Annotated in this window: 54 protein-coding genes (1 of these 54 only partly in view); 19 read left to right on the top strand and 35 right to left on the bottom strand. The window is 72.1% G+C overall.

What is annotated here, in order from left to right; translation table 11 throughout:
* Positions 1-947, top strand: the 3' portion of a protein-coding gene (gene uxaC, locus ACIPKM_RS05580; RefSeq protein WP_261645674.1) for a glucuronate isomerase. 493 nt of this gene lie to the left of the window's left edge; the window shows 947 of its 1440 coding nt (coding positions 494-1440); the start codon falls outside the window, past its left edge; it ends in the stop codon at positions 945-947.
* Here the strand turns inward: uxaC and ACIPKM_RS05575 are convergent.
* From ACIPKM_RS05575 to ACIPKM_RS05560, 4 genes are all read right to left on the bottom strand, one after another.
* A complete protein-coding gene (locus ACIPKM_RS05575) occupies positions 937-1521 on the bottom strand; it encodes a GNAT family N-acetyltransferase (protein WP_261645675.1) in 585 nt (194 codons plus the stop codon). The two genes, uxaC and ACIPKM_RS05575, sit on opposite strands and share 11 nt — an antisense overlap.
* Positions 1518-2339 carry a sugar phosphate isomerase/epimerase gene (locus ACIPKM_RS05570; RefSeq protein WP_261645676.1) on the bottom strand — a complete coding sequence of 274 codons (822 nt, stop codon included), beginning with the start codon at positions 2337-2339 and terminating at the stop codon, positions 1518-1520. Before ACIPKM_RS05570 ends, ACIPKM_RS05575 begins: the two co-directional genes overlap by 4 nt.
* Before the next feature lie 169 nt (positions 2340-2508).
* A complete protein-coding gene (locus ACIPKM_RS05565) occupies positions 2509-3201 on the bottom strand; it encodes a response regulator transcription factor (protein WP_261645677.1) in 693 nt (230 codons plus the stop codon).
* Complete coding sequence (locus tag ACIPKM_RS05560; RefSeq protein ID WP_402736338.1) at positions 3198-4493, bottom strand: sensor histidine kinase; 1296 nt, start codon at positions 4491-4493, stop codon at positions 3198-3200. Before ACIPKM_RS05560 ends, ACIPKM_RS05565 begins: the two co-directional genes overlap by 4 nt.
* A gap of 214 nt (positions 4494-4707) precedes the next feature.
* Here ACIPKM_RS05560 and ACIPKM_RS05555 point away from each other — a divergent pair, with 214 nt between their 5' ends.
* On the top strand, positions 4708-4947 hold the full coding sequence (locus tag ACIPKM_RS05555; protein ID WP_070416791.1) for a hypothetical protein: 240 nt from the start codon (positions 4708-4710) through the stop codon (positions 4945-4947).
* Here ACIPKM_RS05555 and ACIPKM_RS05550 read toward each other — a convergent pair.
* Entirely contained in the window at positions 4934-5473 is a 540-nt protein-coding gene (locus ACIPKM_RS05550; RefSeq protein WP_070416792.1) for a gluconokinase, read from the bottom strand. The two genes, ACIPKM_RS05555 and ACIPKM_RS05550, sit on opposite strands and share 14 nt — an antisense overlap.
* Before the next feature lie 111 nt (positions 5474-5584).
* On the opposite strand from ACIPKM_RS05550, the gene gndA reads away from it, so the two are divergent.
* On the top strand, positions 5585-7042 hold the full coding sequence (gene gndA, locus ACIPKM_RS05545) for an NADP-dependent phosphogluconate dehydrogenase (RefSeq protein ID WP_083403280.1): 1458 nt from the start codon (positions 5585-5587) through the stop codon (positions 7040-7042).
* A 77-nt stretch (positions 7043-7119) separates the two neighbouring features.
* Here the strand turns inward: gndA and ACIPKM_RS05540 are convergent, their stop codons facing one another.
* Positions 7120-7746, bottom strand: a complete 627-nt coding sequence (locus ACIPKM_RS05540; protein ID WP_139199359.1) for a hypothetical protein — start codon at positions 7744-7746, stop codon at positions 7120-7122.
* Between the two features lie 242 nt (positions 7747-7988).
* Here ACIPKM_RS05540 and ACIPKM_RS05535 point away from each other — a divergent pair, with 242 nt between their 5' ends.
* Entirely contained in the window at positions 7989-9572 is a 1584-nt protein-coding gene (locus ACIPKM_RS05535; protein WP_402736337.1) for a molybdopterin-dependent oxidoreductase, read from the top strand.
* A 118-nt stretch (positions 9573-9690) separates the two neighbouring features.
* Here ACIPKM_RS05535 and ACIPKM_RS05530 read toward each other — a convergent pair whose 3' ends face one another.
* The 14 genes from ACIPKM_RS05530 to ACIPKM_RS05465 all read right to left on the bottom strand — a co-directional run bounded on the left by ACIPKM_RS05530 (position 9691) and on the right by ACIPKM_RS05465 (position 24319).
* The gene (locus tag ACIPKM_RS05530; protein ID WP_402736336.1) at positions 9691-10470 is read right to left on the bottom strand and encodes a putative protein N(5)-glutamine methyltransferase; all 780 of its coding nucleotides are present in this window, start codon (positions 10468-10470) and stop codon (positions 9691-9693) included.
* Positions 10467-11444, bottom strand: coding sequence for a ribose-phosphate diphosphokinase (locus ACIPKM_RS05525; RefSeq protein WP_022907051.1), 978 nt, complete (start codon positions 11442-11444; stop codon positions 10467-10469). The genes ACIPKM_RS05530 and ACIPKM_RS05525 overlap by 4 nt, the downstream gene beginning before the upstream one ends.
* A 54-nt stretch (positions 11445-11498) precedes the next feature.
* A complete protein-coding gene (gene glmU, locus ACIPKM_RS05520) occupies positions 11499-12932 on the bottom strand; it encodes a bifunctional UDP-N-acetylglucosamine diphosphorylase/glucosamine-1-phosphate N-acetyltransferase GlmU (protein ID WP_402717171.1) in 1434 nt (477 codons plus the stop codon).
* Between the two features lie 126 nt (positions 12933-13058).
* Positions 13059-13538, bottom strand: a complete 480-nt coding sequence (locus ACIPKM_RS05515) for a hypothetical protein (RefSeq protein WP_092384336.1) — start codon at positions 13536-13538, stop codon at positions 13059-13061.
* A gap of 102 nt (positions 13539-13640) precedes the next feature.
* The gene (locus ACIPKM_RS05510; RefSeq protein WP_261645685.1) at positions 13641-14054 is read right to left on the bottom strand and encodes a hypothetical protein; all 414 of its coding nucleotides are present in this window, start codon (positions 14052-14054) and stop codon (positions 13641-13643) included.
* 104 nt (positions 14055-14158) lie between these two features.
* Positions 14159-16030, bottom strand: coding sequence for an alpha/beta hydrolase (locus ACIPKM_RS05505; RefSeq protein ID WP_402736335.1), 1872 nt, complete (start codon positions 16028-16030; stop codon positions 14159-14161).
* The gene (locus tag ACIPKM_RS05500) at positions 16027-16320 is read right to left on the bottom strand and encodes a hypothetical protein (protein WP_070416800.1); all 294 of its coding nucleotides are present in this window, start codon (positions 16318-16320) and stop codon (positions 16027-16029) included. Before ACIPKM_RS05500 ends, ACIPKM_RS05505 begins: the two co-directional genes overlap by 4 nt.
* Before the next feature lie 68 nt (positions 16321-16388).
* A complete protein-coding gene (locus ACIPKM_RS05495; RefSeq protein WP_402736334.1) occupies positions 16389-17765 on the bottom strand; it encodes an MFS transporter in 1377 nt (458 codons plus the stop codon).
* 142 nt (positions 17766-17907) lie between these two features.
* The gene (locus ACIPKM_RS05490) at positions 17908-18945 is read right to left on the bottom strand and encodes an NAD(P)-dependent alcohol dehydrogenase (protein WP_261645687.1); all 1038 of its coding nucleotides are present in this window, start codon (positions 18943-18945) and stop codon (positions 17908-17910) included.
* Entirely contained in the window at positions 18942-20222 is a 1281-nt protein-coding gene (locus ACIPKM_RS05485) for an ROK family transcriptional regulator (protein ID WP_261645688.1), read from the bottom strand. Before ACIPKM_RS05485 ends, ACIPKM_RS05490 begins: the two co-directional genes overlap by 4 nt.
* Before the next feature lie 41 nt (positions 20223-20263).
* Positions 20264-21313 carry a sugar phosphate isomerase/epimerase family protein gene (locus ACIPKM_RS05480; RefSeq protein ID WP_402736333.1) on the bottom strand — a complete coding sequence of 350 codons (1050 nt, stop codon included), beginning with the start codon at positions 21311-21313 and terminating at the stop codon, positions 20264-20266.
* Positions 21314-21344: 31 nt separating this feature from the next.
* Positions 21345-22457 carry a Gfo/Idh/MocA family protein gene (locus ACIPKM_RS05475; protein WP_071295274.1) on the bottom strand — a complete coding sequence of 371 codons (1113 nt, stop codon included), beginning with the start codon at positions 22455-22457 and terminating at the stop codon, positions 21345-21347.
* Positions 22442-23089 (bottom strand): ThuA domain-containing protein, encoded by a 648-nt coding sequence (locus ACIPKM_RS05470; protein WP_070419197.1) that lies wholly within the window; start codon positions 23087-23089, stop codon positions 22442-22444. The genes ACIPKM_RS05475 and ACIPKM_RS05470 overlap by 16 nt, the downstream gene beginning before the upstream one ends.
* 51 nt (positions 23090-23140) lie before the next feature.
* A complete protein-coding gene (locus ACIPKM_RS05465) occupies positions 23141-24319 on the bottom strand; it encodes a Gfo/Idh/MocA family protein (RefSeq protein ID WP_071295275.1) in 1179 nt (392 codons plus the stop codon).
* 97 nt (positions 24320-24416) lie between these two features.
* On the opposite strand from ACIPKM_RS05465, the gene xylA reads away from it, so the two are divergent.
* From xylA to ACIPKM_RS05450, 3 genes are all read left to right on the top strand, one after another.
* Positions 24417-25610 carry a xylose isomerase gene (gene xylA, locus ACIPKM_RS05460; protein WP_092384350.1) on the top strand — a complete coding sequence of 398 codons (1194 nt, stop codon included), beginning with the start codon at positions 24417-24419 and terminating at the stop codon, positions 25608-25610.
* Positions 25603-27072, top strand: a complete 1470-nt coding sequence (locus ACIPKM_RS05455) for a xylulokinase (protein WP_402736332.1) — start codon at positions 25603-25605, stop codon at positions 27070-27072. Before xylA ends, ACIPKM_RS05455 begins: the two co-directional genes overlap by 8 nt.
* Before the next feature lie 131 nt (positions 27073-27203).
* Positions 27204-28190 (top strand): acetylxylan esterase, encoded by a 987-nt coding sequence (locus tag ACIPKM_RS05450; RefSeq protein ID WP_261645690.1) that lies wholly within the window; start codon positions 27204-27206, stop codon positions 28188-28190.
* A 20-nt stretch (positions 28191-28210) separates the two neighbouring features.
* Here ACIPKM_RS05450 and ACIPKM_RS05445 read toward each other — a convergent pair whose 3' ends face one another.
* Positions 28211-28600, bottom strand: coding sequence for a hypothetical protein (locus tag ACIPKM_RS05445; RefSeq protein ID WP_175495961.1), 390 nt, complete (start codon positions 28598-28600; stop codon positions 28211-28213).
* A gap of 87 nt (positions 28601-28687) precedes the next feature.
* Here ACIPKM_RS05445 and ACIPKM_RS05440 point away from each other — a divergent pair, with 87 nt between their 5' ends.
* Positions 28688-29029, top strand: a complete 342-nt coding sequence (locus ACIPKM_RS05440) for a DUF4190 domain-containing protein (RefSeq protein ID WP_402736331.1) — start codon at positions 28688-28690, stop codon at positions 29027-29029.
* Between the two features lie 3 nt (positions 29030-29032).
* On the opposite strand, the gene ACIPKM_RS05435 is transcribed toward ACIPKM_RS05440, so the two are convergent.
* The 4 genes from ACIPKM_RS05435 to ACIPKM_RS05420 form a co-directional block, all read right to left on the bottom strand.
* Positions 29033-29608: a TetR family transcriptional regulator gene (locus ACIPKM_RS05435; protein ID WP_402736330.1), complete on the bottom strand. Its 576-nt coding sequence runs from the start codon at positions 29606-29608 to the stop codon at positions 29033-29035.
* A gap of 62 nt (positions 29609-29670) precedes the next feature.
* Positions 29671-30432 (bottom strand): sulfite exporter TauE/SafE family protein, encoded by a 762-nt coding sequence (locus ACIPKM_RS05430; RefSeq protein ID WP_402736329.1) that lies wholly within the window; start codon positions 30430-30432, stop codon positions 29671-29673.
* 37 nt (positions 30433-30469) lie between these two features.
* On the bottom strand, positions 30470-32065 hold the full coding sequence (locus ACIPKM_RS05425; RefSeq protein ID WP_402736328.1) for an LCP family protein: 1596 nt from the start codon (positions 32063-32065) through the stop codon (positions 30470-30472).
* A 55-nt stretch (positions 32066-32120) separates the two neighbouring features.
* On the bottom strand, positions 32121-32540 hold the full coding sequence (locus ACIPKM_RS05420; protein ID WP_402736327.1) for a MerR family transcriptional regulator: 420 nt from the start codon (positions 32538-32540) through the stop codon (positions 32121-32123).
* Here ACIPKM_RS05420 and ACIPKM_RS05415 point away from each other — a divergent pair.
* Positions 32524-33480, top strand: coding sequence for an NAD-dependent epimerase/dehydratase family protein (locus ACIPKM_RS05415; protein WP_071295282.1), 957 nt, complete (start codon positions 32524-32526; stop codon positions 33478-33480). The genes ACIPKM_RS05420 and ACIPKM_RS05415 overlap by 17 nt on opposite strands.
* 1 nt (position 33481) lies before the next feature.
* On the opposite strand, the gene ACIPKM_RS05410 is transcribed toward ACIPKM_RS05415, so the two are convergent.
* Entirely contained in the window at positions 33482-33973 is a 492-nt protein-coding gene (locus ACIPKM_RS05410) for a MarR family winged helix-turn-helix transcriptional regulator (RefSeq protein ID WP_071295283.1), read from the bottom strand.
* A gap of 91 nt (positions 33974-34064) precedes the next feature.
* Between ACIPKM_RS05410 and ACIPKM_RS05405 the strand changes: the two genes are divergently transcribed.
* Positions 34065-34856, top strand: coding sequence for an SDR family NAD(P)-dependent oxidoreductase (locus tag ACIPKM_RS05405; RefSeq protein WP_402736326.1), 792 nt, complete (start codon positions 34065-34067; stop codon positions 34854-34856).
* An 81-nt stretch (positions 34857-34937) separates the two neighbouring features.
* Here ACIPKM_RS05405 and ACIPKM_RS05400 read toward each other — a convergent pair whose 3' ends face one another.
* From ACIPKM_RS05400 to ACIPKM_RS05385, 4 genes are all read right to left on the bottom strand, one after another.
* Entirely contained in the window at positions 34938-37271 is a 2334-nt protein-coding gene (locus ACIPKM_RS05400) for a glycoside hydrolase family 3 N-terminal domain-containing protein (RefSeq protein ID WP_402736355.1), read from the bottom strand.
* Positions 37272-37381: 110 nt separating this feature from the next.
* Positions 37382-38257 (bottom strand): carbohydrate ABC transporter permease, encoded by an 876-nt coding sequence (locus ACIPKM_RS05395; protein WP_309778797.1) that lies wholly within the window; start codon positions 38255-38257, stop codon positions 37382-37384.
* Positions 38254-39270 carry a sugar ABC transporter permease gene (locus tag ACIPKM_RS05390; protein WP_309778796.1) on the bottom strand — a complete coding sequence of 339 codons (1017 nt, stop codon included), beginning with the start codon at positions 39268-39270 and terminating at the stop codon, positions 38254-38256. The genes ACIPKM_RS05395 and ACIPKM_RS05390 overlap by 4 nt, the downstream gene beginning before the upstream one ends.
* Positions 39271-39275: 5 nt before the next feature.
* Positions 39276-40580 carry an ABC transporter substrate-binding protein gene (locus ACIPKM_RS05385; protein WP_229086973.1) on the bottom strand — a complete coding sequence of 435 codons (1305 nt, stop codon included), beginning with the start codon at positions 40578-40580 and terminating at the stop codon, positions 39276-39278.
* A gap of 148 nt (positions 40581-40728) precedes the next feature.
* Between ACIPKM_RS05385 and ACIPKM_RS05380 the strand changes: the two genes are divergently transcribed.
* The gene (locus ACIPKM_RS05380; protein ID WP_402736325.1) at positions 40729-41763 is read left to right on the top strand and encodes a LacI family DNA-binding transcriptional regulator; all 1035 of its coding nucleotides are present in this window, start codon (positions 40729-40731) and stop codon (positions 41761-41763) included.
* Between the two features lie 42 nt (positions 41764-41805).
* Here the strand turns inward: ACIPKM_RS05380 and ACIPKM_RS05375 are convergent, their stop codons facing one another.
* Positions 41806-42795, bottom strand: a complete 990-nt coding sequence (locus tag ACIPKM_RS05375) for an AraC family transcriptional regulator (RefSeq protein ID WP_261645700.1) — start codon at positions 42793-42795, stop codon at positions 41806-41808.
* 119 nt (positions 42796-42914) lie between these two features.
* On the opposite strand from ACIPKM_RS05375, the gene ACIPKM_RS05370 reads away from it, so the two are divergent.
* Both ACIPKM_RS05370 and ACIPKM_RS05365 read left to right on the top strand, forming a co-directional pair.
* The gene (locus tag ACIPKM_RS05370; RefSeq protein WP_070416822.1) at positions 42915-43361 is read left to right on the top strand and encodes a MarR family winged helix-turn-helix transcriptional regulator; all 447 of its coding nucleotides are present in this window, start codon (positions 42915-42917) and stop codon (positions 43359-43361) included.
* Positions 43362-43521: 160 nt separating this feature from the next.
* Positions 43522-43677 carry a hypothetical protein gene (locus ACIPKM_RS05365; RefSeq protein WP_156794753.1) on the top strand — a complete coding sequence of 52 codons (156 nt, stop codon included), beginning with the start codon at positions 43522-43524 and terminating at the stop codon, positions 43675-43677.
* A gap of 72 nt (positions 43678-43749) precedes the next feature.
* On the opposite strand, the gene ACIPKM_RS05360 is transcribed toward ACIPKM_RS05365, so the two are convergent.
* From ACIPKM_RS05360 to ACIPKM_RS05345, 4 genes are all read right to left on the bottom strand, one after another.
* Entirely contained in the window at positions 43750-44598 is an 849-nt protein-coding gene (locus ACIPKM_RS05360; protein WP_083295042.1) for a carbohydrate ABC transporter permease, read from the bottom strand.
* Positions 44598-45569: a carbohydrate ABC transporter permease gene (locus tag ACIPKM_RS05355; protein ID WP_175495965.1), complete on the bottom strand. Its 972-nt coding sequence runs from the start codon at positions 45567-45569 to the stop codon at positions 44598-44600. Before ACIPKM_RS05355 ends, ACIPKM_RS05360 begins: the two co-directional genes overlap by 1 nt.
* Positions 45566-46885 (bottom strand): ABC transporter substrate-binding protein, encoded by a 1320-nt coding sequence (locus ACIPKM_RS05350; RefSeq protein WP_071303120.1) that lies wholly within the window; start codon positions 46883-46885, stop codon positions 45566-45568. The genes ACIPKM_RS05355 and ACIPKM_RS05350 overlap by 4 nt, the downstream gene beginning before the upstream one ends.
* A gap of 259 nt (positions 46886-47144) precedes the next feature.
* Positions 47145-48161, bottom strand: coding sequence for a LacI family DNA-binding transcriptional regulator (locus ACIPKM_RS05345; protein ID WP_402736324.1), 1017 nt, complete (start codon positions 48159-48161; stop codon positions 47145-47147).
* 155 nt (positions 48162-48316) lie between these two features.
* On the opposite strand from ACIPKM_RS05345, the gene ACIPKM_RS05340 reads away from it, so the two are divergent.
* The 6 genes from ACIPKM_RS05340 (at position 48317) to ACIPKM_RS05315 (ending at position 55429) form a co-directional block, all read left to right on the top strand.
* Complete coding sequence (locus ACIPKM_RS05340; protein WP_402736323.1) at positions 48317-49549, top strand: extracellular solute-binding protein; 1233 nt, start codon at positions 48317-48319, stop codon at positions 49547-49549.
* A gap of 62 nt (positions 49550-49611) precedes the next feature.
* On the top strand, positions 49612-50562 hold the full coding sequence (locus ACIPKM_RS05335) for a carbohydrate ABC transporter permease (protein WP_374115124.1): 951 nt from the start codon (positions 49612-49614) through the stop codon (positions 50560-50562).
* Entirely contained in the window at positions 50559-51449 is an 891-nt protein-coding gene (locus tag ACIPKM_RS05330; protein WP_402736322.1) for a carbohydrate ABC transporter permease, read from the top strand. Before ACIPKM_RS05335 ends, ACIPKM_RS05330 begins: the two co-directional genes overlap by 4 nt.
* A 58-nt stretch (positions 51450-51507) precedes the next feature.
* On the top strand, positions 51508-52308 hold the full coding sequence (locus ACIPKM_RS05325) for a ThuA domain-containing protein (protein WP_070416827.1): 801 nt from the start codon (positions 51508-51510) through the stop codon (positions 52306-52308).
* A complete protein-coding gene (locus ACIPKM_RS05320; protein ID WP_229086956.1) occupies positions 52305-53417 on the top strand; it encodes a Gfo/Idh/MocA family protein in 1113 nt (370 codons plus the stop codon). Before ACIPKM_RS05325 ends, ACIPKM_RS05320 begins: the two co-directional genes overlap by 4 nt.
* A gap of 161 nt (positions 53418-53578) precedes the next feature.
* On the top strand, positions 53579-55429 hold the full coding sequence (locus ACIPKM_RS05315) for a hypothetical protein (RefSeq protein ID WP_402736321.1): 1851 nt from the start codon (positions 53579-53581) through the stop codon (positions 55427-55429).
* The last annotated feature ends 217 nt before the right edge of the window (positions 55430-55646 follow it).

Below are 55646 nucleotides of genomic sequence, written 5' to 3'. Positions count from 1 at the left end.
ACGCCTTCGGCATCGAGGTCCTCGCGACCACGGACGCGCCCACCGCCGACCTCGCCGCGCACGCGCGGCTCGCCGCCGACCCCACCTTCACCGGCCGGGTGGTCCCCACGTTCCGCGCGGACGCCGTGTTCGACCCGTCGGGGTCGGACTGGAGGCACGTGGTCGCGTCGATCGGTGAGGCCGCCGGCATCGACACGGGAACCCACGACGGGCTGTTGGCGGCTCTGCGCGCACGTCGCCAGTACTTCATCCAGCACGGTGCCACCGCCACGGACACCGGGGTCCTCGACGCCGGGTCCACGCCGCTGTCGGCCTCGGAGCGCTCGCGGATCCACACGGCCGCGATGCAGGGTCCGTCCGCTGTGACCGCGTCGGAGGCCGTCGCGTACCGGCACGACATGCTCTACCGGTGGGCCGAGATGAGCGTCGAGGACGGTCTCGTCATGCAGCTCCACCCCGGTGTGCTGCGGAACCACCACGCCCCCACGCTCGAGCGCTTCGGGCCGGACACCGGGCACGACCTGCCCGCGGTCGGGTCCTTCACCGAACCGCTGCGGCCGCTGCTCGAGTCGTTCGGGACCGCGCCGGGGTTCCACCTCGTGCTCTTCACCGTCGACGAGACCGTGTTCTCGCGCGAGATCGGCCCGCTCGCCGGCTTCTACCCCGCCGTGTACGCCGGCGCTCCCTGGTGGTTCATCGACACGCCCGCGGCGATCGGCCGGTACCGGGCGGCCATCACCGACTCGGCGTCGTTCACGAAGACCTCGGGGTTCATCGACGACACCCGGGCGTACTGCTCGATCCCGGCGCGGCACGACATGGCTCGCCGAGCGGACGCGGCCTACCTGGCGTCGCTCGTGGTCACGCACGAGCTGTCCGAGGAGGACGCGGTACGGACGGCGCGTCGGATCGTGTCGGACATCCCGAGGGCGACGTTCAAGCTCTGAGGCGCTTGCGCACGAGCACGCGGGGGAAGCCGTTCAGGACGGACGTCGTGTCCGCCGCGTGCTCGAAGCCGGCGTGCTCGAACAGTGCGCGGGTCCCGGCGTACGCCATCGTCAGGTCGACCCGCTCGCCGCGGTTGTCGACGGGGTAGCCCTCCACCGTGCGGGCGCCGTGCTCGCGGGCGAAGTCGACCGCGCCCGCCAGGAGCGCGTGCGAGATGCCCTCGCCCCGGTGGCCCGGCCGCACCCGGATGCACCAGACGCTCCACACGCTCCGGTCGCCCGGGTCGTCGAGGTGCGGGATCTTCCGGTTCCGCGCGAACGTGGTGTCCGGACGGGGGTGCACCGCTGCCCACCCGACGACCTCGTCGCCGTCGTACGCCAGGACCCCGGGCGGCAGGTCCTCGTCGAGGAGCACCCGGACGCGATCTCCACGGGCCGTGCCGCTGAGGGCCTGGTTCTCCTTCGCCGGGATCCGGTAGCTCAGGCACCAGCACACGTTCGCGTCCGGACGCTTCGGACCGACCATGGTGCGGACGTCGTCGAAGGACGTCGCGGGACGCACCTCGATCGTCATGCCACGAGCATGGCACCGGTTCGTCGGAGGAGTTCGAGCGATCGACCGATCTCCTGTTCGGCGGTCGCGGTGTCCGGGGACCAGTTGCACTCCAGCGAGACCGAGCCGCGGTAGCCGCCGTCGTGCACGGCCGCGAGGAAGTCACGCCAGACGTCGTCGCCGCCGTCGGCACCGAGCGGGCGACGGTCGCGGTCGCTGACGTGCACGTGGCCGATGCGGGCGCCGTGCTCCCGGAGGACGTCGAGCGACTCCCCCTCGTTCCGGATGTGGAACAGGTCGGCGACGACGTCCACCCCGTCGACCGCCGTGTCGTCCAAGAACCGGACGGCCTCGGCGACGGAGTGCAGGACGTTCGTCTCCGAGCGGCTCAGCGGCTCGAGCACGATGCGGAGGTCGTTCGCCGCGGCGGTGTCCCGGGCCGTGCGGAGCACCTCGGCGAAGCGACGGTGGGCCTCGGTCTCGGGCATGCCGTCGGGTGCCGTGCGGGCGGTCCCCGAGCCGAACACGATCTTCGCGCCCGGCTCGGCGACGGAGTGGACGATCGGGAGGACGGCCTCGAAGTAGTCCCGGACCGCGTCGGGGTCGGCGGTCAGCAGCGGGAGGTCACCGGGGACGAGGATCGCGAAGGACGGGAAGCGGTCGCCTGCGTAGCCGTCGTCGAGCACCCAGCCACCGCCGTGGTCGTGGCCGCCGCCGTCGCCGTTCGGCCGGATCGCCAGGTTGCCGGCGATCGTCGGCTCCACGTGGTCGGCGCCCGCGCGACGGACGGCCTCGGTCAGTGCTGCTCCGGCGACGACGCCGAATCCGGTGAACGACATGGGGTCCATGCAACTCGGGGTGCGGCGGTCCGGCAGTCGTTGCCGTCCGTTGCCACGGGTCCGGTCAGTGCCGTTCGACGTCGACCGGATCGGCTCGGCGCGGGCGTCCGAGGTGTTCGAGGGGTTCGCTGCGCGGTCTTCGAAGTCACGGTGGCAGCGGAGCGGGCGGTCACGGGCGCCAGCCCGGGGTCACGAGGCCGGTCTCGTAGGCGAAGACGACGAGCTGGGCACGATCGCGGGCACCGAGCTTGATCATCGCCCGGGAGACGTGGGTCTTCGTGGTCATCGGGCTGACGAAGAGGTGCTGGGCGATCTCGGCGTTCGTCATGCCGACGGCGACGAGCTGCATGACCTGACGCTCGCGGTCGGTCAGGACGCCCAGCTCCGGCGCGAGGGACGACGGCTTCGCGTGGGTGGCGTACGCCTCGACCAGGGAACGGGTCGCCCGGGGCGAGAGCAGGGACTCCCCCGCGACGACGGTCCGGATCGCCCGGAGGAGTTCGGCCGGTTCGGTGTCCTTCACGAGGAATCCGGCAGCGCCACCGCGGATCGCCTCGAACACGTAGTCGTCTTCCTCGAACGTGGTGAGGATGACCACGTGCACGCCCCCGAGTTCGGGGTCGGCCGAGATCCGTTGCGTCGCCGCGAGCCCGTCGGTGCCCGGCATCCGGATGTCCATGAGGACGACGTCGGGGCGTTCCCGCCGTGCGACGTCCACCGCGGCGTCACCGTCACCCGCCTCGCCGACGACGGTCATGCCGGGTTCGGCGTCGACGAGTGCGCGGAGCCCGGCGCGGACGAGCACCTGGTCGTCGACGAGGAGCACGCGGATCGGGTCCGGGGCGATGCTGGCCGTGGTCATCGGGCGTCCTCGGGGTCGGTGCCGACCACCGGGAGGCGCGCTGCCACCCGCCAGCCGCCGTCGGTCGTCGGTCCGGCGGACAGGGTGCCGTCGACGGCGTTCGCACGTTCGCGCATCCCGATGATCCCGTTGCCGGTCGGGGCGAGCGGCTCGGTGGAGCCGACGTCGGCCACCCGCGGCTGGGACGGGCGGTCGGCGACGACCAGGTCCACGACGTCCGGGCCGATCGAGATCGTCACGTCGGCCCGGTGTCCGGGGGCGTGCTTCATGACGTTCGTCACCGACTCTTGCACGATGCGGAACGCGTTCCGGTCCGTGATGCCGTGCACCGCCGATCGGTCGCCGTCGACGGCCAGGGTGACGTCGACGCCCGCGGCACGCGCTCGTTCCACCAGGTCGGCGACGCGGTCGAGGCCGGCGGTCGGGGCGCGCTCCGCCCCCTCGCGGTCGGGCGCTCCGTCGACCGAGCGGAGCACGCCGAGGATCGTGCGGAGTTCGACGAGGGCCTCGCGGCTGGAGTCGCGGATGTTCGCGAGGGAGTCCCGCGTCTGGTCCGGGAGGTCGGCGCCGAGGTGGAGGGCGACCCCGGCCTGGAGGTTGATGAGGGACATGCTGTGGGCGACCGAGTCGTGGAGCTCGCGGGCGATCCGCACCCGCTCGTCGGCGGCACGGCGCCGGTCGGCCTCGGCGCGCTGACGACGGCGTTCCGCGACCCGTTCGAGCCGGACGCGGACGAGTTCGGACACGGCGATGGTCACGGTGGCCCAGGCGATGCAGAGCAGCACGGCGCTGAGGTCGAGCACGGACGAGCGGCCGAGGACGGCATCGGCGGTCGGGAGCACGACGACGGCGAGCGCCGCCGAGGCGAGGACCCACCAGCGGTGTCCGCGGAGCCAGGCGTTGGCGAGCGCCATCGTCAGCGCGGCGACGAACGGCCCGCGCGGACTCACGACGAGGGCGTACCCGATCGTGGTCGCGAGGGTCAGGAGCAGCACCGACCGTGGCCACCGCCAGCGCCACGGGAGCACCACGACGCCAGCCACGAGGAACCCGATAGCGAGCGGGCCGAGGTGCACCGGGTCGACCGCACCGCTGAACGCGTGCCGTGTCCAGGGTGGGCCGGCCGGGCCCGTCCCGACACCCGGTCCGACCAGCACGCGCGATGCGAGCAGCGTCCCGACGATCTGCAGGAACGCCACCGGCAGGACCCGACCGACCCGGGCGAAGCGACGGCGCCCGACCCAGCGGGTGTCGTCACTCGCCGGGTCGGCGAGGGTCGGGGTGGTGTCCATGGCTCGAGCCTAGGGTCGGCTCCCGCCCGCGGCATCGGGCGTGCGCACGACCTGTGGACTACTCCCGCGGGAGTAGTCGGGTGTGGAGGAGGACGTGCACTACGACTGCGGGAGCAGGCGGAAGTGGGGCTGCGCGACGGACGCGCGCCGCGCCTCCTGGACCGAGTCTTGGACGGTCGTGACAGCGACGCCGAACCGACCACAGGAGGTCACCATGCTCACCACCATCGCCGCCACCGCGCCCTACTGGCACGGCGGCGGGTTCCCGTTCCCCGTCTTCCCCGCGTTCTTCTTCGTCGCGTTCCTCGTCGTGTTCCTCGTGTTCGGCGTGCTCCGACGCGGCAGCTGGCGGGCACGGTCGGACGCCCGCTCGGTGCTCGCCGACCGGTTCGCCCGCGGCGACATCGACGCCGAGGAGTACCGGTCGCGGCTGTCCGAGCTCAGCCGGAAGTGACCGAGAGCGCGGAGAGGATCGCCGTCACCGTCTCGTCGACCGAGCCCTCGATCGACACGGTGACGGCGGCCTCGTCCGGCTGCGGTCGCTCGAGCGTCGCGAACTGCGAGTCGAGCAAGGAGCTCGGCATGTACTCGTGGTGACGGTGCGCCTGGCGGTCGGCGATCAGGTCGTGCGAGCCGTCGAGGAAGGCGATCACGAGGGTCGGCGCCGAGGCGCGGAGACGGTCGCGGTAGACACGCTTGAGCGCCGAGTTCGCCATCACGCAGCGGTGGCCGGAGTCCTCGACCTCGGCGATCCGCGCGGCGCAGGCGTCCAGCCAGGGCCAGCGGTCCTCGTCCGTGAGCGGGATCCCCTGCCGCATCTTCTCCTTGTTCGCGGCGGGGTGCAGGTCGTCCGCGTCCACGAAGACCGTGGGCTGCCCCTCGGCGGCGAGGGCGTCGGCGAGGGCCTGCCCGATCGTCGACTTGCCGGAACCGGAGACCCCCATCACGAGCAGGGGCGGGAGGACAGCGCGCTCGGTCATTCCTCCACCGTATTGGGCCGGTGAACAGTCGTCCCCAGTTGCCGTAACACCCGGGCGGTCCCAGGCTGCGGACCGTAGGTTGGTGCCGAACGTCAGGACGAAGGAGACCTCGTGGCAGAGAACAACGGACAGGCGAACATCGGCGTGGTCGGTCTGGCGGTGATGGGTTCGAACCTCGCTCGGAACCTCGCCTCGCGGGAGGGCAACACCGTCGCGGTCTACAACCGCACGTACGCCCGCACCGAGGAACTGCTGAACGAGCACGCGGACGCCGGCTTCATCGCGTCCGAGTCGATCGACGACTTCGTGGCCTCGCTGTCCAAGCCCCGCACGGCCATCATCATGGTGCAGGCGGGCAAGGGCACCGACGCGGTCATCGAGCAGCTCGCGGAACGGTTCGAGGACGGCGACATCATCGTCGACGGCGGCAACGCCAACTTCCACGACACCATCCGCCGTGAGCACGACCTGCGCGACAAGGGTCTCAACTTCGTCGGGACCGGCATCTCGGGCGGTGAAGAGGGTGCCCTGAAGGGTCCGTCGATCATGCCCGGCGGTTCGAAGGAGGCATGGGAGACCCTCGGCCCGATCCTCAAGTCGATCGCCGCCGTCGCCGAGGGCGAGCCCTGCGTCACCCACATCGGGACCGACGGTGCCGGCCACTTCGTGAAGATGGTGCACAACGGCATCGAGTACGCCGACATGCAGCTCATCGCCGAGTCGTACGACCTGCTCCGCCGCGTCGGCGGGCTGTCCGTCGAGGACCTGGTGAAGGTGTTCGACGAGTGGAACGGCGGCGACCTCGAGTCCTACCTGATCGAGATCACCGTCGAGGTCCTCAAGCAGCAGGACGCCGACACGGGCAAGGCCCTCGTCGACGTCATCCGCGACGAGGCCGGGTCGAAGGGCACCGGCGTGTGGACCGTGCAGAACGCGGTCGGCCTCGGCATCCCCGTCTCCGGCATCGGCGAAGCGGTGTTCGCCCGCGCGGTGTCGTCCAAGCCGGTCCAGCGCGCTGCGGTGCAGAAGGCCTTCCCCGACCGTCCCGCCATCGCCGAGGTCCCGGACGGGTTCGAGGACGACGTCCGTGCGGCGCTCTACGCGTCGAAGGTCGTCGCGTACGCACAGGGCTTCGACCTCATCATCGCCGGGGCCAAGGAGTACGGCTGGGACATCAACCTCGGCAACATCGCGAAGATCTGGCGCGGCGGCTGCATCATCCGCGCGCAGTTCCTCAACCGCATCGTCGAGGCGTACGACAAGAACCCCTCGCTCGAGTCGCTGCTGGTGGACCCGTACTTCGCGAACGCCGTGCAGGAGGGCGAGGCCGCGTGGCGTCGCATCGTCGGCATCGCGGCGGCGTCGGGGATCCCGGCGCCGGGGTTCTCGTCCGCGCTGTCGTACTTCGACTCGCTCGCCTCCGACCGCCTGCCCGCCGCGCTCATCCAGGGGCAGCGGGACTTCTTCGGCGCGCACACCTACCAGCGCATCGACAAGGACGGCACCTTCCACACGCTCTGGTCGGACGACGACCGGCGTGAGGTCGAACAGGAACCGTCGACCCACTAGGCAGCGGCGACGACCGCACCACGGAGGGCCTCGCCGATCGGCGGGGCCCTCCGGTGTTCCCCGCCACGCGCTACGCGCTACGCGACGATGCGTTCGCGCGCGAGGTCGGCCACGAGCCGCTCCATCCGCGGGCCCCGGCCCAGCATCCGCCGCGAGCCCGGCGCCGCACGGACGAAGAACGTCGCCACCGCTGTCGTGTCGTCGGGCCGGACGTAGTGCATGGCGATCGCCCATGACCGGCCGTCGCCGTGCACGTCCTCGAGGCCGACGTGCACCATCCGGCTCCACCGGATCACGAGCAGCCGGGTCGCACGACGTTCCTCGAGTTCCCACAGCGAAGCCTCGGTCGCACCGAAGGCCCACGTCACCCGGTGCCCGAGCGCGACGTCCGGCCGGACGGACTCCACCGATGCCCGGAGCTCCGGGGTCGGTGCCGCCGGGACGAGCCACACCGTCGGGTCGATCCGGCGGATCGCGAGGGCCAGGGCTTCGTCCTCGTGCCGCCGTCGGAGCGACCAGCCCCGCAGCACGGCACCGGCGATCACGAGGAGGCCGACACCGATCACGGCGACCTCGGCGATGCCGAAGAAGGTCAGGTCCGCGTCGGGCGTGGTGGACACCACGATGATGCGTGCCGTGAGCAGGGCCGCCCACACGCCGACGATGATCCAGCGCAGCACCAGGAGGCGTCGTGCCTGCGACATCGGGTGGCGGTCCCGTCGCCGGGCGCGACCGAAGCGCGGGACACGGTCGGGACGCCTCAGCACCCCTCGATCCTCGCATGCTCCACCCGCGACCGGCTGGCCGGCACCGGTGAACGCCCGACGAACCAGCGGACCCGCTCGTGCGGGGTACGGGTCGTCCACGGGCGCGGACACCGCCGGCTCTGTCCACCGCATGCACGACTGTCAGCACACACGCGGCACGGTCGACCTACGCTCGGCCCGTGACCACTGACCTCGCGCCCGCCCCCGTGGCGGTCTCGCGCCCCCGCCTGCTCGCGGCCGCGACGGGCATCGTCGCCGCGCTCGCGTTCTTCGCCGCCGCGGAACTCGGTGCCCTCGTCCTCGGTGGTGCCGGCAGCCCCCTCGTCGCGGTCGGTTCGGCGGTCATCGACCTCGCGCCCCCGGGCGCGAAGGACCTCATGGTCACGCTCTTCGGCACCGGCGACAAGGTCGCGCTGTTCGTGCTCATGGCGGTCATCGTCGCCGTGGTCAGCGCCGGGGCGGGCATCCTCGAACGCGCCCGCCCGCCGTTCGGGGCCCTGGTCTTCGCCGTGGGCGGTGTCCTCTCGCTCCTGGCCGTCACCACCCGTTCCGGCAGCGGCACGCTGGACGGGGCTCCGTCCGTGCTCGGGGTCGCCGCGGCCGTCATCGTGCTCCGGCTGCTCACCGCCAGGCTCCGCCGGTGGGAGTCGGCAGCCGCCGTGCCCTCCGCCGCACCGCGACCCGCCTCTGCGGAACGTCGCGCCTTCCTGGTCTGGGGTGTGACGGCGGCGGCCGTCGCGGTCGTGGTGGGCGGCGCCTCCCGTCTGGGCACCGCCGCCGCGCAGGCGACCGCTGCCGCACGCCGGGCCGTCCGGCTGCCGGCCCCGGCGACCACCGCACCCGCGGTCCCGGCCGGGGCGTCGCTCGACGTCGAGGGCATCACGCCCTACGTCACCCCGAACAGCGACTTCTACCGGATCGACACCGCGCTGCGGGTGCCGTCGGTCGACACCGCCGACTGGAAGCTCCGCATCCACGGAGCCGTCGACCACGAGGTCGAGCTCACGTGGGACGACCTGCTCGCCCTCCCACTCGAGGAACACCACGCGACGCTGAGCTGCGTCTCGAACGAGGTGGGCGGGGACCTCATCGGCACCGCGCTCTGGCTCGGCTACCCGATCCGGAAGCTGCTCGAGCGCGCCGTGCCCCACGCGAGTGCCGACATGGTGCTGTCGCGCAGCATCGACGGGTTCACGGCGGGCACGCCCCTCGACGTCCTGCAGGACGAGGGGACGGCCGCGCTGCTCGCCGTGGGGATGAACGGCGAGCCGCTGCCACCGGAGCACGGGTTCCCGGTGCGCATGGTGGTCCCCGGGCTCTTCGGCTACGTGTCCGCGACGAAGTGGGTCACCGAGCTCGAGGTCACGCGGTTCGCCGACGCCCAGGGCTACTGGACGCCGCGCGGCTGGTCGGAACGCGGTCCGGTCAAGCTGGAGTCGCGCATCGACACCCCGCGCGCGGGCGCGACGGTCGACGCCGGTTCGACGGTGGCGATCGCCGGGGTCGCGTGGCAGCCGCACACAGGGGTGAAGGGTGTGCAGGTCCGGGTCGGGGACGGCGCGTGGGAAGAGGCGACCCTCGCGGACTCCGTCTCGGCCGACACGTGGCGGCAGTGGGTCTACCGGTGGACGCCGACGACGGGGTCGCACCGCATCCAGGTCCGCGCAGTGAGCGCCGACGGTGAAGTGCAGACGAGCGTCGAGCGGCCCCCGGCTCCGAACGGGGCGTCGGGATGGCACACGGTCGAGGTCCGCGCGGCCTGAGACGGTGTGGACCGTCCGTCGTCACGGACAGGAGGCGCGGCGCGCCTCGACGACGCGGGTCGCCTCGACGACGCGGGTCGCCTCGACGACGCGGGTCACCTCGACGACGCGGATCGTCTCAGGCGGGACGCGTCGCCACGACACAGGTCCCGTCGACCTCGTCGTCGGACTCGACGGCCACCGCGAGGCCCGCAGCCTCGAAGACGGCCGCCGACGTCGGTGCCTGCGCAGCCGACACCTCGATGACGACCGCACCCCCGGGTCGGAGCCACTCCCCCGCCCCCGACGCGATCCGCCGGTGCAGGTCGAGCCCGTCCACCCCGCCGTCGAGCGCGACACGGTGCTCGTGGTCGCGGGCCTCCGACGGCATCATCGGGATGGACCCCGTCGGCACGTAGGGCGCGTTCACGGCGATGACGTCGACGAGCCCGCGGAACCGGTCGGGCAGCGGCGCGAAGAGGTCCCCGGCGACGACGATCCCGCGGTCGCCGATGTTCTCCGCAGCGACGTCGACCGCCGCCGGGTCGATGTCCGCCGCGACGAGGTCGAGGGCACCGACACGACCGAGGAGCGCGACCGAGATCGCCCCGGCACCGCAGCAGAGGTCCACGACACGGTCGTAGCGGTGCAACCGGCGTGCGGCGTGCTCCACGACGGCCGTGGTGCGGGCCCGGGGCACGAAGACGCCCGGCGTCACGCGGAGGCGGTGCCCGTCGAACGCCGCCCAGCCGAGCACGTACTCGAGCGGTTCGCCGCCGAGCCGCCGCTGCACGAGCGCTCGCAGGCGAACCGCGTCCCCGTCACCGGCCTCGAGCAGGAGGTCCGCTTCGTCCTCGGCGAAGACGCTGCCCGCGGCCCGGAGCCGGGCCGCGAGCGCGTCGCGCACGGGTGCGGTCAAGCGGCGCCGTCGAACATCGAGGTGACCGACCCGTCGTCGAAGACCTCGTGGATGGCGCGTGCGATGAGCGGTGCGATCGGCAGGACCTCGAGGCGGTCCCAGCGCTTGTCCTCCGGCAGCGGCAGGGTGTCGGTGACGACGACCCGGTCGATGAACTCGCTCTGGAGCAGCTCCGTCGCGGGGTCGGAGAACACCGCGTGCGTCGCCGCGACGACCACGCCGGTGGCACCGGCGGCCTTGAGCGCCTCTGCTGCCTTGGCGATGGTGCGGCCGGTGTCGATCAGGTCGTCGACGAGCAGGCACACGCGACCCGAGACGTCACCGACGATCTCGTGGACGGACACCTGGTTCGGCACGAGCGGGTCGCGGCGCTTGTGGATGATGGCGAGCGGCGCGCCGAGCTTCTCCGACCAGATGTCGGCGACGCGCACGCGGCCCATGTCCGGCGAGACGACCGTCAGCGTCGACGGGTCGAGGGTCTGCTGGAAGCGCTCGAGCAGGACCGGCATGGCGAACAGGTGGTCGACCGGGCCGTCGAAGAAGCCCTGGATCTGTGCGGCGTGCAGGTCGACGCTCATGATGCGGTGCGCACCAGCGGCCTTGAACAGGTCGGCGACGAGTCGCGCCGAGATCGGCTCGCGACCACGGCCCTTCTTGTCCTGCCGCGCGTACGGGTAGAACGGCGCGACGACGGTGATGCGCTTCGCCGACGCGCGCTTCAGGGCGTCGACCATGATGAGCTGCTCCATGAGCCACTCGTTGATCGGCGCGGTGTGGGACTGGATGACGAACGCGTCACAGCCGCGGACCGACTCGTCGAAGCGGGCGTAGAGCTCCCCGTTCGCGAAGGTCCGTGCATCGGTCGGGACGAGGTCCACGCCGAGTTCCTCGGCGATCTCGGCCGAGAGCGCCGGGTGTGCTCGCCCTGAGACGAGGACGAGTCGTTTCTGGCCGGTCGTTTTGATTCCGGACAAGTGCGGTGCTCACTCCCTGACCCCGCGGGGCCGTGTTGATCGGCCCGAGAGCCGTCAGATCTGTTCGCCGTTCGCGCGCCGAGCGGCCTCGGCAGCCGGCGAACCGGGTCGGTGTTCCTCGACCCATCCGTCGGTGTTGCGCTGTGGGGCGTAGCTGATCGCCAGCGACCCGGCAGGGACGTCCTTGCGGACGGTCGTACCCGCGCCGGTGTACGCTCCGTCACCAATCCTAACCGGGGCGACGAACACGTTGTGCGACCCTGTACGGACGTTCGAGCCGACCTCGGTCCGGTGCTTGTGCACCCCGTCGTAGTTCGCCGTGATCGTGTTCGCGCCGATGTTCGAGTCCTCGCCCACCTCGGCGTCGCCGATGTACGACAGGTGCGGCACCTTGCTGCCCCGGCCGATCGTCGCGTTCTTCGTCTCGACGAAGGTGCCGATCTTGCCCCCGTCGCCGAGGATCGTGCCCGGTCGCAGGTAGGCGAACGGCCCGACGGAGGCGCCGTCGCCGATGACCGCGAGGGTGGCGTCGACGCGGTTCACCACGGCGCCGACGCCGACCTCGGTGTCGCGCAGGGTGGTGTCCGGCCCGACGACCGCGCCCGAGGCGATCGCAGTGGCGCCGATGAGCTGGGTGCCCGGGAGGACCTCGGCGTCGGGTTCGATCGAGACGTCGAGGTCGATCCACGTCGTCGCCGGGTCCTGGACGGTGACCCCAGCGAGCTGGTGGCGGCGCACGATGCGCGCGTTCAGCACCCGGGCGGCGTCGGACAGCTGCGCCCGGTCGTTGATGCCGGCGACGAGCCACGGGTCGGTCAGCGTGACGACGTCGATGCGCGCGCCCCGCGCTCCGATGAGTGCCGGCGCGTCGGTGATGTACTTCTCGCCCTGCGCGTTCGCCGTGGTGAGCGACGGCAGGACCGCACGGAGGTGCGTGACGTCGAAGGCGTAGATGCCCGCGTTGGCCTCGGTGATGGTCAGCTGCTCGGCGGTCGCGTCCTTGTGCTCGACGACCCCGACGAACGCGCCGTCGGCGTCGCGGACGATGCGGCCGAGGCCGGTCGGGTCCGGTGCGATCGCGCTCACGAAGGTGGCGCCGTTGCCGCCGCCGACGTGAGCGTCCACGAGTGCTCGGAGCGACACCGCGTCGAGCAGCGGCACGTCGCCGGACAGCACGACGACGGCGCCGTCGAAGTCCGCCGGAAGCGCCTGCACCGCGACCTCGACCGCACGGCCGGTGCCGGGGACGTCGTCCTGGTCGACCACGATGGCGTCGGGCGCACGCTCGGTGACCTCGGCCGCGACGAGCTCCCGTTCGTGCCGCACGACGACGGCGACGTGCTCGGGCTCGAGGGACGACGCCGTCCGGAGCACGTGCGCGATGAGCGGCAGCCCGGCGAGGCGGTGCAGGACCTTCGGGGTGGACGACTTCATGCGCGTGCCCTGCCCGGCGGCGAGGACGACGACGGCGATGCGCTGGTCGGTCATGGCTCCATCCTGGCGCACGCTCGCTGCGGAGTCCGGCGGAACCGCGCCAGGGGCGCAACCGTGCGCGGAACCGCAGCCTGCAGGCGGGCCCACACCGCGCCTCCTGGCACCGCCCGACGGGAGGCGTCAGCCGAGGTCCGCCGCGTCACCCGTGCCGCACTTCGACACGCCGCTCATGGTGGTCTTGGTCGTCGCAGCGCCGAACTGGATGCGCTCGACGGCGCCGCCGCCGCCGTTCACCAGGTACCGCTTCGCACCCGACGTCATCTCGTCCGTCGAGTACTCCACCTTCAGTCCGTCCGCCACCCAGGCCGTGCCCACCGCCTTCGTCACGGCCTCCGGGTCGTCGACGCCCGCACCGGTCCGGACGATGTTGTAGAGCGCGCCCGCCGAGCCGTCCGCGAGCACGCAGTCCTGCGCGTACTCGTCGGACTGGTCCGCGTCCCAGTCGACCCCCGAACGGCGCATCGTCTCCTCGACGGAGTCTGCCGCCTGTCGGCGCTGGTGCTCTGCGGTCGGTGCAGCCTGCACGGTGTCCTCCTTGGTCGGGGTGCCCGCCGCGCAGCCCGCGAGCAGGATCGCGGCGAGCAGCACCGTCCCGATCACCGTCGGTCGCCTGGAGGAGATCGGCGTCGAACGCCGCCCCCACACGCTCACCCGAGCTCCGATGCCACGACGACCGCAGGGGCGCGCACGGACGCCCGCACCTCAGCCGAGGTCCGCTGCGTCACCCGTCCCGCAGCGGGAGACCGCGGCGAGCGAGCTTCGAACGGTCGCCGCCCCGAACTGGATGCGCTCGACGGCACCACCCGCCCCCTTGACGACGAACTGCCGGCTGCCGTCGTTGAGCGACGACTCCGAGTACTTGACGGTCAACCCGTCCGCAGCCCACGACCGGCCGACGGTCCGCACCGCAGCCTCGGGGTCGGGAACTCCCGCGCCGATGCGGGCGAGGTTGTAGAGCGCTCCGGACGTGCCGTCACCGAGGAGGCACTCCTGGGCGTACTCGTTCGCCTGCGAGTCGTCCCACGTGACGCCCGACGTCCGCATGGTCGCGTCGACGTAGGCGGCGGCGAGATCACGCTGGTGCTGGACGGTCGGTGTGCTCGGTGTGGTCTCCACGGAGGTGCCTCCTGTCGGCGGACCCGAACACGCGGCGAGCGCCAGTGTCAGGGCGAGGGTCAGGGCGAGTGCGGGCCCGGCTGCCGTGCCTCGCGGGCGTCCGATCACAGTGTCGGTCCCATCAGGTTGTCGAAGTAGTCCTGCTGCAGGGCGCTCACCCCGGCGTCGTCCGCGGGAGTGAGGTCCTCGCCTCCCACGAACGTAGCCTGCGCGACGTTGTCGAGCGACTCGGTCCCGAGGTTGAAGTACCCCTGGCTGCCGCCGTAGCCGATCGGGTCGTGTGTGGTCACGCCGGCACCCTCGCCGGGGTCCCCACCGTTCGTCCCGAAGGTCGTCGCGCCGAACGAGGCGTCCATCGGGTCCTGGCGACCGCTGCCTGCTCGGCCGACCCAGGCCCACTGGTCTCGCGGGTCGTCCGTGAACGGGATACCGGGGCTCCCCTGGCCGGCGTAGACGTGGTCGGCCGCGATACCAGACGCACCTCCGACGTCCTGCTCGATGCCTGCCGAGGCGACGCTGACGAAGGAATCGACGTGCACACCGTGATCGTGGAGCGCGTCCGATGCCACCGTGGTCCCGTAGGAGTGCCCGACCACGTTGAGTGTCGGCGAATCGGGACGCGCCGCCCCGAAGCCGAGGAGGTCGGCACTGAGCCGGTCCGCCCCGGCCCGGGCCGCGTCGCCGTGCAGGACACCCATCGTGGTGAGGCCGCTCGGTACCGGCGGCGCCTCGTAGTTCATCCACGCGACGACCGCGTGCTCGGCGCCGGTCGCGTTCTTGCCCTCCTGCGCCGTCCAGAGGTTCTGGGCCGCGGTGGTCCACCCGGTCGTGTCCTTGGTCGTCGTGCCCATCCCGGGCACCATGTACGTCACGTTCTCCGCGGTGTCCACGTCACCGACCGCCACCGCAGCGAGCGGCGGCTGGTGGTCGGTGGCGAGGGTGAGCAGCGCGCGACCGGGCTTCGCCGTCGACGCCAGGGTCTTCTCGATGTTCCGGTACGCGTCGAGGTTCGCCTGCGCCGCCTCGATCGACTGGTCCGCCGCCTGCGACGCCGGCCACCCGAGCCCCACGCGCCGGTCCTTCGCGTCCGCGAGGTCCTGCTCGGCCTGGGCCACGGCCGACACGAGCGTCATCCGGTTCGCCCGGTCCCGCGCCCAGGCCGGCAGCCCCGCGAGGTTGCCGACGACCGCGGGCAGCGATGCGATGAGCGCGTCCTGGGCGGCGCTGTGCTCGGCGCCGGTCGTGTCCTTCCCACCGCCCAGGGTCTTCCAGAGCGCGGCGACCTCGTCGGGCGACATGTCGGCGATGCGGTCGGCGAGGTTGCGGTCGAGCATCAGGAGCGCGCCGAGTTCGGTCGGCGACAGGCCCGCGAGCATCGACGCGAGGTCCTCGTCGGACGCGCCGACACCACGTCCCTCGATGCTGCCGAGGCGTCCGAGCGTCTCGGGGCCGGTGATCACCCGGAGCAGCGCCTGGTCGGCCGTCGTGCGGTCCTGCACGAGCTGCTCCCACCGGGCGTCGAGCGCTGCGGACCGGTCGCCGGCGTCGGCGATCGCCCGCTCCGCGTTCGCGAGGCTCTTGGCGTCCGCCTCGGTCGCGTCGTCGGCCTTCGCGGCGGAGCGCAGCGTCGGCAGCGTGAGCTGCTGTCCGGCGAGCTCGGCCGCGACGGTCCCGCGCTGCAGGCGGATCGCGTCCGCGTCGTCCTTGATGCGCTGGACGTCCTTCGCGTACTGGTCGAAGGCGTCCCCGGCGGCGTCGAAGAGCGCCACGAGGCCGGACGCGCTCGGCCGCATCTCGTCGAGCAGTGCTGCGAAGCGGGTCTGCGCGTCGCCCTTCCACGTCGGCGATGCGGTGACGTCGGACGCCCCGGCGATCTTCGCCAGGGCGTCCTGCACGGCGTCGGCCCGGTCGTGCCAGTGCTTCCCCAGGGCGGTGATGCCGGCGGGGTCGCCGACGTCCGGCTCCTCGCCGCTCACTTGCCGTCCGCCTGCTTCGCGAGGGCGGCTTCCTGCGCGTCGACCTGCGCACCGAGGTCGTGCGGGAAGGTCGCGGCCTGCTCGAGGGCCGCGTCGACGGCGTCGATCATGCCCTGGTGGGCGAGCGACAGGCCGGCGGTGCGGCTGACCACCTCGGTCACGCCGAGGCAACCGGTGTCGAGGCCCGTGAACCGGGCGGTGTCCGCACCGAGTGCGGTCCGGGCGTCGGTCAGCGCGGTCGCGACCGCCGCGAGCGTCTCCGACTCGATCCGCAGTTCTGCGGCCCCCATGCGTTCCCCCCGTCGTTCCCCCGTGGACGTCGGAGACGATAGCACCACGGTCTCCGACACGCTCGGACTCAGCGCCCGTCCACCGGCTCCCGCTTGACGAACGCCATGAGCACCAGCCCCGCCACGAGCACCACGACGACCCCGAGGATCCCGTACCGCGTCGATCCGCCGACCGTCACCGCCACCCCGAAGAGCGCCGGCGCGAGGAACGACGCCGCGCGCCCGGTCGTGGCGTACAGGCCGAAGAGCTCGCCCTCGCGGCCGGGCGTCGCCAACCGCGCCAGGTACGCCCGCGAGGACGACTGGACCGGCCCGACGAACAGCGCCAGCGTCAGGCCGAGGACCCAGAAGCCCGCGGGGACGTTCCCCACCGCGAACACGCCGATCCCGCACACCGCGAGCCCGACGAGCGACACCGTGATGATCGCGCGTGAACCGAACCGGTCGTCGAGCCTGCCGGACAGGAACGTGGCGATGCCCGCGACGATGTTGGCCGCGATGGCGAAGAGGATCACCTGCGACGGGCTGAAGCCGAACACCTGCGCGGCGACGATCCCGCCGAAGGTGAACACGGCGCCGACGCCGTCGCGGAACACCGCGCTCGCCAGCAGGAACGCGAGGACGTTCCGGCGCTCGCGCCAGAGCCGCGCGATGTCCCGCCCGAGGTCCCGGTACGCCCCGAGCAGGGTGCCGGCGCGCGAACGGTCCGGCGCGGCCTCGGGGACGGTGACGAACAGCGGGATCGAGCTCACCGCGAGCCACACGGCGGCGATGCCGATCGCGACGCGGACGTCCCACTGCCCCGAAGCCACGGTCGCGGGGAGCTGCAGGAGCCCCGCGACGTCGCCCCCGCCGAAGTCCTGGATGCAGAGCACGAGCAGGACGACGAGCAGCACGATGCCGCCGAAGTACCCGGCCGCCCAGCCGATCGCCGAGACGCGTCCGGTCTGCTCCCCCGACGCGACCTGTCCGAGCATCGCGTTGTAGCCGACGCTCGCGATCTCGTAGGCGACGGTCCCGATGCCGAGCAGGGCCGCACCGAGCAGCAGGTACGGCTGGCTCGGCGCGACGAACACCATGCCGCCGATCGAGAGCGCGATGCCGATCGTGGCGATGAGCACCGACCGGCGCCGGTGCCCGGACGTGTCCGCCAGGCGTCCGACCGCCGGGGCGACGAGCGCGACCACGATGCCGGCGATCGTCAGTGCCGTCGACACGACGGCCGCGTTGTGCGCGAGCTCCCGCTCGACGAGCGCCTTCCCGGCGGCGGACGTGTCGGCGACGAGCGCCGGGTCGACGAACGCGCGGCTCGCCAGGTACGTGCTGAAGACGAAGGTCGTCACGACCGCGTTGAACGCCGCGGATCCCCAGTCCCACAGAGCCCAGGACACGAGGGCGCGGCGGTCGGTGCGCTGCGGCACGGCAGCCGCGGGTGAAGCCGTCATGCGCGAACCGTAGCGCGTCCGGGTGTCGCGGCGGTGGCCCCAGTGGGGGCGTCCCGACGCGGGTCGCGTGCCCTGGTGGCGACTCCAGGACGGACGGGAGGGACGGTGCGGGCCCGCCCCGTCCCTCCCGTCCGTCGTCCGGTCACGTCGCGGACGGCACGCCACCCGGGTAGACGACCGACTTGAGCGACTCGGGGTCGGTGTCGCTCTCGAGGGCCTCGCGGACGTCGCCGAGGCCGAAGCGACCCGTGACCAGCGAGTCCAGGTCCACCTGTCCCGACGCGACCAGCTCGATCGCGACCGGCCACGTGCCGGTGTACCGGAAGATCCCGGTGACGGTGACCTCGAGGTTCTGGATGTGCTCGACCGGCAGCGTCATCTCGGAGTTGCCGAGCCCGACGAGGACGGCGGCCCCGGCCGGTCCGACGGCCTTGATGCCGTCGGAGACGGCCCGCGGTGCACCACTGGCGTCGATGAAGGCGTCGAACGGCGGCAGGTCGGACGCCACGGAGACCACGGTGGGGTCGACGGTCTCGGTCGCGCCGAAGGAGAGCGCACGCTCGCGGCGCTCCGGGACGAGGTCGCTGATGACGATCCGCGAGGCGCCGAACGCCCTCGCGGCCTGCGCGCAGATGATGCCGATCGGACCGGCCCCGGCGATGAGCACGCTCGACCCGGGGACGATCCCGGCCTTGCGGACCGCGGCGATGCCGACGGAGAGGGGTTCGAGCAGGGCTCCGGCCTCGAACGACACCGAGTCGGGCAGCGTGTGCGCGAACTCGGACTCGATCGTGACGAACTCGGCGAACGCCCCGTCCACCGGCGGCGTCGCGTAGAAGCGCATGTGCGGGCAGAGGTTGTACCGCCCGGCGAGGCACTGGGGGCAGCGGTGGCACGGTCGCTGCGGCTCGATCGCCACGCGCTCCCCGACGCGGGACGGGTCGACGCCCTCGCCGACCGCGGTGATCGTGCCGGAGAGCTCGTGGCCGAGCACGAGGGGCTCCTCGACGACGAAGTCCCCGATCCGGCCGTGCCGGTAGTAGTGCACGTCGGAGCCGCACACGCCGACCGCGGCGACCCGGACGAGGACGTCGCCGGGGTCGACCGCGGGGACGGGGCGGTCCTCGACGGTGAGGTCCTGGGTGCCGAGCAGCACGCTGACGCGCTGGGTGGAGGTCATGCGGTTCTCGCTTCCTCGGCCGCGTCGTCGCGGCCGGACGGATGGGTGGTCGTGGGGGTGGGTGTGGCTGTGGCTGTGGCCGACACCGCGTCGGTGATCCGGTCCGGGTCGCGCAGCAGTGCGCCGAACGCGATCTCGGCGGCCCCGTGCTCGAGCACGTCGGACCCGAGCGCGGCCGGCACGATGCGGAGCCGGTCGGCGGTCCCGGTCATCGACTGCGCTCGGACGTCGTCGAGGATCCGGTCGCCGACGTGGTCGAGCAGCACGCCGAGGAAGCCGCCGAGCACGACGACCGACGGGTTCACGGTGTGGATCGCGTTGCGGAGGGCCGTGGCGAGGGCGGTCACCTGGCGGTCCACGACCCGTTCGACCTCGGGTCGGCCCTCGGCGAGCGCCGCGGCGAGGGCGACCAGGTCGTCCGGAGCGGTCCCGGCCGCGGTCGCCAGGGCGTCACGGGAGGCCTCGGTCTCGAGGCAGCCGACGGCACCGCAGTGGCACCGGATGCCGTTCGCCGCGACGAAGGTGTGTCCGAGCTCGCCCGCGTACCCGTCGGCACCGCTCAGCGGACGGCCGGCCGTGATGACCCCGCCGCCGATGCCGCTCGCGCCGCCGTTGAGGTACACGAGGTCGTCGACGCCCCGGCCGCTGCCGGCGAGCCGTTCCGCCCAGGCGCCGAGGTTGGCGTCGTTCGCGGCCCGCACCGGCAGTCCGGTCCGTTCGGCGAGGGGCTCGGCGAAGGGCGCGTCGTGCCAGCCGAGGTGCGGTGCGTACTGGACGGTCCCGTCCTCCACCCGGACCGTCCCGGGCACGGCGACCCCGATCCCGACGAGCCGGAGCGTCGCGGTGCCGGCCGACCCCGGACGGATCCGGTCGAGCAGCCCGGCGACGGTCTCGACGGCCTCCGCGGGCGTGGGCGGACGGTGCTGCGGTTCGACGAGGCGGCTCCGCACCGTGCCGTCGAGCCCGACGAGGGCGACCGAGACGGCGTCGACCTCGACCGTGACGGCGGCGGCCACGACGTCCGGCGCGGCCCGGACGACCGGACTCGGCCGCCCGACGCCGGTCCCCGGTGCCCCGGCGGCGGGGAGGTCCTCGTGCAGGAGGCCGCGGTCGACGAGTTCGCCGACGAGCGCGAGGGTCGTCGAGCGGTTCAGGCCGGTGCGCCGGGTGATCTCGGCGCGGGTGATCGGCCCCTCCTCGTGGACGAGCCGGAGGACGCGCGCCGCGTTGCCCGGCGCGGGCGCGGGCGCAGGCGTCGCGGCGGTCGTGCTCGTCATCGGTCCCTCGTCGTGGTCGGTGGGCGGGTGGTGGCGGCGCGCTACCGCGACCGCGAGAACGCCGCGTCGAACGCGGCCTCGGGCGGCGCGATCGTGCCCAGCTTCCGGACGAACGCCAGTGCCTCCGGCCCGCCGACGAGCCGGTCCATGCCGGCGTCCTCCCACTCGACGCTCGTCGGCCCGGCGTACCCGATGTGGTTCAGCACGCGGAACACCCGCTCCCACGGCACGTCCCCGTGCCCGGCGGTGACGAAGTCCCACCCGCGCCGGGGGTCGCCCCACGGCAGGTGCGACGACAGTCGTCCGTTGCGCCCGTCGAGCTGCTTCACCGACTCCTTGCAGTGCACGTGGTACACCCGGTCGGCGAAGTCGAGCAGGAACGCGGCGGGGTCGAGGTCCTGCCAGACGAAGTGCGACGGGTCGAAGTTGAACCCGAACGCGGGGCGGTCGGCGAACACCTCGAGCGTCCGCTTCGCCGTCCAGTAGTCGTAGGCGATCTCGGAGGGGTGCACCTCGAGCGCGAAGCGGACGCCGACCTCCTCGAACACGTCGAGGATCGGCGACCACCGGTCGTGGAAGTCCTGGTACCCGGCGTCGATCATCGACGCGGGCACGGGTGGGAAGCCCGCGACGGTCTTCCAGATCGAGGATCCGGAGAACCCGGTGACGGTGTCGACCCCGAGCGCCGCGGCGGCACGCGCGGTCCACTGCAGTTCCTCGGCGGCACGCTGCCTGACGCCCTCGGGGTCGCCGTCGCCCCACACGTGCGGCGCGAGGATGTCCTCGTGCCGCTGGTCGATCGGGTCGTCGCACACGGCCTGGCCGGTGAGGTGGTTCGCGATCGTCCAGACCTGCAGCCCGTTGCGCTCCAGGATCGCCGTGCGGTCCGCGACGTACGCCGGGTCCGTCGCGGCGCGGCGGACGTCGAGGTGGTCGCCCCAGCAGGCGATCTCGAGGCCGTCGTACCCCCACTCGCCGGCGAGACGGGCGACCTCCTCGAAGGGCAGGTCGGCCCACTGGCCGGTGAAGAGGGTGACCGGCCTGGAGGCGCGGGTCGTCACCGCCTCGTCGGTTCCGTCCGTCGTCGTCATCGTCGTCGTCCTTCCTCGCTGCGTGTGCTGGTCACCATGATCCCGGGGTCGCGCCGGCGGGGACCGTCTCCGGCCGGTCGACGCGGGACGCCACCGTGACGACGGTGTGCTCCCGCGAGGCGGTCTGGACGGCCTCCATGACCTCGAGCACGTGGAACGCGAGGTCCCCCGACGCCCGGTGCGGCCGGTCGGTCGCGATCGCGTGCGCCATGTCCGCGAGTCCGTACCCGCGGCCGGCGTCGGCGTACCCGGCCGACACGGGCAGCTCGCGCCACTCGCGGTCGTCGGCCGTCGCGATCGACACCGGGTCCGAGAAGCGGTTCGGGTCCGGGACGGCGAGACTGCCCGCGGTGCCGTGCACCTCGAACAGCGGCGCCCGGGTCGCCCACACCTCGAACGAGACGGTGACCGTGGAGACGACTCCGCTGGCGTGTTCGAGCACGGCGACGACGTGGGTGTCGACGTCGACGGGGATCGGTGCGCCGGCGAACGGCCCGGTCGCGATGGTCCGCTCACGGGTCGACCGGGTGGCGCTGCCGCTGACCCGGGCGACGGGGCCGAAGAACTGCACGAGGCTCGTCAGGTAGTACGGCCCCATGTCGAGCAGCGGGCCGCCGCCGGGCTGGTAGTAGAACGCCGGCGCCGGGTGCCAGAGTTCGTGCCCCGGAGCGCTCCACGACACCGCGGCACCGACCGGGTCGCCGATCAGCCCGTCGTCGAGTGCTGCGCGCGCGGTCTGGATCCCCGTCCCGAGCACCGTGTCCGGCGCGCTGCCGACCCGCAGGCCCGAGCGTGCGGCCAGTTCGAGCACCGGTGCGGCCTCGGCCGTCGCGAGTGCGAGCGGCTTCTCGCCGTAGACGTGCTTGCCGGCGTCGAGGGCCCGGGTGGCGACCTCGGCGTGCGCGGCCGGGATCGTCAGGTTGAGCACGACGTCGACGTCGTCCGCGGCGAGGAGCTCGTCGACGCTCGTGCCCCGGACGCCCTGGGCGTCGCCCACCGACCGGGCGCGGTCGACGTCGAGGTCGGCCACGGCGGTGAGCGCCAGGCCGGGCAGCGCCGGGAAGTGCTCGAAGTACTGCTGGCTGATGTTGCCGACACCGACGACACCGACCCGCAGTGCCGGACCGTTCACCGGGCTGCCCACAGGAGTCCCCTCTCGATGATCGTGCGGAGCGGCTGCGACTCGACGACCTCGAGCCGGTGCCCGGGTGCCGAGACGAACACGCGTCCCTCGCCCCACTGCCGGGTCCAGATCGCCGGCGCGGTCACCGGACGGTTCCAGGCGTCGAAGTCCCGCGCCTCCTGCGTGGTCGTCGCCAGCACGTCGTTGTACTCGTCGGAGAGCACCCAGTACTGCTCGGTCACGAGGTCGAAGTCCTCGATGCCCTGCGTGATCGGGTGCTCGTGCCCGAGGTCGGTGATGTGCACCGTGTACGGGATGTAGTTGTCGGACTGCTCGCCGGTGCGCTCCGACGGGTGCTTGCCCGCGTGGTGCGCGAACTGGCCGCCGATCATGTGGAGGTAGTCGGCGGTGTTGCGGAACGCGTCCGCGATCCCGCCGTGCCAGCCCGCGAGGCCGGCGCCGCCGAGGACGGCCCGCTGCAGCCCGGCGAACTCGTCGTCGGCGATGGTGGACATCGTGACGACCTGCACGATCAGGTCGACGTCCGCCATGACCGACTCGTCGGCGTACACCGCGGTCGAGTCCGACACCTGCACGTCGAACCCGTTGTCCCGCAGGAACGGCACGAACGCGTCGGTGGTCTCGACCGGCATGTGCCCGTCCCACCCGCCGCGGACGACGAGGGCGTGCTTCGTCGGAGCCACTCAGATCACCGTCCAGGCGCTGCCGTCGGCGGCGCTCCGCTCGACCGCGTCGAGGACCCGCTGCACGTGCAGCCCGTCCTCGAACGACGGCGACGGGTCGGTGCCCGCGACGATCGCCTCGACGAAGTCCTTCACCTCGTGGCTGAAGGTGTGCTCGTACCCGATGAGGTGCCCGGTCGGCCACCAGGCGGCCATGTACGGGTGCTCGGGCTCGGTGACCAGGATCCGCTGGAAGCCCTGCTCCCCCGCGGGTGCCGTGGCGTCGTAGAAGCGCAGCTCGTTCATCGACTCGAGGTCGAACTGGATCGCACCCGCCGACCCGCTGATCTCGAGCGTGAGGCCGTTCTTCCGGCCGGTCGCGTAGCGCGTCGCCTCGAACGTGCCGATCGCCCCGTCGGCAGCGCCACCGGCGAGCCGTCCGAGGAAGAAGGCGGCGTCGTCGACGGTGACCTGCCCGCGTTCGGTCGAGGCGGTGCCGGACAGCCCGACGCCCTCGGCCATCAGCGGACGTTCGGTCACGAAGGTCTCGAGGGTGCCGGACACGGTCGACAGCTGTGCGCCCGTGACGTGCTCGACGAGGTCGATCGCGTGCGCGCCGATGTCACCGAGCGAGCCGGAGCCGGCGAGCGCCTTGTCGAGCCGCCACGTCATCGGGCCGTCCTCGTCGGCGAGCCAGTCCTGCAGGTAGAGCGCGCGGACCTGTCGGACGGTGCCGAGCCTCCCGTCCTCCACCAGCCGCTTCGCGAACGCGATGGCGGGCACCCGGCGGTAGCTGAAGCCGACCATCGCGCGGACGCCGTCCGCCCGTGCGGCGGCGGCTGCCGCGGTCATCGCCTCGGCCTCGGCGACGGTGTTGGCGAGGGGCTTCTCGCACAGGACGTGCTTGCCGGCCTCGAGCGCCGCGATCGCGACCTCGACGTGGGACGAGCCGGGCGAGCAGATGTCGACGACGTCGATGTCCGGGTCGGTGACCACGGCGCGCCAGTCGGTGGACGCGGCCTGCCAGCCGTACTGCTGCCGCGCCGCCTCGGTCCGTTCCGGGTCACGGCCGACGATGACGGCCATCTCCGGTTCGACCCCGAGGTCGAAGAACCTCGGTGCGGTGCGCCACCCCTGTGAGTGCGCGGCTCCCATGAAGCCGTGGCCCACCATGGCCACTCGAAGTCGGTCCTGTGCCATCCGCTCGCTCCCTTGCGATCACGTCCTTGCCAGAGTCAACACTACCGCTTATGTTGGGCGCGGCAACATTTTGTTTCGACGACGAACGGTGACCACCATGGCAACGACGCCCACCCGTGCAGACAAGTTCTCCTTCGGTCTCTGGACCATCGGCTACAACGGATCCGACCCCTTCGGCGGCCCGACCCGCCCCGCCCTCGACGTGGTCGAGGCCGTCGAGAAGCTCGACGAGCTCGGCGCCTACGGCCTGACCTTCCACGACGACGACCTCTTCGCGTTCGGCTCGACCGACGCCGAGCGCCAGACGCAGATCGACCGCCTGAAGGGTGCTCTCGACGCCACCGGCATCGTCGTGCCGATGGTCACGACGAACCTCTTCTCCGCCCCGGTGTTCAAGGACGGCGGCTTCACCTCGAACGACCGCCAGGTGCGCCGGTTCGCGCTCCGCAAGGTCCTGCGCAACATCGACCTCGCCGCCGAGCTCGGCGCGTCGACGTTCGTGATGTGGGGCGGCCGCGAGGGTGCCGAGTACGACAGCGCGAAGGACGTGCAGGCCGCGCTCGAGCGCTACCGCGAGGCCGTGAACCTCCTCGCCCAGTACGTCACCGACAAGGGCTACGGCATCCGGTTCGCCATCGAGCCGAAGCCGAACGAGCCCCGCGGCGACATCCTGCTGCCGACCCTCGGCCACGCGATCGCGTTCACCGAGACGCTCGAGCGCCCGGAACTCTTCGGCATCAACCCCGAGGTCGGCCACGAGCAGATGGCCGGGCTGAACTTCACGGCCGGCATCGCCCAGGCGCTGTACCAGGGCAAGCTCTTCCACATCGACCTCAACGGTCAGCGCGGCATCAAGTACGACCAGGACCTCGTCTTCGGGCACGGCGACCTGCAGAACGCGTTCTCGCTCGTCGACCTGCTCGAGCACGGTGCGCCCCAGGGCGGCCCGGCGTACGACGGCCCCCGCCACTTCGACTACAAGCCGAGCCGCACCGAGGACATCACGGGCGTCTGGGACTCCGCGGCCGCGAACATGCGCATGTACCTCCTGCTCAAGGAGCGCGCGCAGGCGTTCCGCGCCGACCCCGAGGTGCAGGCAGCGCTCGAGGCCTCGAAGGTCGGCGAGCTGTCGACGCCGACGCTCAACGACGGCGAGTCGTACGACGCGTTCCTCGCCGACCGCTCCGCGTACGAGGACTTCGACGCCGACGCGTACTTCGGCGGCAAGGGCTTCGGCTTCGTGAAGCTGCAGCAGCTCGCCATCGAGCACCTCATGGGCGCTCGTGGCTGACCTGGTCGCAGGGGTCGACTCGTCGACCCAGTCCTGCAAGGTCACGATCCGTGACGCCGCGACCGGCGCCGTCGTCCGGGAGGGACGCGCGTCCCACCCGGACGGCACGTCCGTCGACCCCCGCCACTGGTGGGACGCGCTCGGCACCGCCGTCGCGGACGCCGGCGGGCTCGCCGACGTCGGTGCCGTCGCGATCGCCGGGCAGCAGCACGGCATGGTCGCGGTGGACGCGGACGGCCGCGTGGTCCGCGACGCGCTGCTGTGGAACGACGTCCGCAGTGCCGACGCGGCCGCGCAGATGGTCGCGGAGCGGGGCCAGGAGGCATGGGTCGCCCGCACGGGTCTGGTGCCGGTGGCGTCGTTCACCGGTACCAAGCTGCGGTGGCTCCGCGACGCGGAGCCCGAGAACGCCGGCCGGGTCGCGGCCGTCGCCCTCCCCCACGACTGGTTGTCGTGGCGGCTGCGCGGGTACGGTCCGGCCGACGAGAGTCCGCTCGGCCCCGGCCTCGACGCCCTCGCCACCGACGGCTCCGACGCCAGTGGCACGGCCTACTGGGACCCGGTGCGGCGCGAGTACGACGCGGAGCTGTTCGAGTCGGCGCTCGGACGACCGATGCGCGTCGCCGGTGCCACGGGTTCCGCGGACTCCGTCGTCGTGCCGCGGGTCGTCCTGCCCGACGAGGCGATGGGCGCGCTCACCGCGGACGTCCAGCTGCCGAACGGCGCGGTGGCACCCTCGGGGCTCCTCGTCGGCGCCGGACTCGGCGACAACGCCGGGGCAGCGCTCGGCCTCGGACTCGGCCCGGGTGACGTCGCGGTGTCCCTCGGCACGAGCGGCACGGTCTTCGGGGTCACCGACGCCGAGGTGCGCGACCCGAGCGGGACCGTGGCGGGCTTCGCCGACGGGAGCGGGTCGCGCCTCCCGATCGTCACGACGCTCAACGCGGCGCGCGTGCTCGAGGTGATCGGCGGCCTGCTCGGCGTGGACCACGACGCGCTCGGCGAGCTGGCGCTGCAGGCGCCGGCGGGTGCCGACGGGCTCGTGCTCGTGCCGTACTTCGTCGGCGAGCGCACGCCGAACCGACCGGACGCGACGGCCTCGCTGCTCGGCATGACGCCGGGGACGACGGACCGGGCGCACCTCGCCCGGGCCGCGGTCGAGGGGATGCTGTGCGCGCTCGCGGACGGCCTCGCGGCGGTCGAGGGCACCGGTGTCACCGTCGAGCGGCTGCTGCTCATCGGCGGTGCCGCGCGCAACGAGGCCGTGCGGGTCGTCGCTGCGCAGGTGTTCGGTCGTGACGTCCTCGTGCCGGAGCCGGGCGAGTACGTGGCGGCCGGCGCGGCGAAGCAGGCGGCGTGGGTGCTCACCGGGAGCCTGCCGGCGTGGGAGACGGCGACCACGGTCGTGGCCGGCGACCCGCACCCCGAGGTGCTCGAGCAGTACCGGGCTGCCGCGCGCTGAGCGGCTGCTCGTCCGTTCGTCCGTCCGTTCGTCCGTTCGTCCGTTCGTCCGTTCGTCCGTTCGCGGACACTCCCGCCCCCGACGCCGTCCACCACGGCGTCGGGGGCATCATCGTCCCCGGAGGAGACCACATGCCGTACACCGACCTGCCCCTCGACGCCCTGCGCGCCTACCGACCCGACGTCCGCCGGCCGGACGACTTCGACGCCTTCTGGGCCGACACCGTCGCCGACGCACGGGCCGCCGGGTCGGGCACCGACCCCGTCCTCGCCGCCGCCGACACCCCGGTGACCGGACTCGTCATCGAGGACCTCACCTTCCCGGGCTTCGCCGGCGACCCCGTCCGGGCCTGGGTCTCACGACCGGTCGACGCCGCCGGGCCGCTGCCGGTCGTCGTCGAGTTCCTCGGCTACAACGGCGGTCGCGGGCTGCCGGGCGAGCGGGTCTCGTGGGCCCTCGCCGGGTACGTGCACGTCGTGATGGACACCCGCGGCCAGGGCAGCGGGTGGGGATCCGGCGGCGACACCCCGGACCCGCACGGCTCCGGCCCGCACATCGGCGGCTGGATGACGAGCGGCATCGGGTCCCCCGCCGACCACTACTACCGGCGCGTGTACACCGACGCCGTCCGACTCGTCGACGCCGTCCGCTCGCTGCCGGGCGTCGACCCGGACCGCATCGCGCTGACCGGCGGGAGCCAGGGCGGCGGGATCACCATCGCCGCGGCCGCGCTGGTCGAGGCGCACGTCGGACCGATCACGGCGCTCCTGCCGGACGTCGCGTTCCTCAGCGACTGGGAGAACGGCACCGCCGTCGCCGTGGGTGGTCCGTACCTCGAGCTCGCGCGGTACCTGTCGGTGCACCGCGACGCGATCGACACCGTGTGGGACACGGCCGCGTACTTCGACGGGGTGCACTTCGCGGCGGGGATCACCGCGCCGGCGCTGTTCTCCGTCGCGCTCATGGACGACGTGGTCCCGCCGCGGACGACCTTCGCGGCCTACAACGCGCTCGGCTCGGTGGACAAGGCGATCGAGGTGTACCCGTACAACGGGCACGAGGGCGGCGGGTTCGCGCACTGGGAGCGGCAGGTGGCGTTCCTGCGCGAGCGGGGCTGAGCGGCCGGGCGACGCGCGGGTCAGTACCAGCGGCGGACGAACTGCTCCAGGACGTTCTTCACGACCTGGACGGGGCCCGGCGCGGGCTCCCCGCTGTCGCGGCCGATCCGGCGCAGCAGGGCGGCCTGGGCGTCCTCGTACTCGGCCACCTCGTCGGCGGAGTAGTCCGACGGCGGGACGGTCCGGATGGCACTCACCGCTTCGAGCCGCTCCAGCCCCCACCGGAACCCGACCGGGTCCGGCGCCGCTTCGACGAGCGCCACGAGGGCTGCGTCGGAGTAGGTGCCCCGGGGATCGGCTGCGGCGGAGATGAAGTCCGTCAGCCCGCGGAGCGCCGGCCCCGACCCGCCGGCTCGCATGTGCACGCGCCGCGCTCGGCTGCAGAGGTCGTAGAGGAGTCCGTCGTCCACGGACCGAGCGTGGCACACCGGAGTGCCTCCACGCCACCAGGACTGGGTACTCCCCCGTCGGGCGTCGCGCTCCTAGGCTCGGTCGCCGTGACCGACATCGCTCCCGGAGCCCACGTGCCCGCCACCCGACCCGACGCCGCGCCGACCGCAGGTGCTCCGACCGCGGTCGCTCCGCTGAGCCTCATCGCGGTCGTGGCCATCGCGCTCGCCTTCGTCGCGCCGATCGGCGGGGTCGTCGTCGGGTTCATCGCCCGCCGTGAGGTCCGCCGCACCGGCGAGCGCGGCGACGGCCTCGCCTTCGCGGCGGTGCTCATCGGCGCGACGCTGACGCTCGTCACGGTCGTGCTGCCGGCCGCCGTCGCCGCGTCCGGCTTCCTCGGGTTGGGCGTGCCGTTCGGCCTCGGCCTGCCGTTCGGCGCGGGGTCCTGACCGTCAGTGACCGACGAGTGACGTGACCGCGTCGACGACGATCTGCCGTCGCCGCGCCGGCACCACCGCGCGCGTCAGGGCCTCGGACTCCGCGGAGGCCTCGCTCCAGAACGCCGCGAGGTGCAGCACGAGGCCGAGCAGCACGGCGGGTCGGTAGCTGCGCGGCAGGACGCCGGCCCGCTGCGCCCGCTCGACCTCGGCGACCATCGTGGTCCGGCGTTCGACGATCGCCTCGAGCGGAGCGGCCGACGCGCGCTCGAGCCGGTGCCAGGTCGCCAGCCGCTGGGCCCAGGGCCGCTCGGTCCACGAGTCGTGCAACCGGCCGGCGAACCCGGGCAGGTCGTCGGTGTCGAGCGGGACGAGGTCGAAGGTCTCGGCGACGGTCTGCTCGACGAGCGCGTCGAACAACCCCTCCTTGCTGCCGAAGTAGTGGAAGACCTGCGCCTTGTTGCTCGACGCGGCGGCAGCGATCCGCTCGACCTTGCCGCCGACGAGCCCCGCCGTGGCGAACTCGTCGCGCGCGGCGAGCAGGAGGCGTGCGCGGACGGCGTCGGCGGCTGGGGGCGTGAATCGTGCCATGCCGACCACCGTACCGATCCGGACGGTCGTCCCGGGGCGTCAGGGACCACCGTCCCCGCGGATCAGGACGACGCCACAGTGACGAACAGGTACACGGCGAGCGCGACCGAGCAGCACGCGATCGCGACCCGGAGGACCCCGTGCGGCACCCGCCGGGCGACGGTCGGTCCGACGAGCCCGCCGACCACCGCCCCCGCGCCGAGGGCCACGGCGGCGGACCACACGACGTGCCCGGACACCGCGAACACGACCGCCGGCAACAGGTCCGCGGCGAGGAGCAGCACGTTCTTCACGGCGTTCGCACGGTGCAGGGACGACTCCCCGGTGAGCAGCAGCACGGCGATCATGAGCACACCGGACCCGGCGCCGAAGTACCCGTTGTAGACGCCGACCCCGACGATCCCGGCCGAGGCGGCGGCGCCGTGCCCACCCGCGGCGGCACCGGCGGCCCGTGCACGACGACGGTCGATGAACGGCTGCAGCAGCAGGAGCAGTCCCCCGGCGAGCACGAGGAACGGGACGATGCGGTCGAAGAGGTGCGCCGGTGTGACGACCAGGAGCACCGCGCCCGCGAGCGAGGCGGCGACGGTCGTCGGCATCCAGCGACGCAGGACCGCGGGTTCCGCGCGCACCTCGTGCCGCGCGCGGAACGCGGAGCTCGCACCGCTGCCGACGAGCGCGACGGAGTTCGTGACGTTCGCGGCGAGCGGTGGGACCCCGACGGCGAGCAGCGCCGGGTAGGCCACGAGCGAGGTGATCCCGCCGGCGGTGCCGATCACCCCGGCCACCACGCCCGCGACGACGAGGATCCCGACGGTCAGCACGCTCCATGCTGACACGGCGCGGTGGCCGGGGGTGCGATCAGTTGATGCAGGTGCCCTGCTTGCCGTACGCGTTGCCGACCGGGGTGGACGACGGGGTGGCCGCGGGCGCGGACGACCCGGCGCCGGACGAACCGGAGGCGCCGGAGGTGCCGGAGCCGGACGACCCGGAGCGAGCGCCCGTGCCGGAGCCGGAACCGGCCGAACCCGAGCCGGAGCCGGTAGAGCCGGAACCGGCCGAACCCGCGCCGGAACCGGACCCGGATCCGGACCCGGCAGCCCCCGCGGCCCCGACCGTGTGCCCGTCGGTCCCGAGCACGAGCGTCACCCCCGACACCGTGGCCGACAGGACCGCCGTGGCTCCGGGGACCGCCGCCACGACGGCCTTCGCCGCGGCCTCGGCGCCCTTCGGGTACTCGACGACCGTGGCCGCCGTGGTGGTGGTGTCGCTCGGCGCCCCGACCACGAACCCCTTCGCCGTGAGCGCTGCCGAGGCGGCCGTCGCGCCGCCCGGCGTGGAGCCGCCGTTCTGCACGGACACGTGCACGCTCGACGGGGACGCCGCCTTCGCCGCCGTGTACGCCGCGGGCGCGCCCACGATGCCCTGGATGAACGCCGGCACCGCGCCGAAGTCCACCGCCACCGTCGAGTAGCCGTCGATGGTCGGGGTCCCCGCGGTGGGGATGGTCGTCGACCGGATGCTCGACAGGTCGATGCTGCGGAACGTGTTGACGAGGCTCGGGATGCTCAGGCCGTCGTCGATCTGCACGGCGTCCCCGACACCGTGCAGCAGGTCCGACACCTTCACCGGGTTGAGGAGGGTGCCGGCGGAGAGGACCTTGCGGGCCTCCTGCGAGAGGAAGTACTGCTGGCGGACCTCGCGGTCGAGGTCACCGCGCGGGAGCCCGTCGCGCTGCCGGACGAACGAGAGCGCCTGCGAGGCGTTCAGCGTCGAGTTCCCTGCGGGGAGGTCGACGTTCGAGTTCGGGTCGTGGGCGGGTTCGTTCAAGCAGACCTGGATCGGCCCGAGCGCCTTCACGAGCTGGTAGAAGCCGAGCAGCGAGACGCGCACGAAGTGGTCGATCTGCAGGCCGCTGATGTTCTCGATGGTCTGGATGAGCAGGCGCATGCCACCGGCGTCGCCGCCGCCGTTCGCAGCACCGTCCGAGAACGCGCTGTTCAGCTTGAACGTGCCGTGGCCGGGGATCGGCACCCACGAGTCGCGCGGGAACGAGATCATCGTCGCGCTGCCCCCGCCCGCGGGGATGTGCAGCACGATCATGGTGTCGGTGTTCGTCGCCCCGTCGTCGAGCTGCGTGCCGAGCTCGGCGAGCTCCTGCGGGGTGGCGTCGGCCGGACGGTGGTCGTCCCCGACGAGCAGGATGTTCTCGGCCGACCCGTCGACGTCGGCGGACGCCGAGGGGTGCGGGAGCGCCACGTGCACCTTGGTCACGGCGCTGTCGAGCTGCGCGTACGACCAGGCCGTGTACCCGCCCGTGAGCACGAGTGCCATCGCGAGGACGCCGCCGATCGCCGGGAAGAGGGTGCGGGCTGCGCGCCGCTGGCGACCGTGGCGGACGGCACCGCGCGCGGTCGGCACGATCGGGTGCTGGCCCCCGTCAGGTTCGTCATGCATGGCGTCACCCTAGGGACGGTCGCTGCACGCGTGCGGAGTCCGCCTGCGGAGCGGTTCAGCGTCCGACGCGCGAGAGCGACTCCGACAGGGCGTCCCTCGTCGCGAGGAGCCGCTGCGCCCGCGCGTCCATGTCGTCCCGGATCGCGACGACCTGGTCGATGATGCCCGGGCACTGGTCCTCGACCTTCCGGCCGCGGGTGCACGGCAGGACCTGTTCGATGAGCGCGGTCGGCAGCCCGAGGTCGAGGAGCATCTTGATCGTGCCGACGGTCTCGACGTCGGACTCGTCGTACTCGCGGTAGCCGTTGGCCCGGCGCTCCGGCCGGATGAACCCGAGCTGCTCGTAGTAGCGCAGCGACCGGGCACTCGCCCCGCTGGCCCGGCTCAGATCGCCGATCTGCATCGTCGCTGCTCCTCGCTTGACCTTGACACTGATGTCAGAGTTTAGCGTGCCGTCCATGCAGATCTTCGTCATCGGCGGCACCGGCTACTTCGGCTCGGTCCTCGTCGAACACCTCCGTTCCGCCGGCCACTCCGTCACCGCGCTCGCCCGTTCCGAGCAGAGCGCCGCCCGCCTGCGAGCGGCCGGCGCAGTACCCGTCGCCGGCTCGATCGCCGACACCGAGGTGCTCCGCACAGCCGCCGCGGCCGCCGACGCGGTGGTGTACGCGGCCTCGGACTACGCACCGACCGCCCAGTCGACCGAGGACGAGCTCGCGGCCGTCCGCGCCGTCACCGCCGGAGCAGCAGAAGCCGCCGGAACGAACGGAACGCCCGGAACGCCCGGAACGAACGGAACGCCCGGAACCACCGGGACCTCCCCGAAGCCCGTCGTCTACACCTCCACCGGACTCGTCTACGGCTTCGACCCGACGGACGTCACCGAGGACGCGGTCCTTCCCGAGGTCAGCGCCCAGCCGGTCAAGGCGCAGGCCGAACGCATCGTGCTCGGCGCGCCGGGCATCACCGGGATCGCCGTCCGCGCCGGGCTCGTCTTCGGCCGCGGCGGGACCGGGCTCGTCACCGGCCTCATCGACGCCGCCATCGCGAACGGCGCCGCGACGTACATCGGCGACGGTGCGAACGCCTGGTACCCCGTGCACGTCGACGACCTCGCCGACCTGTACGTCCGGGCGATCGAGCACCCGGTCGCCGGCGTCGTCAACGCGGTCGGTTCGGTGCCGTTCACCTTCCGGGAACTCGCGGAGGCGATCGGCGACCTCACCGGCACCCCGAGCGTCTCCGTCCCGCTCGAGGTCGCCGAGGCGCAGATGGGCCCGGCGGTCCGGACGCTGACGACGTCCACACACCTCCTCGCGACGAAGGCACGGGCCACCTACGATTGGCACCCGTCCGAGCGGTCACTCGTCGAGGACGTTCGGAACGGGTCCTACACGGCTCCGCCGCGCCCCTGACTCACCGCGTCGGCGGGGACCACACCGGTGTCCCGCCGACGGCCTCGGCGATGCGTCGACTGACCGCGCCGAGCTGCCGCACCTGGGCCGGCGTGAGCGCGTCGAAGACCACCCGCCGGACGAGCGCCTGGTGCGCCGGCGTGGACGCCACGACCTGCTCGTGCCCACTGTCGGTGAGCACGGCGAGGGTGAACCGCCCGTCGGTCGGGTCGACCACGCGGTGGACCCACCCCTTCTGCTCCAGCCGTGTCACCGCGCGGGACAGCCGCGACAGGGTGCCGCTCGCGGCGGCGGCGAGCACGCTCATCCGCAGCGTCCGGTCGGGTTCGCTGTCGAGGGCGAACAGGACGCCGTGCTCGAAGTGCGTCAGGCCGCTGTCACGCTGCAGCTGCGCGTCGAGCGCGGTCGGCAGTCGTTCGAGCACGGTCGCGAGGGCGACCCAGACCTCGAGCTCCTCAGCACTGAGCCCGGTGGTGGCGACGTCGTCCGGCATGGGGAGAGCGTACCACCGTGACTTGCTCAGGCAAGTGATCCTGCGTAGATTGACTTGCCCAGGCAAGTGAACGACACGACAGGAGTACGACGTGGATCTCGACATCAGGGGCCGGACGGCGTTCGTCAGTGGCTCGACGCAGGGCATCGGGTACGCCGTCGCAGCAGCCCTCGCGGCGGAGGGAGCCCGCGTCGTGCTGAACGGACGGGAACGCACGGGGGTCGACGCCGCCGTCGCCCGGATGCGAGCGGCGCTCCCGGGCGCCGAAGTGTCCGGGATCCCGGCGGACTTCGCCGACCCGGCGCAGGTGGACGCGCTGCTCGAGCAGCTCCCGGAGGTCGACGTGCTCGTGAACAACGTCGGACTGTTCGGCCTGGCCGACTTCGGATCGGTCGACGATGCCGAGTGGCAGCGGTACCTCGACGTCAACCTGATGAGCGGCGTCCGACTGTCCCGGGCACTGCTCGACCCGATGGTCGAGCGCGGCTGGGGCCGGATCGTGTTCGTCAGCAGCGAGTCCGGCGTGAACGTGCCCGTCGACATGGTGCACTACGGCGTCACGAAGGCCGCGGTGATCGCGCTCGGCAACGGCCTGGCGAAGCGGACCCGCGGGACGGGCGTCACCGTGAACACGGTCCTCGGCGGCCCGACCTGGTCCGACGGGGTCGCGGCCACGATCGAGACGATCGCGTCGGCGCAGGACGCCCCGGTCGAGGCCGTGCAGGCCGCGGTGATCGGGCAGAACCGCACGACCCTGCTCGAACGGTTCATCCGGCCCGACGAGATCGCGGACCTCGTCGCCTACCTCGCCAGCCCGCGGGCGTCCGCCACGAACGGTGCGGCGGTCCGCGCCGACGGCGGGGTGCTCACCGGGATGCTCTGACCCGGATGCCGGCCACGGACGCGACGGGAGGCGCGGTGCGAGCCCGCACCGCGCCTCCCGTCCGTCCCGTCGTCGGTCCGGTCAGACCCGCTCCCAGGTGACCGTCCGCCGGTCCGACGGCTCGACCTCGCGCACCGGCCCGGTGACGCGGACGACCGCACGCGCCGTGGCGGACCCGGGGACGGGCGCGGGGCAGGTCCCGCCGCCCACCGCGACGATCCCGTCGGCGCGCACCCCACCGGTCGGTCCGGACGCCGCGGCGTGGGACGCGACCCACACCTCCACGTCCCCGGGCTCGACCACCTTCCGCAGGGCACGGTCGGTGAACGAGAACCGCTGGACGGGCACGCTGAACCGCAGGCGCACGGACTCCCCCGGGCCGAGCGCGACCCGGGCGTAGCCGAGCAGCTGGGCGACCGGCCGGGTGACGCTCCCCTGCACGTCGTGCCCGTACAGCTGCACCACGTCCTCGCCCGCACGCTCCCCGGTGTTCCGGACCGTCACCCCCGCGTCGAAGGCCCCCGCGCTGGACACGGTCGGGTCGACGACGAGCTCCTCGTACGCGAAGGAGGTGTACGAGAGCCCGAACCCGAACGGCCGGACGGGCGTCGAGTCGGTCGCGGTCACGTCGGACGGCCCGCCGAGGCGCGGGTGCAGGTACGTGTACGGCTGCGCGCCGGCAGCCCGCGGGAGCGAGACCGGCAGGCGACCGGACGGTGTGGCGGCGCCGGTGAGGAGGTCCGCGATCGCGAGACCGCCGCCCTCGCCGGGGAAGAACGCCTGCACCACCGCGGCCGGACGGGGAGCGTCGCCGTCGAGCGCCCACCCGATGGCGTACGGCCGTCCGGTCAGGAGCACGACGACGGTCGGCGTGCCGGTGGCGACCACCGCCTCGACGAGCTCGCGCTGGACGCCCGGCAGGTCGAGGGACTCGGTGTCGTTCCCCTCGCCGACGGTCCCGCGGCCGAACAGTCCGGCCTGGTCGCCGACGACGACCACCGCGACGTCGGAGCGCTCCGCGACCGCGACCGCGTCGTCGAACCCGGAGCGGTCGTCGCCGGTCACGGCGCAGCCCGCGGCGAACCGGACGGTGTCGGCCCCGAGCGACTCCGTCAGCGCCTCGCGCACGGTCGGGATGGCGAAGCCGAGCGGCAGGTCCGGGTGCGCGGCGAGCACGTGGTTGGCGAAGGAGTAGCACCCCTGCAGGGCCTCGGCGCGATCGGCGTTCGGCCCGATCAGCGCCACCGACGCACCCGGGGCCAGCGGCAGGACCGGCGCCTCGGGTCCGTTCGACAGCAGCACGAGCGACCGCGCCGCGAGCTCCTTCGCGAGCGCCCGGTGCCGAGGGGTGTCGAGGTCGATCCCGGTCGGCGGCTCGTCCTCGAACGCGTCCGGGTCGAGCAGCCCGAGCCGATCCTTCTGCCGGAGCACACGGAGCACCGCACGGTCGACCAGCGCCTCGTCGACGTCACCGGAGCGGACACGGTCGACGAGCGGCCCGAGGTACGCGTCCCCGGTGGGCAGCTCGACGTCGATGCCCGCGGTGAGGGCGAGTGCGGCCGCTTCGCCACGGTCGGCGGCGACGCCGTGCATGACCTCGAGGAACGCGACCGAGAAGTAGTCGGCGACCACCGTGCCGTCGAACCCGAGCCGGCCCCGGAGCAGGTCGGTCAGCAGGTCACCGTTCGCCGCGACCGGCACGCCGTCGACCTCGGCGTACGAGTTCATGACGCTCCGGGCCCCGCCGTCGCGCAGCGCCATCTCGAACGGCGGCAGGAAGACGTCCGCGACCTCGCGCGGCCCGGCGTGCACGGGAGCGTGGTTCCGCCCCGCCTGCGACGAGGAGTACCCGAGGAAGTGCTTGAGCGTCGCGTCCACCCCGGCGCGCTGCAGGCCCCGGACGTAGGCGGTGCCGATCGTCCCGACGAGGTACGGGTCCTCGCCGATGCACTCGTCCACCCGCCCCCACCGCGGGTCGCGGACGACGTCGAGCACCGGGGCGAGGCCCTGGTGCACGCCGAGCTGTCGCATCGAGTCGCCGATCGCCTCGCCGACCTGCTCGACGAGCTCCGGGTCGAAGGCGGCGCCCCACGCGAGCGGCGTCGGGAACGTGGCGGCCTTCCAGGCAGCGAGCCCGGTGAGGCACTCCTCGTGCACGAGTGCCGGGATCCCGAGTCGCGTCTCGCGCTTGAGTCGTCGCTGCTCCGACCACAGCCACGCCGCGCGCTCGTCCGGCTCGACGGGGCGGGTGCCGTAGACGCGGGTGAACTGGCCGAGGCCGTGGCGCGTGACGTCGGCCAGGGTGCGGCCGTCGGCGTCGTCGTGCGCCGCCATCTCCCCCTGCATCGGGGCGACCACGCCGTTCTGGTCGAGCCAGTAGCCGACGAGCTGCGCGGTCTTCTCCTCGAGCGTCATGGCGGCGAGCAGGGCGGTCGCGCGGTCGGCGCCGGTCGCGTCCTCGACACGGCCCGGGTCGGACTGGAGGCGCGGCTCGCGTCCGACGGTCCGTGTCGCGTCCGTCGCCGTCACCCCTTCACCGCCCCGGTCAGGCCGCCGACGATGCGCTTCTGGAAGATCGCGAAGAACACGAGCGCCGGGATCATCGAGAGCGAGGTGAACGCGAGCACCCGGGCGGTGTCGACCGAGTACTGGGACGCGAACGCCTGGACCCCGAGCGGCAGCGTGTAGGTCGACGCGTCGTTCAGGATGAACAGCGGCAGGAGGTAGCTGTTCCAGCTGCCGATGAATGCGAGGATGCCGACCGTCACGACACCGGGGAGCGACAGCGGCACGACCATCCGGAAGAAGAACCCGAGCTTGCTCGCGCCGTCGATGGCGGCCGCCTCCTCGAGCTCGTCCGGGATCGCCCGGAGGAACGGCACCAGGATGATGACCGTCGTCGGCAGGGCGAACGCGATCTGCGGGAGGATCACACCAGCCAGGTTGTTCGTCAGGCCGAGGTCCTTCACGAGGATGTAGAGCGGCGTGATGGCGACCGTGATCGGGAACATCAGACCGGCCGCGAACAGCGAGTAGAGCGCGCCGCTCCCCCGGAACCGGTACCGGGCGAGCACGAAGCTCACCATGAGGCCGAGCACGACCACGCCGAGGGTGGTGGTGACGCCGGCGATCACCGAGTTGCCGAGCTGCTGCCAGAACACGCCGCTCGTCAGGACGTTGACGTAGTTGCCGATCTGCCACGGGTTCGGCAGCCCTGCCGGGCTCGCGGTGATCTGCGAGTTCGTGCGGAACCCGCCGAGCACGATGTACGCGACCGGCCCGATGCACACGGCGATGAACAGCAGCGCGATGAAGTACGTGCCGAGGTTGCGCTCACGCCGGACGGGTCCGGTGTCACGCTGGCGGCGCTTCGGCGCGACGATGGAGGCGGTGGCGGTCATCGGTCGCTCTTCTCGGTCAGGGCGCCGGCGGTGTCGCGGCGCAGGACGAACCGCTGGTAGACGAGGGCGACGACCAGCGAGATGAGGAAGATCACCACGGCGACGGCGTTGCCGTACCCGTAGTTGCCGGACAGGCGGCCGTTGCCGACCATGTAGGTCGCCATCGTCGAGGTCCCGGCGGTCGAGGCGATGTACTGCCCCCAGATGATGTAGACGAGGTCGAACAGCTGGAGCGACCCGATGATCGACAGGAACGCCCAGATGCGGAGCGTCGGTCCGAGGAGCGGCAGCGTGATGCGTCGCTGGATCTGCCAGTAGCTCGCGCCGTCGAGCTGCGCGGCCTCGAACAGTTCCTCGGGGATGCTCTGCAGGCCGGCGAGGAAGAGGATCACCGCGAAGCCGATGTACTTCCACGAGATGATCCCGAGCAGGGTCCACAGCGCGATGTCCGGGTTCGACAGCCAGTCGTTGCGCAGGCCGCCCAGACCGATGCTCTGCAGCAGGTCGTTCAGGGCACCGCTCGACTGGAGCATGAGGCTCCACCCGGTGCCGACGATGACCTCGGAGATGACGTACGGCAGGAAGATGAGGACGCGGATGAGCCCGCGGCCGCGGATGCGCTGGTTGAGCAGCAGCGCGAGCACGATCGCGATCGGACCCTGCACGACGAGCGAGCCGATGACGATGAACAGGTTGTGCCAGAGCACCGCCCGGAAGTCGGGGTCGGTGAAGATCACCGTGTAGTTCTGCAGGCCGACGAAGTCGACCGGGGCGCCGTAGCCCTGCCACTTGTAGAAGCCGTAGTAGGCGGCGAGTGCGACGGGCAGGATGACGAACCCGACGAACATGATCACCGCCGGACCGGCGAGGACGGCGATCTCGACCCGGGTGCGGACGTCGGTGCCCTTGCGGGCCCGGCGGGCCGGGGCCGACGGCGAACCGTCGGCCCCGCCCGTGCGACGCCCCGTCCCGGCCGGCGCTTCGTTCGAGCGCGGTGCGACGGAGGTGGTCATGTGTCTCAGCCCTTCGCCGCGGCCTGGTTGACGGTCGACACGATGTCCGAGACGGACCCCTTGCCGGCGAGCAGGTTGACGACGCTGGTGTTGAGCGCGTTGCCGACGTTCTGGCCGTAGAGCGTGTCGAGGTAGTTCGAGACGAACGGGGCGTCGTTGTACGCCTTGAGCACCGTGGTCAGGTACGGCTCGGTCACGACCGACTGCGCGTCCTTGTTCGCGGGGATCGAGTTGAACGCCTTGTAGTAGTTCTCCTGCACGCTCTTCGTGGTGACGAAGTTGAGGAAGTCGGTGCAGGCCTTCTTCGGGGCCTTCGCCGAGCAGGAGAGCCCGCCCACGGCGCCCATCATCGAGCCGGGCGCACCCTTGCCGCCGGAGACCTCCGGGAACGGGAAGAAGCCGAGGTCCTGCAGCGGCTTGCCGTCCGGGGTGAGCGAGGAGATCACGCCCGGGTCCCAGGCACCCATGAGCTCCATCGCGGCCTTGTGGTTCGCGACGAGACCGGCGGAGCTGCCGGCACCCTGCTGGGCCGAGGTGGTCAGGAAGCCGTCGTTGAAGGGCTTCGTGTCGAAGAAGGCCTTGGTGTCCTCACCGGCCTGCTTCCAGCACTTGTTGTCGAACTTCAGGTCCTGCGCGGTCTTGTTGAGCACGTTCGACGAGCAGGCCCGCAGTGCGAAGTTGTAGTACCAGTGCGCCGCGGGCCAGGCGTCCTTCGCACCGACGGCGACCGGCTGGATGCCCTTGTCCTTGAGCTTCTGGATGTCGGCGTTCAGCTCGTCCATCGTGGTCGGCGTGCCCTCGATACCGGCCTCCTCGAAGAGGTCCTGGCTGTACCAGATGCCCTCGGGGTCGACGTTCGTCGGCATCGCCCAGGTCTTGCCGTTCAGTTCGAAGGCCTTGAACGATCCGTCGCTGATCCCGCTCTTGGCACCGGAGCCGATCGAGTCGGAGATGTCCAGCAGCTGGCCGGCGTTGACCATCGCGGCCATCTTGCCGCCGCCGCGCTGCGAGAACACGTCCGGGGCGGAGTTCGAGTTGAGGGCGGTCTGGAGCTTGCCGTCCAGGTCCTCGTTCTGGATGGCCTGGATCTTGATCGTGACGTTCGGGTTCTTCGCCTCGAACGCCTTGACGGTGTCCTGCCAGAAGGCCTTGCCCGGCCCGGTCGTCGAGTTGTTCCAGAAGGTCATCGAGACCTTCCCGTCGCCGCTGTCGCCCCCGGCGGCGTCGCTGCCGGCCGAGCAGCCTGCGGCCACCAGTGCTGTCGCCCCGATCAGCGCGATGGCTGCCGTGGCACGGATCTTCCTCGTCATCGTGGATCTCCTGAAGTGTCGTCGTTGACAATCAGCGACATCGACTGCCGCTGCGGAGAGCGTGCCAGGTGCCATCGAGCCGTGTCAATCGATATCGATAACGTTTTCTTTACCAATTCGAGCGTCAGCTCAGCGGTACGGTGTGCACATGGACACGGCTCTCGGCATGCGTCCCGGAGCCGGCCGGGTCACCATCGCGGACGTCGCACGCGCCGCCGGAGTGTCGATCCCCACGGTGTCGAAGGTGATCAACCAACGCGACGGCGTCGCCCCCGCGACGATCCTGCGCGTGCAGGAGGTCGTCGAGCAGCTCGGCTACGAGACCTCGCTCGTCGCACGCAGCCTCCGCAGCTCGCGGACGAACGTCATCGGCATCCTCGTCACCGAGTTCGAGCCGTTCTCGACCGAGCTCCTGCGCGGGGTGTCCGGTGCCACGACCGGAACCGGGTACGAACTGCTCGCCTACGCCGGGCTCGTGACCGGTGCCGAGCAGAAGGGGTGGGAACGCCGGTCGCTCTCGCGGTTGTCCGGCACGCTCATCGACGGCGCGATCGTGGTGACCCCGAGCACGGCGCTCTCGAGTTCGTCGATCCCGGTCGTGGCGATCGACCCGCACACCGGCCCCGAGGGGCACGCCACCGTCGACTCCGACAACGAGGCCGGGGCCGTCCAGGCCGTCGAGCACCTCGTCGCGCTCGGGCACACCCGGATCGCGCACCTCCGGGGTCGTCCGGACCTGGCGTCGGCACAGCTGCGCGAGGCCGGATACCGACGCGCACTGGCGGCAGCGGGCCTGTCGGTGGACGAGTCACTGGTCCGCGACGGCGGCTACCAGGAGGACCGCTCGGCCGAGGTCGCCCGCGACCTGCTCGCCGGACCGGAACGTCCGACCGCGGTGTTCGCGGCGAACGACTCGTCGGCGGTGGGTGTGCTCCGCGCCGCAGCCGAACTCGGACTCCACGTGCCCGGGGACCTGTCGGTGGTCGGGTTCGACGACGTGCCCCAGGCCGCGACCACCACGCCGCCGCTGACCACCGTCGCACAGCCCCTCGTCGAGCTCGGCTCGCGGGCGGTCGAGATGCTCCTCACGATGCTGCGCGGCGAGCCGACGTCGGACCACGTCCGGCTGCCGACGACCCTGCGCGTGCGCCGGAGCACCGGACCGGCGCCCGCGGACCGCTGACACCGCGCGGCGGACCCCACCGTCAGCGCCCCACCGCGACCGTCAGCGCCGCAGCGTCTGCTTCGGGTACTCCCCGAACCGCTCCGCGTACGCCGCCGAGAACCGCCCGAGGTGCGCGAACCCCCACCGGCGCGCGACGTCCCCGACCGCCCCGGCGAGCGGATCGGCGTCGAGCAGCTCGGCGCGCACCCGGTCGAGGCGCACCTGCCGCAGGTACGTCAGCGGGGACACGTCGAACACCCGACGGAACGACTCCTGCACCGAGCGCACGCTCAACCCCGACGCCGCCGACAGGTCGCCGATCGTGACGGGCTCCGCGGCGTGGTCGTGGACGTACTCGACCGCCGCACGGAGACGGGCGTTGCGCGGTTGCCCGAGCACCCCGGGCAGGTCGTCGAGCTTCGGCGGGAACATGTCGAGGAAGACCTCGGCGGCGGTGACCTTGGCGGTCTGCCAGGCGACGGAGTCCGTGCCGCCGACGCGCAGCGACCGTGCGAGCGCCGTCAACGCCCCCTGCCAGCGCCGCGCCGTCTCGGACCCCGGCACGTGCCGGTCGTCGAAGCGCAGCGCGTGGTCGCCGACGTCGGTGCGCGTCACGGCGACCCGGCGGACGAACGCTCGGTCGAGGTGCACGACCCGCTGGTCGTAGTCCGCGGTGCGGAAGGCGTAGTCGTGGTCCGGCGGGAAGAGTGCCGGGGCGTCGAGCGGCAGGGCGTACCGCTCCCCCAGCCGTTCGATCTCGGCGGTGCCGGAGCTGATCCACGTCACGACGTAGTCGCCACCGGCCGGCACCACCCCGGAGAGGGCGCCGCGCAACTGCGACCGGCGGATGGTCACCTCGGCGTCGCCGATCGCCGTGTACCGGTAGTCGAACGGCGCGTCGGTCAGCCGCGCGGCCCACTGCGTGCCGCCGTAGACCGCACCGAGGTCCCGCACGGCGTCGTCCGGATGGCCGCCGGACACCTCGAACCGGACCGTCGCCGGCGTCGTGGTCTGTCCCTCGGCGAAGTCGTCGGTCAGTGGGTCGGCCATGCGCACCCCCACGGCTCGGATGTCCAGATCCCGCGGTCCCCCTCGTTATCTGGATACGCTGTCCCGGTGAGCGCGGCGTATCGTTGCGCGGAACCGATGCGCACCGAAGGGGCGACCGCGTGAGTGAGATCGACCTGACGGCCGCCATCACCCGGCTCGAAGCCGCGATGGGAGCGCTGCGGGGACGACTCCGCGAGCGGATGGACGTCTCCGGCTCGGACCTGACGGTGCTGCAGTTCGTCGCCCGCGCCGAGGCCGCCGAACGCAAGGTGCGGGTCAAGGACCTCGCGTCGCACCTCGGCCTGAGCGGCCCGGCCGTCACCGGCACCGTCGACCGACTGGAGCGTGCCGGGCACCTGTGCCGCGTGCCGAACCCGGACGACGGGCGGAGTCGTTACATCGAGCTGACCCCCGAGACCGAGCGTGCCTACGCGACGGCGATGGACAGCACGAACGAGCATCTGCACGAGCTGTTGTCCTCCTTCACGGAACGGGAGCGGGCGAAGTACGTCCGGGTCATCGACCGGGTCATCGAGGCGCTCGAGTTCGGCGCCCCGTCCCCTTGACGGCAGAGTACGGGCGCGGGCGGACGCACCTCGAACGTTTGTCCACCAAGCGCAGTTAGGTAACTTCCCTACCTATCTTGCCGGACGGACGGGCCACGCACCCGTACCGTCACGATCGGATGCCCCCGATCGGGGGTACGACCACGAGCGGGGAGGAACCATGGGCAAGTACGAATCCCAGCAGGGCGTCGACCCGGTGCGCATCGAGACGTTCCGTCGGATGCGCAAGCGGTGGAAGTACGGCGAGCTGCAGGACGGTGCCGGCCTCTACGAGGACTTCTTCACGGACACCGCCCGCGACCCGCGTCGCCGCTGACGACGGGTCGCGATCGGACGGGAGGCGCGTGGCGGGTCCGCCACGCGCCTCCCGTCCCGTTCCGGGCCCGGCTCAGCCCTTCACCGCGCCCGACGTCAGGCCGGACACGATCGACCGGCGGAACACCAGCACGAGGATGACGATCGGCACCGTCGCCGCCACGCTCGCCGCGAAGATCTGGGCGAACGGCACGGTGAACTGTGTCCCGAACAGGGCGATCCCGACCGGGATCGTCCGGAACGAGTTCTCGCTGTTGAACGTCAGCGCCATCAGGAACTCGCTCCACGACGCCGTGAACGTGAACACCCCGACCGTGAAGAGCCCGGGCTTCGCCATCGGCAGGATCACGGAGAGCACCGTGCGCCAGGCTCCGGCACCGTCGATCTCGGAGGCCTCCTCGATCGTCGAGGGGATCCCGACGAGGTAGTTCCGCATGATCCAGATCGCGAAGGGCAGGTTGAACGCCACGTACGGCACGATCAGCCCCGGGTAGGAGTTGAGCAGCCCGAGGTTCCGCTCGAGCAGGTACAGCGGGGTCAGCACGGCGATCGCCGGGAACACCGAGAGCATGAGCAACGAGGTCATGATCGCCGTCCGCCCGCGGATCCACCGCCCGGCGAGCGCGTAGCCGGCGAGGAACGACAGCGCGAGCACGATCACCGTCGTCGACACCGACACGATGACGCTGTTCACCATGTACTGACCGAGCGCGTTGTCGCGGAAGGCCACCACGAAGTTGTCGAGGGTGAACGACTGCGGGAAGGCGGTGGGCGGCGACTGCCCGATCTCGGACGCCGGCTTGAGCGACGTCGACACGAGCCAGTACAGCGGCAGCGCGGTGAGCACCGCGATGACGACACCACTGACGTTGACGGTGTTGACCCACTTCCGCCAGCCCTTGCGGACGCGTTGACGGGGCATCAGGCATCCCCTCCCTTCGCCTGGTTCCGGAACGCCCGGAGGAACAGCAGACACCCCGCCGCGACGATGATCGCCGTCGACGTCGCGATCGCCGCACCGGGGCCGATGTTGATGTCCTGGAAGAGCACCTTGTAGCCCATGATCGCGAGCGACTGGGTGGCGGTGCCCGGACCGCCGTTCGTCAGCACGAACGGCAGGTCGAACACGCCGAACGCCTGCAGGATGCGGAACAGCACCGCGATCGTCAGGGTCGGCGTGAGCTGCGGGAGCACCACCCGCCAGAACGTCTGCCAGGTGCTCGCGCCGTCGAGCTCGGCCGCCTCGTAGTGGTCCTCGGAGATCTGCACGAGCCCCGCGAGCAGGATGATCGCCACGAACGGCGTCGTCTTCCAGATGTCCGCGACCATCAGCCCGGTGATCGCGGGCACCGGTTCGCCGAGGATCACCGGGGCCTCGCCGAAGAGCCCGAAGAACCAGGTCGCGACACCGTACGTCGAGTCGTAGATGTACTTCCAGAGCTGCGCGTTCACGATCGTGACGAGCGACCACGGGATGAGCATCAGCGCCAGCATCCAGCCCCGGGTCGCCCCGAGCCGCTCGAGCACGAGGGCCACGAGCATGCCGAGCACGAGCTCGACGAACACCGTCACGACCGTGTACAGCACGGTGAACCCGAGCGCCCGGTACCAGTCCGCGCTCTGCAGCAGGGCCGCGTAGTTGCCGAGGCCGAACGACCGGATCGTGAACCCCTCGTAGCCGACCTCGACGTCCGCGAAGCTCAGGACGATCGAGTAGACCACCGGGAAGATCGTCACCGCTGCGACGACGAGGAGCGCCGGGGCCGCGAAGCCCCACGCGCCCCGCGCACGGATGCGGTCGAGACGCGACCGCCCGCTGAGGCGGGGCGGCGGGTCGAGGCGACCCGCGCCTCCTGGACGGGTCGACGACCGCGTCACGGTGCCGGCGCTCACAGTGCCTCACCCTTCAGGGCCAGCGCGATGGCCGACGCCATCGTGCTCGTGCCGCCGTCGACGGACGCCTGGCCGCCGAGGATGCTGTTGCCGTTCTGGTAGACGCCCTGCGAGACCTTCGGGTAGTAGGCCGTCGACGTCGGACGGGGCACGAGCGTGATGCCCGCGGCGGTGTCGTACGTCGGTCGCTGCTGGCGCTTCGCGTCCTGGCTCGTGAGCGACTCGCTCCGGGCCGGCAGGACCCCGCCCTCGCGGGTGAGGAACTGCTGCGCCGTCTCGCTCGACATCCAGCTCGCGAACGTCAGCGCTGCTGCCGGCTGCTGCGTGTGCGGGTTGATGTAGTTGCCCCACCCGCCGATGGTCGAGTGGTGCTCGTCCTGCCCGTCGAAGGTCGGCCGCGCCGCGAGTCCGACCTTGCCGGCGACCTGGCTGTCCGGCCCGTTCGCGATGCCCCACGCGTACGACCAGTTGCGGAGGAACGCCGCTCGGCCGCCCGAGAACGCGTCGTTCGTGTCCTGCTCCTGGTACGTCAGGGTGGCGCGTGGGCTGGCGCCGTCGGTGATGAGGGAGCGCATGAACTCGAACGCGCGCTTCGTCTCCGAGCTCGTGGTCTCGGGTCTCGTCAGGTCGTCGTTGAGCAGCGAGCCGCCGGCGTCCGCGACGAACTCGGTGACGTTGCAGGTGAGTCCCTCGTACACGTCGCCCTGGAACGCGAACCCGTAGCTGACGTCGCCGGTGTCGACGAGCTTCGCCGCGGTCTCGCGCACTTCCTCCCACGACCTCGGGACCTGCAGGGAGTGCTTGGCGAGCAGGTCCTTCCGGTACAGGAAGAACGACTCGTCGATGTAGAGCGGGAACATGTAGTACGTGCCGTCGACGCTCGCGGCCTGCCGGAGCCCCTCGGGGAACTGGTCGAAGAAGTCCGCGCCGACGAGCTCGTTCACCGGGGTCGCGAGCTTGTTCTTCGCGAACTGCCCGGGCCACGCGACGTCCCCGAGGTAGACGTCCGGGGTGCTGCTGCCCGCGGCGATCTGGGTCGTCAGGCTGGTGCGGTTCGTGTCGGTGTCGCTCGGGGCGCTCACGATGCGCACCCGGATGTTCGGGTGCTCCTTCTGGAACTCGGCGATGAGCCGACGCCGCAGGTCGCCGCCGTCCTTCGAGGCCACCTGCCCCGCCCACCAGCTGATCGTGACGTCACCCTCGGGAGGGTCGGTCGGCCACTCCTGGACCGTGGTGCGCTCGGGTCGGGTGGAGCAGCCGGCGAGCAGCAGCACCCCCGCTCCCCCGAGCAGGAACATCCTGCGGTCGATCGCCATCCCGTCCTCCTCGACGTCCCCTGGTGCGAACCTGTACGTCCACACAACCAACGCACCCTGGGTGCCCGGTGGGTGCGGTGGCGCGCGCGGGTCGGACGGGAGGCGCGGTGCGGGGCCGACCCGCGCCTCCCGTCCGTCGGGTGGGCGCGTCCGCGCGCGCCGACGCGACCCTTCGCGCTGGGCGACAGTTCACGGGTTCCGCCGCGCGTGAACTGTCGCCCAGCGCGAAACCCCACCCGCCGGGCGGCCGCCGCGCCGGTCAGTCGGGCGCGGGCGCCGTCGACTCGGCCGTGCGGAGGGTGCACGGCAGCAGGAAGTGCGGCAGCTCGTCGGACTTCCCGTCGAGCTGGTCGATGAGCGCGTCCGCCGCACGGGTCCCGAGTTCGCGCCCCGGAGCCACCATCGTCGACAGCCGCGGGTAGTGCTGGTCGGCGTTGGCCTCGGACGAGGCGATGCTGAGCACCGAGACGTCCTCCGGTACCCGGCGCCCGGCCGCGTACAGGCCGACGAGCAGCCCGGCGGAGGAGTCGTCCTTCATCACGAGCACGGCGGTCACGCCGGGGTCGAGCGCGAGCATCTCGCTCGCCGCGGCACGCCCGCCGTCGCTCCCCGGACCCGCGGTGACCACGGTGCCGCCGAGCCCACGCGCGGCCGTCACCTGCCGGAAGGTGGACTCGGCGCGGAGGTGCGGCGCGTAGCCGGCCATCGGCGTGCCCTCGAGGTCCTCGAGCACGAGCGCGAACCGCCGGTGCCCGAGGGACTGCAGGTGGTCGATGCTCGACTCGATCGTGGTCTCGAAGTCGATGTCGACGAACGGCAGACCACTGCTGTCCCGGGTGCGGCCGATGAGCGTGAACGGGACGTCGAGCGCGGTGAGGACGGCGACGCGGGGGTCGTCCATCCGCACCTCCATGAGGATCACACCGTCGACGAGCCCCCCGGAGACGAGGTCGTCGAGGTCGTCGCCGGCGGGGTCGACCGGCCAGAGCACGAGGTGGTAGCCGCGCTCGGACGCCCGCTCGGCAGCGCTCATGAAGAACTGCGAGGTGGTCGGGCTGAAGCGGTTGCCGGTGGTCGGGAACAGCAGCGCGATGATCCGGGTGCGGCGGCTCGCGAGCGCCCGGGCGACGACGTTGCCGCGGAACTTCAGCTCGCGCATCGCCGCCTGCACGCGGGCGGTCGTCGCGGGGGTGACGTACTTCGTGCCGTTCACGACGAAGGACACGGTGGCGATCGACACACCCGCCCGATCGGCGACCTGCTGCATCGTGGCCATGCCGCTCAGCCTACCGTCCGGGATGCGAAAAAAGCGCTTTACAGGTGAAGCGCTTTTCTGTTAGCTTCTCGCCCCAAGGAACACAGCGACGATGACGTCAGCGGATTCGTGGTTGCGCGCCTGCCCCCTGCATCCGTCAAGAGAAGAGCTCTGCAATGAAGCAAAGATTCCCCTCCACGTCGCGCCGGACCCGCGCCCTCGTCGGCGCGGTCGCCGTGCTCGCCACGATCCCCCTGGTCCTCACCGGGTGCTCCGGTTCCGGATCGGCCTCGTCCGGCGGGAGCAAGGCCCTGACGATCGAGGACTACTACGACGCGACCTACAACCCCGTGTACAAGCAGTGCGCGAAGGAGGTCGACGCGACGGTCACGATCAACCACGTCGCCGGTGCCGGTCTGATCTCGAAGGTGCTGCAGCAGGCATCCTCGCGGACCCTGCCCGACGTGCTCATGCTCGACAACCCCGACGTGCAGCAGATCGCCGCCTCCGGGGCACTCTCCGACCTCAGCGACTACGGCCTCAGCGCCGAGGGCGACGTCCCCGGCGTGAAGGCGGCGAGCACCTACAAGGGCAAGCTCTACGGCCTGCAGTCGAACACGAACTCCATCGCGCTCTACTACAACAAGAAGCTGCTGGCGGACGCCGGTGTGCAGCCGCCCAAGACCTGGGACGAGCTGAAGGCCGCCGCGAAGAAGCTCACCTCCGGGTCCACGTACGGCTTCGCGATGAGCAACATCAACACCTACGAGGGCACCTGGCAGTTCCTGCCGTTCTTCTGGTCGAACGGCGGTGACGAGAAGGACATCGCGACGCCCGAGGCCGCGCAGGCCCTGCAGCTCGTCGAGGACCTGCAGAACGACGGCTCGATGTCGAAGAGCTCGATCAACTGGGCCCAGGCCGACGTGAACAGCCAGTTCCTCGCTGGCAAGGCCGCGATGATGATCAACGGCCCGTGGCAGCTGCCCGCCCTGAACGCGAAGAAGGGCCTCGAGTTCGACAGCGTCCCGATCCCGACCCGCACCGGCTCGGAGACCGTCGCACCGCTCGGCGGCGAGGCGTTCACCGTCCCGCAGACCGGCGACAAGGACAAGATGCAGCTCGCCGCCAAGTTCGTCGGCTGCCTCCACTCGGAGAAGACGCAGAAGGCCCTCGCCGAGGTGAGCGGCAACGTGCCGACGAACCTCGAGGCCGGCGCCGCATGGGCGTCCGACCACCCGCAGGTGGCCTCGTTCGTCACGACCGTGAAGACCGCCCGGGCCCGCACCGGTGAGCTCGGACCGGACTGGCCCAAGGCCGCGACGAAGATCTACACCGCCGTCCAGCTCGCCCTGACGGGCAAGGCCGACCCCGAGGCAGCGCTCGAGCAGGCGCAGTCCCAGAGCCAGTAGTGCACGAGGGAGCCGGCCACCCGGCCGGCTCCCTCCCCACCCTCGGAAGGAGCGGTTCCGGCATGAGCGCCACGACACAGACCCGACCACGGACCCAGGCGTCCGTCCCACCACCACGACCCGGCCAGCGCCGCGCACGCATGCGGATCGGGATCACCCGATGGCTCTTCGTCATCCCGGCCGCACTCTTCGTGGCCGTGTTCTTCGGCTACCCGGTCGTGAAGAACATCATCATGTCCTTCCAGGACTACACGACCAAGACCTTCTTCACGGGCGAGGCCCCGTGGGTCGGGCTCGGCAACTACATCCAGGTGTTCCAGAGCTCGGTCTTCGCGACGAGCGTCGTGAACACCGCGCTGTTCACCGCCGGCTCGATCATCCTGCAGTTCGTGATCGGCCTCGCCCTCGCACTGTTCTTCCGGCGGCACTTCCCGCTGTCGGGGTTCCTGCGCGGACTCCTCCTCCTGCCGTGGCTGCTCCCGCTGATCGCGTCCAGCGCGGTCTGGAAGTGGCTCCTCGACCAGGACAGCGGCGCGCTCAACCAGCTCCTCGGCGTGGTCGGCATCGCCCCGGTGCCGTGGCTGGTCAGCCCGAGCCTCGCCCTCATCGCCGTCATCGGCGTGAACGTCTGGCTCGGCATCCCCTTCAACACGACGATCCTCTACAGCGGGCTGCAGTCCGTGCCGCCGGAGCTGTACGAGGCCGGCGCGCTCGACGGCGCCACGGGCTTCAAGGCGTTCTGGTACATCACCTGGCCGAGCATCCGGAGCGTGGTGAGCGTCGTGATCGTGCTCGGGGTCGTCTACACGCTGAAGGTCGTGGACATCATCCTCGGCCTCACCGGTGGCGGCCCGGCGAACTCCACGCAGACCCTGGCCACGAACGCCTACCACCAGTCCTTCATCAACTTCCAGTTCGGCATCGGAGCCGCCGTGAGCAACGTGCTCATCGTCGTCTCGTTCGTCTTCGCGATGGTCTACATCGCGATCTCCAGGAAGGCGGTCGACGAATGAGCGTCGGACTCGCGAACCAGACCGTCACCGCCACCCGGGCGATCACCACGAAGCGCAGTGCACGGGTCCCCGGACCGAAGCGCGGCGTCAAGGGCATCCCGCTCACGATCCTCGGCTGCGTGTTCCTCGCGATCATGGTGTTCCCCGTCTACTGGATGGTGAACACGAGCCTGCAGGCCACGTCCGGGGCCGCCACCGCGACCTGGTTCCCGTTCTCCCCCACCTTCCGCGGGTACGAGACGGCGTTCGCCCAGCAGGGGCAGAACTTCCTGTCGAGCATGATCATCGGCCTCGGCACCGTCGTGCTGACCCTGGCGATCGCGACCCCGGCCGCCTACGGGCTGGCTCGGTTCAAGATGCGCGGCACCCGGGTGTTCCTGCTCGTGCTGCTCATCACGCAGATGATCCCGGCGATCGTCATCGCGAACGCGCTCTACACGCTGTTCAACAACGTCGGGCTGCTGAACAGCTACATCGGGCTGATCCTGGCCGACACTGCCGTCCAGGTGCCGTTCGCCGTGCTGCTCATGCGTGCGTTCATGGAGTCGATCCCGCCGAGCCTGGTCGAGGCCGCGCTCGTCGACGGGGCGAACGACTTCCGGGCGTTCGTCTCGATCGTCCTGCCCATCAGCCGGAACGCCATCGTCACGGCGGCGCTGTTCACGTTCCTCGGCGCCTGGGGTGACTTCCTCATCGCGCTCACCCTGACGTCGACGACCGCGGTCCGGCCGATCACGCTCGGCATCTACAACTACATCGGTTCGAACGTCACCGACTGGGGGCCCGTCATGGCGACGTCGGTCCTCGCGTCGCTGCCGGCGGCCGTGCTGCTCATCGTCGCCCAGCGGTACATCTCCGCCGGCGCACTCGGCGGCGCCGTCAAGTGACGGCAGCCCACGCCGGGCGGCCGGCGACGACCACGAACCCCAGCCAGAAAGGCACACCATGACCACCACCCCGCTGCGCATCACCGTCTGGGGCGAGAACGTCCACGAGCAGGTCGAGCAGCACGTCGCCGAGCGGTACCCCGACGGCATGCACGGCGCCATCGCCGACGGCATCCGCGAGAACCTGCCGGACGCCGTCGTCCGCACCGCCACGATGCAGGAGCCCGAGCACGGCCTCACCGACGAGGTCCTCGCCCAGACCGACGTCCTCACCTGGTGGGGCCACGCCGCGCACCAGGACGTGGACGACGCCGTCGTCGACCGCGTGCACAAGCACGTCCTGTCCGGCATGGGCCTCGTCGTGCTGCACTCCGGCCACTGGTCGAAGATCTTCGGGAAGCTGATGGGCACGACCTGCACGCTCCGGTGGCGCAGCGAGCACGACCAGGAGCTCGTCTGGACCGTGAACCCGCAGCACCCCATCACGCGCGGCGTCCCGAACCCGATCGTCATCCCCGAGCAGGAGATGTACGGCGAGTACTTCGACGTCCCGACCCCCGACGAGCTCGTGTTCATCTCGGGCTTCACCGGCGGCGAGGTGTTCCGGAGCGGCATGACCTACCGCCGCGGTCTCGGGAAGATCTTCTACTTCTCCCCCGGCGACCAGGACTTCCCCGTGTACCACCACAAGGACGTCCGACGCGTGATCGCGAACGCCACCGAGTGGGCGCGGCCGGAGCGTGAGCGGGAGATCCCGACGCTGCGCCGGTACGACCTCGGCGAGTACTTCGACGGCCAGCACTACCGCGGCCCGTTCGACGACGCACCGGTCGAGGAGCACGAAGGGGCACAGGCATGACCCTCCGCGTCGTGCAGGTCGGCGCCGGCGGCATGGGCCGCGCCTGGCTCGCCACCGTCGCGGCCGACCCGGACGTCGAGCTGGTCGGCATCGTCGACCTCGACCTCGACGCCGCCCGGGCCGGAGCCGCGGTCGCCGGCGACCCGACGATCCCCGTCGGCACCGACCTCACCGCCCTCGCCACCGAGACCGGTGCCGAGGCCGTCCTCGACATCACCGTCCCGGTCGCGCACCACCCCGTCACGCTCGAGGCCCTCCGCGCCGGACTCCCCGTCCTGGGCGAGAAGCCCGCGGCGCAGACGGTCGCCGAGGCACTGTCGCTCGCGGCCGCCGCCGAGGCCACCGGCAAGCTGTTCATGGTGTCGCAGTCCCGGCGGTACAACGACCACCTCGTCGCCTTCCGGCAGCACGTCCGTGGGCTCGGGGGCGTCGGCGGGCTGAGCACGCGCTTCGCCAAGGCCCCGCACTTCGGCGGCTTCCGCGAGGAGATGGACGACGTCCTCCTGCTCGACATGGCGATCCACGCGTTCGACTCCGCGCGCTACGTGCTCGAGCGGGACCCGGTGTCGGTGTACTGCGAGTCGTGGAACCCGTCGTGGTCCTGGTACCGGGGCGACGCCGCGGCCGCCGCGGTCTTCACGTTCGAGGACGACGTCCGCTACGTGTACGACGGCTCGTGGTGCGCACCGGGTGCCGAGACCTCGTGGAACGGCGACTGGCGCGCCTCCGGCCCCGCGGGCACGGCGCTGTGGGACGGCGACCACGACCCGTGGAGCGACCTCGACGGCACGCCGGGCGCACCGGACGCGGCCCCGAGCGTCGGCAACGAGATCGCCGGCGCACTCGCGTCCTTCGTCCGTGCGGTCCGCTCCGGCGAGCGCCCCGACGGCGAGGTGCACGGCAACGTGATGAGCCTCACGATGGTGGACGCCGCGATCGCGTCCGCCCGCACGGGGCGGCGCATCGTCATCGACGAGGTGCTCGAGCAGGCCCACGCCACGGCGCTCGAGGTCGAGCAGGACGAAGCCATCCGCGAGCGACTCGCGTCGTGGGGGTCGGTGCGCAGCGCGCTCGCGACGGGGTCGCCGGACACGGCCGCGCTCGGCTGAGCGACGCCGGCGGTCCAGGAGGCGCGGTGCGGGTCGGACCCGCACCGCGCCTCCCGTCTGCCATCCGTATGTATGCAAACACTTGCCATATCAGTTGGTCACTGGAAAGATCTTGCCGGTCAGTCGATCCCGACTGGCACGGATCAGCCCCAGGAGCCGCCTTGACCGACACCAACCCGCCCGCGCGGACACGCGCCCGCCTCCGCCGAGCCGCGACCATCGCCGCCGGCGGCGGCATCGTCGTGAGCACCCTCGTCATCGCCCCCGCGGCGATCGCCGACCCGGTCGACCACCTCCGGGCCGACACCTGGACCGTCGACGGCCAACGCGCGACGACCACCCTGCCCGGGGACCTCGCCGGCCTCGGCGACGTCGTCGCCGTCAACCAGGACCCCGCACAGGCCGTGTCGGTCGCCGGAGCAGGGTCGCTCGCGGCGACGGTCGGCTCGCTGCAGCTCCGGCCCACCGCCGCTGCCGTGGGTGCGGCTGCGAACTGCCTCTCCGGCGCTCCGGACCGCACGCCGGTCACGTGTGCGACGTACGGCAGCGACATCACGTTCCCGGCCCCGGTCGTCGACCCGGTGCTCCGACTCTCGGCGTCGGGCGGGGCGAACAGCTCCACCGCCGGCCGGTGCACGTTCGACTGGTACGACGTCGCCGTCTCCGGGATCGACGGCGCACCGACCGACGCCGCTCGGCTCAGCCTGCTGACCTCGCCGAACGGCTGGACGCTCGAGGGCGACACCATCACCCGGCCCGCACAGTCCGCCGCGTCCGCCTGCGACCCGCCGATCGGCGGCGCGATGTACCTGCAGGTGCACGGGGTCGTCCAGTCCCTGCACCTCGACAACGCGTTCCGGGCGATGGTGAACTACGGCGGTCCGACCAACGCGCTGTCGACCTTCCAGGGCGTCGCCGTGCAGGTCCTGCTGCCGACGACCGACCTCGTCGCCGAGGCGTCCGCCCCGGCGCTCCTGCCCGCGGCGGGGACCGCCGAGTGGACGTTCTCGGTGCGCAACGACGGCGCGAACGTCTCGCACGGGTACGTGCTGACGGCCGAACTCCCGGCCGGCGTCACGGACATCGTCGCGCCCGACGGGTGCACCGTCGCCGGGACCACGGTCACCTGCACGGTCGCACCTGCGGGTTCGACCCTCGCCCCCAGCGGCACCGTGCCGACGTTCGCGGCGCTGACCACGCCGAACGGCACCGCCGACGCCGTGCTCGCCGCCGGCGCATCGGCCCAGCCGATCGTGGTGCGCGCGACGACCCCGTCCGACCGCGACGCCGACCTCACCGCGACCGCGCTCGTCTCCGGAGCCGACCTGGACACGGCACCCGCGTCGAACTCCACCACGGTGACCTCCGCGGCGCAGCGCCCGTCGCTCGCGATGACGAAGCACGCCGATCGTGCGTCGGTGACCGGCGCCGGGCAGACCCTCGTCTACTCGTTCGACGTCGAGAACACCGGCGACGCGGCACTGTCCGGCCTCACGATCGACGAGGGCCGCTTCTCGGGCACGGGCCTGCTCGGACCCGTCCGGTGCGCGGCGACCGACCTGCGGCCGGCCGAGACCACCTCGTGCTCGGTCCGCTACACCGCCACGACCGAGGACGCGGCGACGCCCGCGATCACCAACGAGGCCACGGCGAGCGCCCTCCCCGCGGGTGAGCCGCAGCGGGTGTCGTCGGCGGCCTCGTCGGTGTCCGTGCCGGTGACCGTCGCCACCGTGCCGGGCGACGTGACCGGCGAAGCCGACGGCGGACAGTCGTCCGGCTCGGGCCGACCGGGTGACAGCAGCGCGACACCGGGTGTCGTCGTGGGGTCCACGGACGCCGCGCAGCCCGGTGCCGACCGCTCCCCGGACGCGGCGGACGGGCGCGACACCGGCTCGGACGTCGGCGCGCTCGCCTACACCGGCGCGGAGCTGCTGCCGCTCGCCGTCGGGAGCGCGCTCGTCCTCGTCGCGGGACTCGGCATCTGGACGGCGGCGCGTCGGCGACGCGCCTGATCCGGCCGCCGGGTCGCGCCGTGTGACGCGATCCGGTCCAGGAGGCGCGGTGCGGGTCTCGACGCCGCCGTCGCGTCGGGGGGGGGGGGGGGGGGGGCCCCCCCCCCCCCCCCCCGCGCGGGCCCCCCCCCCCCCCCCCCGCCCGGGGGGGGGGGGGGGGGCGCGCGGCGGCCGAAAAACAGGGCGCCAAAAAAAAGGGGGGCGGGCACCCCCCCCC

It is taken from the genome of Curtobacterium sp. NPDC086286, assembly GCF_044746255.1.
Lineage (GTDB): Bacteria > Actinomycetota > Actinomycetes > Actinomycetales > Microbacteriaceae > Curtobacterium.
This window is presented reverse-complemented; position numbering and strand designations above follow the sequence as displayed.

Excerpts from the sequence above, each read along its gene's own strand:
- ACIPKM_RS05560 (WP_402736338.1), bottom strand. The coding sequence starts at position 4,493 with ATGGACACCACCCCGACCCTCGCCGACCCGGCGAGTGACGACACCCGC.
- ACIPKM_RS05490 (WP_261645687.1), bottom strand. The coding sequence starts at position 18,945 with ATGACCTCCACCCAGCGCGTCAGCGTGCTGCTCGGCACCCAGGACCTC.
- ACIPKM_RS05450 (WP_261645690.1), top strand. The coding sequence starts at position 27,204 with ATGCCGTACACCGACCTGCCCCTCGACGCCCTGCGCGCCTACCGACCC.
- ACIPKM_RS05415 (WP_071295282.1), top strand. The coding sequence starts at position 32,524 with ATGCAGATCTTCGTCATCGGCGGCACCGGCTACTTCGGCTCGGTCCTC.
- ACIPKM_RS05400 (WP_402736355.1), bottom strand. The coding sequence starts at position 37,271 with ATGACGCTCGAGGAGAAGACCGCGCAGCTCGTCGGCTACTGGCTCGAC.
- ACIPKM_RS05345 (WP_402736324.1), bottom strand. The coding sequence starts at position 48,161 with ATGGCCACGATGCAGCAGGTCGCCGATCGGGCGGGTGTGTCGATCGCC.
- glmU (WP_402717171.1), bottom strand. The coding sequence starts at position 12,932 with ATGACCGACCAGCGCATCGCCGTCGTCGTCCTCGCCGCCGGGCAGGGC.
- ACIPKM_RS05325 (WP_070416827.1), top strand. The coding sequence starts at position 51,508 with ATGACCACCACCCCGCTGCGCATCACCGTCTGGGGCGAGAACGTCCAC.
- ACIPKM_RS05335 (WP_374115124.1), top strand. The coding sequence starts at position 49,612 with ATGAGCGCCACGACACAGACCCGACCACGGACCCAGGCGTCCGTCCCA.
- ACIPKM_RS05350 (WP_071303120.1), bottom strand. The coding sequence starts at position 46,885 with ATGGCGATCGACCGCAGGATGTTCCTGCTCGGGGGAGCGGGGGTGCTG.
- ACIPKM_RS05320 (WP_229086956.1), top strand. The coding sequence starts at position 52,305 with ATGACCCTCCGCGTCGTGCAGGTCGGCGCCGGCGGCATGGGCCGCGCC.
- ACIPKM_RS05420 (WP_402736327.1), bottom strand. The coding sequence starts at position 32,540 with ATGACGAAGATCTGCATGGACGGCACGCTAAACTCTGACATCAGTGTC.
- ACIPKM_RS05470 (WP_070419197.1), bottom strand. The coding sequence starts at position 23,089 with ATGCCGGTCGAGACCACCGACGCGTTCGTGCCGTTCCTGCGGGACAAC.
- ACIPKM_RS05340 (WP_402736323.1), top strand. The coding sequence starts at position 48,317 with ATGAAGCAAAGATTCCCCTCCACGTCGCGCCGGACCCGCGCCCTCGTC.
- ACIPKM_RS05365 (WP_156794753.1), top strand. The coding sequence starts at position 43,522 with ATGGGCAAGTACGAATCCCAGCAGGGCGTCGACCCGGTGCGCATCGAG.
- ACIPKM_RS05395 (WP_309778797.1), bottom strand. The coding sequence starts at position 38,257 with ATGACCGCCACCGCCTCCATCGTCGCGCCGAAGCGCCGCCAGCGTGAC.
- ACIPKM_RS05570 (WP_261645676.1), bottom strand. The coding sequence starts at position 2,339 with ATGTCGTTCACCGGATTCGGCGTCGTCGCCGGAGCAGCACTGACCGAG.
- ACIPKM_RS05330 (WP_402736322.1), top strand. The coding sequence starts at position 50,559 with ATGAGCGTCGGACTCGCGAACCAGACCGTCACCGCCACCCGGGCGATC.
- ACIPKM_RS05435 (WP_402736330.1), bottom strand. The coding sequence starts at position 29,608 with ATGGCACGATTCACGCCCCCAGCCGCCGACGCCGTCCGCGCACGCCTC.
- ACIPKM_RS05565 (WP_261645677.1), bottom strand. The coding sequence starts at position 3,201 with ATGACCACGGCCAGCATCGCCCCGGACCCGATCCGCGTGCTCCTCGTC.
- ACIPKM_RS05425 (WP_402736328.1), bottom strand. The coding sequence starts at position 32,065 with ATGCATGACGAACCTGACGGGGGCCAGCACCCGATCGTGCCGACCGCG.
- ACIPKM_RS05550 (WP_070416792.1), bottom strand. The coding sequence starts at position 5,473 with ATGACCGAGCGCGCTGTCCTCCCGCCCCTGCTCGTGATGGGGGTCTCC.
- ACIPKM_RS05495 (WP_402736334.1), bottom strand. The coding sequence starts at position 17,765 with ATGACGGCTTCACCCGCGGCTGCCGTGCCGCAGCGCACCGACCGCCGC.
- ACIPKM_RS05380 (WP_402736325.1), top strand. The coding sequence starts at position 40,729 with ATGGACACGGCTCTCGGCATGCGTCCCGGAGCCGGCCGGGTCACCATC.
- ACIPKM_RS05540 (WP_139199359.1), bottom strand. The coding sequence starts at position 7,746 with ATGTCGCAGGCACGACGCCTCCTGGTGCTGCGCTGGATCATCGTCGGC.
- ACIPKM_RS05390 (WP_309778796.1), bottom strand. The coding sequence starts at position 39,270 with ATGACCACCTCCGTCGCACCGCGCTCGAACGAAGCGCCGGCCGGGACG.
- ACIPKM_RS05360 (WP_083295042.1), bottom strand. The coding sequence starts at position 44,598 with ATGCCCCGTCAACGCGTCCGCAAGGGCTGGCGGAAGTGGGTCAACACC.
- ACIPKM_RS05385 (WP_229086973.1), bottom strand. The coding sequence starts at position 40,580 with ATGACGAGGAAGATCCGTGCCACGGCAGCCATCGCGCTGATCGGGGCG.
- xylA (WP_092384350.1), top strand. The coding sequence starts at position 24,417 with ATGGCAACGACGCCCACCCGTGCAGACAAGTTCTCCTTCGGTCTCTGG.
- ACIPKM_RS05485 (WP_261645688.1), bottom strand. The coding sequence starts at position 20,222 with ATGACGAGCACGACCGCCGCGACGCCTGCGCCCGCGCCCGCGCCGGGC.
- ACIPKM_RS05375 (WP_261645700.1), bottom strand. The coding sequence starts at position 42,795 with ATGGCCGACCCACTGACCGACGACTTCGCCGAGGGACAGACCACGACG.
- ACIPKM_RS05480 (WP_402736333.1), bottom strand. The coding sequence starts at position 21,313 with ATGACGACGACGGACGGAACCGACGAGGCGGTGACGACCCGCGCCTCC.
- ACIPKM_RS05555 (WP_070416791.1), top strand. The coding sequence starts at position 4,708 with ATGCTCACCACCATCGCCGCCACCGCGCCCTACTGGCACGGCGGCGGG.
- ACIPKM_RS05500 (WP_070416800.1), bottom strand. The coding sequence starts at position 16,320 with ATGGGGGCCGCAGAACTGCGGATCGAGTCGGAGACGCTCGCGGCGGTC.
- ACIPKM_RS05465 (WP_071295275.1), bottom strand. The coding sequence starts at position 24,319 with ATGGCACAGGACCGACTTCGAGTGGCCATGGTGGGCCACGGCTTCATG.
- ACIPKM_RS05575 (WP_261645675.1), bottom strand. The coding sequence starts at position 1,521 with ATGACGATCGAGGTGCGTCCCGCGACGTCCTTCGACGACGTCCGCACC.
- ACIPKM_RS05410 (WP_071295283.1), bottom strand. The coding sequence starts at position 33,973 with ATGCCGGACGACGTCGCCACCACCGGGCTCAGTGCTGAGGAGCTCGAG.